The following is a 56,109-nucleotide window of genomic DNA, read 5'->3' on the forward strand; positions in this document are numbered from 1 at the left end:
TGCGGACGCACCGTGGCTGGATCCCTGTGACGAGCACAGGATGAGGCGCGAATCGTAGCCGTTGCACGAAACGTTACGAGGTCAATTGCGGACTTGGCCTGAACCGCTCAAGAACCAGCGGCAGCCTTCTCGATCGCCGGCATCAGCCCTTCCTTCACGCTCTTCTCGTCGAACGGACCGACGCGCTTGTAAAGGATCGTGCCGTCGGCGCCGACGAGATAGGATTCGGGAATACCGTAGACGCCCCAGTCGATCGCCGCCTTGCCGCGCGGATCAACACCGACGGCTGCAAAGGGATTGCCGAGTTCGCCCAGGAACCGGAGGGCGTTTTCGTTCTGGTCCTTGTAGTTGATGCCGACGACCGTCAGACGCTCGTCCTTCGACAGTTCGAGAATGAACGGATGCTCCTGCCGGCACGGCACACACCAGGAAGCCCAGACATTGACCAGCGTCAGCTTGCCCTTGATGGCAGCGTCGGTCAGCGCCGGCATCGGCTGGCCGTCCCGGGTCGCGCCTTCGAGCGGCGACATGTCGAGCATCGGCGCCTTGGTGCCGATCAGCGCCGAGGGGATTTCGCTGACATCCTTGCCGGAATTGAGCTGGCTCCAGAAGATGGCGGCAAGCGCCGCGAAGATCGCCAGCGGCAGCAGCGCAAGGCCGACACGCAGGGCTCCGGGCTTGCGCTCCTCGCTACCGGGTGCGGGGGTGCTTGTCATCGCGGCTCTCCGGTTGCTGCTTCCGCCGAACGCCGGCGTACCCCAGCCGCTTCGAGTTCGCGCAGCTCACGCTGGCGCGCGCGCCCGTCGGCGATCACCCAGAGACAGAGGCCGACGACGGTCAGCGTCGCGATCCCGTAGCTGGCAAAAACATAGGCAGCGTGGCTCATCATTTGGATCAGACCTCCCGGCCGGCACTTCGGGCCGCCAGACGGCGAAGCGACGTCACACGCCGGCGCCAGATCTCGTTGCGCATGGCGGCGATGTGCAGCGTGAAGAACAGAAGCGTGAAGGCGATGGCCATGACGACGAGCGGGCGGAGAAACTCCGGGTCGATCGTCGGGCCATCAAGCCTGAGTACGCTCGCCGGCTGATGCAGCGTGTTCCACCATTCGACCGAAAACTTGATGATCGGAATGTTGACGAAGCCGACCAGCACCAGCACGGCCGAGACGCGCGACGAACGCGCCGGGTCGTCGATGGCGCGGTTGAGCGCCATCAGCCCGAGATACATCAGAAACAGCACGAAGACCGACGTCAGTCGTGCATCCCAAACCCACCAGGCGCCCCACATCGGTTTGCCCCACAGCGAGCCGGTGACGAGCGCCAGGAAGGTGAAACAGGCGCCGATCGGCGCTGCGGCCCGCGACGACACGTCGGCCAGCGGATGCCGCCAGACGAGCGTGCCAATGGCAGCGAGCGCCATCACCGAGTAACACATCATCGACAGCCAGGCGGCCGGCACATGCACATACATGATGCGCACCGTCTCGCCTTGCTGATAGTCGCCTTCCGTCGTGAACGACAGCCAGAGGCCGAGGACGAAGAAAAGCGCCGTCAGCGCCGCAAACCACGGCAGGACGCGATCGGCCAGCGCCAGAAACCGCGTCGGGTTGGCGAGATCGCTGAATTTGCGGATAGCAAGGCTGTTTTCGCTCATGATGGCTCTTTAACGCCTAAGGCCCTTTGCTGCAATTGATCCCCGTCAATCACGAGATCACGATGGTTCTTCTGTCGCATCAACCCAACGATCATAAACGTCATCGATTTTAACAGGTTAGAGCGGGAGACAGACGGAAAACCGCAAACAGTTTATCGGTTTCCCGCACCATCCGCGTCAGTCGGACGCATGGCGAAGCGCCGCGGCGGCGGCAACCGGCCCGATGACGGCAAAAAACAGGGTGATTGCCATCAATATCATCAAGGGCGGCAGAAACGGGGCCGGGTCCTCGATCGCCGCATAGACGGCGCTGACGCCGAAGATCAGCACCGGAATGGCAAGCGGCAGCACCAGGATCGACACCAGCAGACCACCGCGCGGCAGCGACACGGCAACGGCCGCACCGACGGCACCGATGAAGGTGATCGCCGGCGTTCCGACAAGCAGCGTCAGCATGGTGGCGCCGATTGCAAGCTCGTCCATGTTCATGAACAGGCCGAGCAGCGGTGCAGCGATCACCAGCGGCAGGCCGGTGGCGGCCCAGTGGGCCGCGCATTTGACGAACACGGTGGCGAGCAGCGGCGTTTCCTGCATCAGCATCAGATCGAGCGACCCGTCTTCGCGCTCCGCCTGGAACAGCCGGTCGAGACCGAGCAGCGACGCGAGCAGCGCCCCGATCCACAGGATGGCAGGCCCGATCCGCGCGAGAAGATTAAGGTCAGGGCCGACACCGAAGGGGATGACGGCGACGACCGTCATGAAGAACAAAACGCCGATCATCGCGCCGCCGCCGGCGCGGATGGAAAGCTTGAGGTCGCGGAGGAAGAGCGCGATCACCTGCACGCCCCTTTCATCTCTTTGCCCGCGATCGCCAGATTACGCGTCATGCCACATGCCTCCGCCGACGCCGGCAAAGCCGGTCATCCGCAATTCCCCAGTGCGCTCGAGCCCGAGCGGCTGATGCGTGGCCGCAACGACGATGCCGCCCTGATCCAGATGCGCGTTGACCAATCCGGCAAAAAGCCTGTCGGCACCGGCGTCGAGCGCCGCCGTCGGCTCGTCGAGGATCCAGATCGGACGGTGGGCGACAAGCAGCTTGGCCATCGCCATGCGCCTCTGCTGGCCGGCCGAAAGATAGCCGAAGGGTAGGTGCGCGATCCCAGGAAGGCCGACGGCTTCCACCGCTTCGACCAGGTCCCTGCCCGAGCCACCGGGCGAATCACCCATGAAGTTTTTCCAGAAGGAAAGATTTTCCGCGACGGTCAGCTCGCGTTTCATCGCATTTCGGTGGCCGAGATAGTGGCTGAGCTCTGACGGATGGCGCATTTCAGGAGGGCCATTCTCAAGTTTGAGACTGCCCTTTTCAGCCATGAGAAGACCGGCCAGAACACGCAGCAAAGTCGATTTTCCCGACCCGTTCGGACCCGTCACCACAAGGGCTTCGCCGGCACTAAGAGCAAAGGAAATATCGTTAAAAATCAGATCCTCGCCTCGCCTCGCACTCAGACCTTCAGCCAGCAGGCGCATGAATTTTCAGTTTCCCTTTACACTCTTTGCCGCAGGGCAAAAAAAAGTCCCGATTGGACCTTGGTTGGTCTGGCACGATTTGGAGAAATTATCTATAAGGCGGCCAACACGCCAGCGGTCGGCGTGAATTTCATCCTAGCGCCGAACATGGAATGAATTTCCACGTACGGACAGCGGAAATGGCCGCACCCGCATCCCAATTCGCGCTTCATTGCGCTCGGGCGTTCGTACGTCAGTTTTTGGCGATCAGACGGAACGGGGTATTATCCAGTGTCCAAGTCCCTAGACAGTTTCAATTGTCGCTCCACGCTCACCGTCAACGGTGTCGACTACGTCTATTACAGCCTGCCCAAGGCTGAGGCGAACGGTCTTGCCGGCGTTTCGAAGCTCCCCTACTCGATGAAGGTGCTGCTCGAAAACCTGCTGCGCAACGAAGACGGCCGCTCCGTCACCAAGAAGGACATCGAGAACGTCGCAGCCTGGCTGAACGACAAGGGCACCGCCGAAAACGAAATCGCCTACCGCCCGGCCCGCGTTCTGATGCAGGACTTCACCGGCGTTCCCGCCGTTGTCGACCTCGCTGCCATGCGCGACGCCATGGTGTCGCTTGGTGGCGATCCGGAAAAGATCAACCCGCTGGTGCCCGTCGACCTCGTCATCGACCACTCGGTTATCGTCGACGAATTCGGCACTCCGAACGCCTTTGCCCGCAACGTCGAGCTGGAATACCAGCGCAACGGCGAGCGTTACCGCTTCCTGAAGTGGGGCCAGCAGGCGTTCAAGAACTTCCGCGTCGTGCCGCCCGGCACCGGTATCTGTCACCAGGTCAATCTGGAATATCTGGGCCAGACTGTCTGGACCCGTGAAGAAGACGGCGAAATCACGGCCTACCCGGACACCTGCGTCGGCACCGACAGCCACACGACGATGATCAACGGCCTCGGCGTTCTCGGCTGGGGCGTCGGCGGCATCGAGGCTGAAGCCGCGATGCTCGGCCAGCCGGTCTCCATGCTGCTGCCCGAGGTCATCGGCTTCAAGCTCACGGGCAAGCTCAAGGAAGGCGTGACGGCGACCGACCTCGTGCTGATGGTCGTGCAGATGCTGCGCAAGAAGGGTGTTGTTTCGAAGTTCGTCGAATTCTTCGGCCCCGGCCTCGACAACATGACGCTCGCCGACCGCGCCACCATCGGCAACATGGGTCCGGAATACGGCGCCACCTGCGGCTTCTTCCCGGTCGACAGCGAAACCATCAACTACCTCACCATGTCCGGCCGCGAAGAACAGCGCATTTCGCTGGTCGAAGCCTACTCCAAGGCTCAAGGGATGTGGCGCGATGGTGACGGCTCCGAGCTGGTGTTCACCGACACGCTCGAACTCGACCTCGGCGACGTTGTTCCGGCCATGGCCGGTCCGAAGCGTCCGGAAGGCCGCATCCCGCTGGAAAGCATTGCATCCGGTTTCGCAACCGCCCTCGAAGGCGACTACAAGAAGCCGGGCCAGCTTTCGAACCGCTACGCTGTCGAAGGCACCGACTTCGATCTCGGCCATGGCGACGTTGCCATCGCTGCGATCACGTCGTGCACCAACACGTCCAACCCGTCGGTTCTGATCGCCGCCGGCCTTCTCGCCCGCAACGCCGTTGCCAAGGGCCTGAAGTCCAAGCCGTGGGTCAAGACCTCGCTTGCACCGGGATCGCAGGTCGTCGGCGAATACCTCGCCAAGTCGGGCCTGCAGAAGGACCTCGACGCGCTTGGCTTCAACCTCGTCGGCTTCGGCTGCACCACCTGCATCGGCAACTCCGGTCCGCTGCCGGCCCCGATCTCCAAGACGATCAACGACAAGGGCCTGATTGCCGCCGGCGTTCTCTCCGGCAACCGCAACTTCGAAGGCCGTATTTCGCCGGACGTTCAGGCCAACTACCTCGCCTCGCCGCCGCTCGTCGTCGCCTATGCACTCGCCGGAACGGTTCAGAAGGACCTGACCAACGAGCCGCTCGGCGAAGATCGGGACGGCAACCCGGTCTTCCTCAAGGACATCTGGCCGACCTCCAAGGAAATCCAGGAGTTCATCTTCAAGTACGTGACCCGCGAACTCTACGCGACCAAGTACGCCGACGTGTTCAAGGGCGACGAAAACTGGCAGGCCGTTCAGGTTCCTCCGGGCCAGACCTACGCCTGGGACGATGGTTCGACCTACGTGCAGAACCCGCCCTACTTCGTTGGCATGGGCAAGTCCGGCTTGGGCATCTCCGATATCAAGGGTGCTCGCGTTCTCGGCCTGTTCGGCGACAAGATCACCACCGACCACATCTCGCCGGCCGGTTCGATCAAGGCGGCTTCGCCGGCCGGTTCGTACCTCATCGACCATGGCGTCGGCGTCGCCGACTTCAACCAGTACGGTACGCGTCGCGGCAACCATGAGGTGATGATGCGCGGCACCTTTGCCAACATCCGCATCCGCAACCACATGCTCGGCCCGAACGGCAAGGAAGGTGGCTACACCATCCACTATCCGTCGAAGGAAGAGATGTCGATCTACGATGCGGCCATGCAGTACAAGGAAGAGGGCGTTCCGCTCGTCATCTTCGCCGGCGTCGAATACGGCAATGGCTCGTCGCGCGACTGGGCTGCAAAGGGCACCAACCTGCTCGGCGTCAAGGCCGTGATCGCCCAGTCCTTCGAGCGTATCCACCGCTCGAACCTGGTCGGCATGGGCGTCATCCCGTTCGTCTTCGAACAGGGAACGACTTGGGAATCGCTGGCCTTGAAGGGCGACGAGATCGTCACGATCGACAATCTCGCCAACGTTCAGCCGCGCGAAAAGCGCGTCGCCAAGATCACCTATGGCGACGGCAGCGTGAAGGACGTTCCGCTCGTTTGCCGCATCGATACGCTCGATGAAGTCACCTACGTCAACAATGGCGGCATCCTGCAGACGGTTCTGCGCGACCTCGCCGCCTGATCGCTCTGGTTGCTTGAAACATTGAAAGGCCGGGATACCGCAAGGTGTCCCGGCCTTTTCACGTTTCCTATAGGTTGCCTGCCCATATCCTCACTCCAACGTGACTTCCCGTTGAAGCATCGGCGTCGTATGTAATGGACTTCCCCGTGAAGTAGGCCTGTCGGCCGCCAATGAAGTGACGCCATGACATTCGCAGACAGATATTTCCTTCGCCCCGTTGCAATGGCTTTCGGGCTTTTTGCTGCAGCGTCGGTTCCGGCTATGGCTGAGGATGGCAAGGTTATCAAAGGCGTCGTCGAACTCTTCACCAGCCAGGGCTGTTCCTCCTGCCCTCCAGCCGATGCCGCCTTGAAGAAGCTGGTCGATGACGGCGACGTGGTGGCGCTGTCCTATCACGTCGACTACTGGAACTATCTCGGTTGGAAAGACACGCTCGCCTCGACAGAGAACACAGACCGGCAATATGCCTATGCCCGCATGCTGGGTCGAAATGGCGTCTACACACCGCAGGCGATCCTCAACGGTCGCGACCACGTCAACGGCGCCAATCTGCAGGCGATCAAATCCCGGCTCGACGCCATGAAGACCGCCGGCAAGGGGCTTGCCGTTCCGGTTGATGCGAAGATCAACGGCGAGGAGATTTCGATCAAGGTCGGCGCGGGTGACGGCAAGGCAAATGTCGTCGTCGTCTATTTCGACCGGGCGAAGATCGTCAATGTCGAGAAAGGCGAAAACAGCGGCAAGAAGATCGCCTACTGGCACGCAGTGCGCGATATCCAGACCATTGGCATGTGGGATGGCAAGCCTGCGACCTTCACCCTGCCTGCAACCGTCCTGACGGAGCAGCGTGGCAAAAGCGGCTGCGCGGTGCTGTTGCAGTCGATGAAAGATGCTGAAACCCCGGGCGCGATCATCGGCGCGACTGCCGTGCTCGCCGGCCCGCAGGGCAAACTGTGAGCGGCTGCAGGACGCTTTAAGTCGGAATCGATTTAGGGAAAATAGGCGGCATGCCTGAACCATTACAGCGTCCTTTGCGCGTCATACTTGACGCGCGGCGCTGTAAGGGGTGGTTCGGCCCGGCAGCATCGAGGGGCTGGGGCTGAGGGTTCGAAGTTACCGGACCGAACCGGCCATGACTGCGTTCTTTGAAGGTCACGCAGCATGACGATCTGACCGGACATACGGTGGCAACGACTCTGTCCGTCAGCGCCCGCGAGTTTTGCGGTGAATTGGGGCGGCGATTTGACTGAAATGGGGCAGAGGCAAGAAATGCCATCTGCACCCAGCGGCTCCGGCCGGTTCCGGCTTGCTTTTCGGCTCGTGTCAGGCAAACTGTTATCGTTCTGTCACAACAGAAGGCCGGATTGCCGATGACCGATGAGCCGGATTTGCCGCGAGGCGAGGCGCGACATCAGCGCCAGACCACTTCTGAAGTGGTCGTCGATCTCTCGGAATACAAGAACGCCCGGAATGCTCCTCCCATCACCTTTCACCGCCGAGAACTCGACCAGATCCTGTGGGTCTACGGCCGCATGGTCGGCGAAGGCGAATGGCGCGACTACGCCATTGACCACCTGAAGGACCGCGCCGTCTTCTCCGTTTTCAAGCGCGCGGGCGAGATGCCTCTCTTCCGCATCGAAAAAAACCCGAAGCTGGCGGCCAAGCAAGGTGCCTTTAGCGTGCTCAACGTCCACGGCACGATTCTGAAGCGCGGGCACGAGCTCGGACAGGTCCTGAAGGTTTTCGACAAGGCGCTCAAGCTGGTCGAAACCTGAGACGCCACATCGGAACGATCGGAGAGTCAGGCCCACATGCCGGCTCTGGCTTCGCTGACATCTGCCCTCAGGCTTGATAAAGCGTATCCGGGTAGACGCCCTCGGGCGGATCGCTCGTCGCTCGATCGCCCAGCGCAAGCTGCATGATCGCGGTATCGAGCCACCGTCCATGCTTGAAGCCGGTCGCCTTCATCAGCCCATGATGTTCGAAACCCAATGATTGATGGACCGCGATCGATGCGGGATGGGCACCGCCGATGACCGCCACCATCTGGCGAAATCCAAGCGCCGTGCAGCGGCGAACAAGCTCGGCGAGCAGCATCCTTCCTGCCCCCTTCCCCCGTGCCGAAGGCGCCAGGTAGATCGAATCCTCGACCAGGAAGCGATAGGCCGTCCGCGTGCGGAAGGCCGAGGCATAGGCGTAGCCGATGATCATGCCCGCCGCGTCGATCGCGACGATGTAGGGATAACCATGGCCGACGATGGTGGAGAAGCGCGCTGCCATTTCCGCCTGCGACGGAGGCGCGACCTCATAGGTCGCCACGCCGTTCAGAACGGATTCGCGATAGATCTCGGCAATGGTGGGCAGATCGGAGACGGTGGCGTCGCGCAGGGTCAGGGACATGGAAGGATCTTGACGGTTGGATTTTTTCATTCAGTCACATGGATCGCACCCGTGGATCAAGCCCTTTTCCGGGCAACAAAAAAGGCGGCCGAAGCCGCCTTTTCCGTCAATCTCTTCAGGCTTAGTTGTTCCGGTTGCCCATGAACTGCAGCATGAACATGAACAGGTTGATGAAGTCGAGGTAGAGCGTCAGCGCGCCCATGATCGCCTTGCGGCCAGCAACGGTGCTGTCGTCGGCATCGTAGTACATTTCCTTGATCTTCTGCGTGTCGTAGGCGGTGAGGCCTGCGAAGATCAGCACGCCGATCACGGAGATTGCGAAGCCGAGTGCCGAAGAGCCGAGGAAGATGTTGACGATCGACGCGATGATGACGCCGAACAGACCCATGATCAGGAACGAGCCCATGCCGGACAGGTCCTTCTTCGTGGTGTAGCCGTAGAGCGACAGTGCACCAAACGAGGCGGCGGTCACGAAGAACGTCTGCACGATGCTCTGGCCGGTAAAGACCATGAAGATCGACGACAGCGAAACGCCCATCAGGGCCGCATAGACCCAGAACGTCATCTGCGCGGCAGAAACGCTCATGCTATTGATGCGGAAGCTCATGAAGAACACGAGACCCAGCGGAGCGAGCATGACGACCCATCTCAGGGGCGACGCATAGAGAAGTTGGGCGAATGCCGGATTGGAGACGGCAAGCGCGAATGTTCCGTAAGCTGCCAGGCCGGTGATCGCCAGGCCGAGGGCCATCAAGTTGTAGACCTTCAGCATGTAGGTGCGAAGGCCTTCGTCGATCACGGCACCCGCCTGAGCGCCGGCGGGCGACATTCGGGTTTGGTAGTTTCTCAGATCAGCCATTGTTTCCTCATTTAAGCCCCGGTTGAACTTACGGTGTCGGGCGGATGACCTGACCGATCGGCCATCATCCCATGCCCAGGCGCCGCTGCGGGGCTCCAGCATGCCTGTGGATAAATATGATGCCGAAAGCCCTTGCGTACAAGACCTTCAGACCCGTGATTCGGCACAGCCTGGGCGTTTATGGCCTTGTATGACAGGGATTTACGGTTAACTCCGTCCGCTCAGAGCTCCCGCAGGACCGGCGCCGCCTTCTGACCCAGCACACGCCAGGTGCCGGCAAGCCCGATGCCAACAGTCATCACCAGCGCAATGACGACCGTGGCAACCGCAACATCCGGCAGGAAACTCGACGGCAGCTTCATGATCCGGCTGACGACGTACCAGGCGGAGACGCCGCCCGCAAACAGCGCAAAGACCGCGGTTGCAAGGCCAAGGATGATGTATTCGTAGCTGAAGGCACGGATCAGCGTGGCGCGCGTGGCGCCCAGCGTCTTCAGCACCACCGCATCGTGGATGCGCGCCCGATTGCCGGCAGCAAGCGCGCCGGCCAGCACCAGGACGGAGGCGACGAGCGCGACGGCGGCGGCAGCACGGATCGCCGTTGCCAGCTGCCCGAGAAGCGCGTTCACAATGTCGAGAGCATCCTTTACCCGCACGCTGGTGATCGTCGGATAGGCGTTGGTCACGGCTTTCAGCACCGTCGCCTCCTCCTCCGGCGTCGCGCCGGGATCGATCACCGTTGCGAGCCACGCATGCGGAGCGCCGGCAAAGGTGTTGGGCGAGAATACCATCACGAAGTTGATCGACAGCGATTCCCATTCGACATTGCGGAAGTTGGCGATCTTGGCGGTGATGTTGCGGCCAAGCACGTTGACCGTCACCATGTCGCCGATCTTCAATCCGAGCTCGCGCGCCTCTTCCGCCGAAAACGACACCAGCGGCTCGCCGCTATGGTCGGGCGCCCACCAGCTGCCTTCTGCAAGCGTCGAATTCTCCGGCTTGTTCTTGGCATAGGTGATGCCGCGGTCGCCGCGCAGCACCCACTGGCCACTCGGCGGGACGTTGCGACTGTTCACGTCCTCGCCGTTGAAGGCGACGATACGGCCGCGCAGCATCGGCACTTCGATGACCTTGCCATCAGGCATCGATCCGTTGAGCAGCGCGCGGAACCCCTCGATTTCGCTTCCCTGGATATCGACGAAGAAGAAATTGGGCGCCCGCTCGGCCATGCTGCCAGTCAGTTCGCGCCGAAGATTGCCGTCGATCAACGCAAGCGTGACGAGAAGCGCAAGACCGAGGCCGAGCGACAGCACCACCGAAGGCGTGAGCGCGCCCGGTCGATGGATGTTGCCGATCGCCAGCCGTAACGACGGCGAGTTGACGCGCGGGCTACGGCGCGCAAGCCATGAGATCAGCAGCGAGACGAGACGCAGAACGATGAAGGCGAAGGCGATCGCGCCGAGGAACACGAGCGAGATGTAGCGGTCATAGGCGGTCCAGATGGCAAGTCCTGCAAGCGCGCCCAGGCAGGCGAACGCGCCGACCAGATAGGGCCATGCGGGAAAGCCCGAGGGGTCGAAGCCCTGCTGGCGAAAGAGCGCTGTCGCCGGGATGCCGCGTGCGCGGCCGAGCGGAAGGATGGCGAACGCAAGCGCCGTCAACACGCCGAACAGGGCGGCGATGCCGAGCGCACCGGGATAGAGCCTGAACTCCGTCGAAATCGGTAGCAGATCGGCAAGAAACTGTGCGGCGACGAAGGGAATGAGCGCACCGAGAACAAGCCCTATGGCGATGCCGATCAGAGCGATCAGGAGGATCTGCGACAGATAGATCATCGCCACCAGCGAGGCAGGCGCACCCAGGCACTTGAAGGTGGCTATGACGCTGCGCTTCTGGTCGAGATAGGCGCGCACGGCATTGGCGACACCAACGCCGCCGACGATCAGGGCCGTCAACCCGACAAGCGTCAGGAACTGCGAAAAACGGGTGATATTGGCGGTCAGCGACGGGGCCGCGTTGGAGCTGGTGCGGATCGACCAGCCGGCCGACGGAAAGCGCGTCTCGGCGTCGCCGCGGACCGCGTCGACCCGGGTCGGATCGCTCACCTTCACCTTGTAGCCGTGTTCGACAAGACTTCCCGTCTGCACGAGACCCGATGCGTTGAGCGTTTCATCCGAAACCATCAGGCGCGGTGCGAAGCCGAATCCGTCGGAGAGCGCATCCGGCTCGCGCACGATCTTGCCTGAAATCTTGATGCGGGCATTGCCCAGCAGGATTTCATCACCGACGGAAATGCCGAGGCGATCAAGCAACAGCGGTGCGGCCACCGCACCGAACACGTCGCCCTGCCGCGCCAGCAGACTGCCAAGCGGCTGATCCGGTTGGCTTTCCAGCTTGCCATAGAGCGGATAGGCTGCATCGACGGCTTTCAACTCGACGAGTGCCTGGTTCGATCCATCGGGCAAACGCGCCATGGAGCGAAGGCCCGCTGAAACCGAGACGGGTCCGAGCCCGTCGAGGAACGCGCGCTCCTCTGTCGTTGCCACCCGGTTGTTGAGCTCGAAGCGGATGTCGCCGGCAAGCAGCTCGCGCCCCTGGGACGCGATCGTCGCGGTGATCGATTGCGACAGCGAGTTGACGCCGGCGATCGCCGCCGTGCCAAGCGCGATGCAGGCGAGGAAGATATAGAACCCCTTGAGGCCGCCGCGCATTTCGCGCAACGCCAGCCGCAGGGCGAGCAGTGGGCGCAGTCGGATCGCGAGGGCCTCGCTCATGCGGATGCCGCTTCCTGGCGCTGCGTTTCGACGACCGGTTCGAACGCGCCACTGGAAATGATCTCGCCGGAGCGCACCCGCACCTGCCGCGAGCAACGGGCCGCGAGCGCTGCGTCATGGGTGACCAGCACCAGTGTCATGCCCCGGTCACGCTGTTCGGCGAAAAGCAGATCGGCGATCTGCCGGCCCGTCTCGTCATCGAGATTGCCGGTCGGCTCATCGGCGATCAGCAGCTTCGGCGACGGCGCGAGTGCACGGGCGATCGCCACGCGCTGCTGCTCGCCGCCGGAAAGCTGGCCGGGATAGTGGCTCAAGCGCTCGCCGAGGCCGACGGCCACAAGCTCCTTGCGCGCGATCTCGAAGGCGCCGGGAACATTGGCGAGTTCGAGCGGCACGGCAACGTTTTCGAGGGCTGTCATGTTGGGGATGAGGTGGAAGGATTGGAAGACGATGCCGATGTTGCGCCCGCGGAAGTCGGCGACCCTGTCCTCGTTCAGCCGGTGCAGCGGCGTGCCGTCGATAATGATTTCGCCGCGGTCCAGCCGTTCAAGGCCAGCCAGCACCATCAGCAGCGTCGACTTGCCCGAGCCGGAAGGCCCGACGATGCCGACGGACTCGCCGGCGTCGATTGTCAGGCTCATGCCTTTCAGCACATGCACCGAGGCCGCGGCTTCGCCGAGGGTGAGGTCGGCATTTTTGAGCTCGATGATGGTACTGGCCAAGCGAAACAATCCTATATGAAACGGAAAGGGAATAAGAAAACAGCACCCGCGATTTAGGAACAGACCCATGGCATTAAAAGGATTTCAACGGTTTTTCTTGGGGCTCGCAATGACAATTGCGTTATCGGCGGCAGCACGGGCCGAAACGATCAGCCTCGTCGGCTTCGGCGACAGCCTGATGGCGGGTTATCAGCTGCCTCCCGAGGATGCCTTCCCGGCCCGGCTTGAAAAGGCGTTGAAGCAAAAGGGCCTCGATGTCACGGTGGCGAACGCCGGCGTTTCTGGCGACACCAGCTCAGGCGGCCTTGCGCGCATCGACTGGTCGATACCCGACGGCACCAAGGGTGTCATCCTGGAGCTTGGCGCCAACGACGCGTTGCGCGGCATTCCGCCGGAAGAAACCCGCAAGAACATCGAGGCGATGATTTCACGATTGAAGGAGCGCGGCATCGCCGTGCTGCTCGCCGGCATGATGGCGCCGCCGAACATGGGTGCCGACTATGCCGCCCGGTTCAATCCGATCTATCCGGAACTCGCAGAGAAATACGGGCTGCAGCTCTACCCCTTCTTCCTCGACGGCGTTGTCACCGACGCAGCACTCAAGCTTGAGGACGGCATGCACCCGAACGGCAACGGCGTCGGCACGATGGTCGATAAGGCGCTGCCCGTGGTCGAACGTTTCATTGCAACATTGTCAAAGGCGGAGTGAACAAATCATCCACAGTTAAGAGAGTGTTAATATTCGCAAGCGTCAAATAGTAGTTGCCTGCAGACTCGATGCGTGATTCGCTGAGACATCTGCAAGAGATTCGGGGAGCTCGCCATGCCGAGACTATTCACCGCCCTCGAAATTCCGCGCAATGTTGCGATGAGTCTTTCATTGCTGCGCGGAGGTCTTCCCGGAGCTCGCTGGATCGATGTGGAGAACTACCACATCACCTTGCGCTTCATTGGTGACGTCGACTGGCGCACCGCAGACGAGATCATCGACAAGCTTGACCGGATCGAAAGACCGGAATTCCAGCTGCAACTGACCGGCACCGGCGCCTTCGGCTCGAAGAAGCCACACTCGGTCTGGGCTGGGGTCAGCAATCACCCGGAAATGTACGCGCTGCAGGCCGAAATCGAGCGCATCTGCCAGAGGCTGCGGCTGCCGGCCGACCCGCGCAAGTTCACGCCGCATGTCACGCTTGCAAGGCTGCGCTCCAGCCGCGTCGAGGATGTGGTCGAATATCTCTCCGGACGCGGCAACTTCATGGCCTCACCCTTCACCGTCTCACGTTTCGTGCTTTTGTCGTCGCGCGATTCCGTCGGCGGCGGCCCCTACCTCACCGAAGAGGTGTTTCCGCTTCACGAAGTCCGCTCTTCGAGCCTTTCCAGCAACGACGAGCATCCGGCCTCCAACATCTGGTAAAGGCGTTTGAACGCTTCGGGACCGTCATAATAGGGATCAGGAACGTCCTGGTCCCGCCCCGAAGCGTAGCTCAGAAACAGATCGATCCTGTCTTCAAGCCCCGCCGGCGCGAGCTGGCGAAGCGTCTTGACGTTCTCCCCATCCATGCCGAGGATCAGGTCGAACGCCGCAAAGTCGGCCTTTGAAACCTTGCGCCCGCGAAGGCCGGAAATGTCGATGCCGTGCCGGCGCGCCGCCTCGATCGACCGGCGGTCCGGTGGATCGCCGATATGCCACCCACCCGTACCGGCAGAATCGACAGAAATCTGTGACGCCAGACCCTTTTGCGCCGCGAGCTCGCGCAGCACGCCTTCAGCCAGAGGTGACCGGCAGATATTGCCGAGACAAACAAAAAGAATTCGGACCGGTTTCATGCTATCCATTTCAAGGAGATAAGAGGCCAGCCGACTTATACGCGGCGGCACAGCCTTGGAACAGACGCGGTGAAAGGGAGGAACGGATGAGGCCGGAGAAACTCGACGAGGCGGCAATCGCCGAGCATTTGCACAAGATGGAAGGGTGGGTGCGCGCCGAAGACGGCGCCTCCATCTGGAAAGCTTTTCGCTTCAAGAATTTCGTCGAGGCTTTCGGCTTCATGACGGAGATGGCGATCGTTGCCGAAAAGCTCGATCATCACCCGGAATGGTTCAACGTCTACAACCGCGTCGACGTGACGCTCACGACGCACGACGCCAGCGGCCTCACCGAACTGGACTTCAAGCTGGCTGCCAGAATGGACAAGGCTGCGGCCGGCCGCATGCCCGACCATTTGAAATAGATTTTGAAATGGATCTGGCACTTCCCATATTGTTGAGCGTTGCAACATCGGAAGCGAGGCGATGGACGACGTAAAGATTGGTGAAATTCTCCTGCCCGGCGAAGAATCCGAACAGGAGCGCAGGGAAAAGCGCGTCAAGCGACGCTTCTGGCCGACCTTTCGCCGCGCCGCCCGGCAGATACCGTTCAGCCGGGAACTCGTGGCTGCCTATTATTGCGCGATCGACCCGAAGACGCCGACGCGCACGCGCGGCATCCTGCTGGCGGCACTGGCCTATTTCGTGCTGCCGCTCGACTTCCTTCCCGATGTGCTCGCCGTCGTCGGATTTTCCGATGATGTCGCGGTTCTGACTGCCGCCTTTGCCGCCATCAGCGGGCAAATCAAGGAAGCCCACTACCTCAAGGCCGACGAGACGCTGGCCGACAATCCCGAGGAATGACCGCGGAAAATGCGGTCCGTCCGTGTGTCCGCCGTATTCCTGCCCAAAAGTCAAACTCTTGCCCAATTCTTTGTGGCATAGACATTTTGGAACGACACGCATCGAAACGTCTTGGTTGAGACGCGCGTTGTTTGGAATGGCATGGGGCAGGAAACGATCCGGAAGAGCTGTTCGAGGCGCCGAACACTCGACGCCGGAAGAGCGCTCCAAAAAATTGACGGACGGCAGATCTGCGGATGCTGGAGCGAAGGCGACAAATGCTTCGTTTCGGGGCTGAAACCAGCGGATTTTGGCCCTCGTTGACGGTTTGGTAACCTGAATTAAGTCACAACAATTGAAATCATGACTACGCGTCGCCCGTCTGACCTGTTTCGGGTGATCGAAAAGCAAGAAAAGCGGCAGGACCTCATGTTTGTAAGAAAGATCGCAACCGCAATCGCACTCGTTCTGGCAACCGCCAGCATGGCTGCCGCCCAGTCTCCGACGCGCATCCAGCAGTTCAACGCCTGGGGCGCCTATTCCTACAATTCCGGCGGCGGCAAGGTCTGCTATGTCCTGTCGGTTCCGAAGGAAAAGAGCCCGGCCGGCGTCGACCACGGCGACATCTTCTTCCTCGTTTCCCAGCGCCCCGGCCAGAACATCAGCTACGAGCCGCAGGCCATGATGGGCTACCCGCTGCAGGAGAACTCGAAGGTCAACGTCGTCATCGACGGCCGCACCTTCGTGATGTTCACCAAGGGCAACTCTGCCTGGGTCGAGAACGCCGCTGAAGAGCCGGCGCTCGTTGCCGCGATGAAGACCGGCAAGGCGATGTCGGTCAACGCCAAGTCGCGCAAGGGCACCACGACCACCTACGCCTATTCGCTGTCGGGCATCTCGGCTGCACTGAAGCAGATCGAAGCCTGCAAGTAGGCTCTCGCCACTTTGGCAGAACACAAGGCCGGCGCCTGACGCCGGCCTTTTTGCATTCAGGATTGACGCCTGCGCGTGACTCTTGAGCAAAACAATGCTACAGCCCCGGCAAATTAAGAGCCCCCGCGCCCTATTGGCCGCGCTTGAAGGCTCGACCGATTTCAATTCGAGCATCAGGACAATCTCCGGACCCTTCTCCGGACGGGCGTTTTCTGTACGACAGGACACCAGAGCATGGCAGCCACTGAAATCTTGAACCGGGTGGATACCGTCAAGGCACCGCAGGCGCGCATCGCACCGCAGGCCGAGAAGCCTTCGCTGATCGGGCTGTTGCGCGAGGACATGGCCAAGGCCCTGGTCGAAAAAGGTATTCCCGAGCGTCAGGTGAAGATGCGCGTCAGCCAGCTCTGGCACTGGCTCTACGTGCGCGGTGTTTCCGACTTCGACGAGATGCTGAACGTCTCGAAGGACATGCGCGAGATGCTGAAGCAGCATTTCACCATCGCCCGGCCGGAGATCGTCGAGGAGCAGACCTCGGGCGACGGCACCCGCAAGTGGCTGCTGCGCTTTCCCGCCCGCGGCGCCGGCCGCCCGGTCGAGATCGAAACGGTCTACATCCCCGAAGAGGGCCGCGGCACGCTCTGCATCTCCAGCCAGGTCGGCTGCACGCTCACCTGTTCCTTCTGTCACACCGGCACGCAGAAGCTGGTGCGCAACCTGACGGCCGAGGAAATCCTGGCGCAGCTGCTGCTCGCGCGCGACCGGCTCGGCGACTTCCCGGAGCGCGACACGCCCCAGGGCGCGATCGTGCCGGCGGAAGGCCGCAAGATCACCAACATCGTCATGATGGGCATGGGCGAGCCGCTCTACAATTTCGAGGAGGTCAAGACCGCCCTGTTGATCGCCTCCGACGGCGAGGGCCTGTCGCTCTCCAAGCGCCGCATCACGCTTTCGACCTCCGGCATCGTGCCCGAGATCTATAGGACCGGCGACGAGATCGGTGTCATGCTGGCGATCTCGCTGCATGCGGTGCGCGACGACCTGCGCGACATGCTAGTGCCGATCAACAAGAAATATCCGCTGAAGGAACTGATGGATGCCTGTCGCGCCTATCCGGGCCTGTCGAACGCGCGCCGCATCACCTTCGAATATGTGATGCTCAAGGACGTCAACGACAGCCTCGAGGACGCCAAGGAACTGGTGAAGCTCTTGAAGGGCGTGCCGGCGAAGATCAACCTCATTCCGTTCAACCCTTGGCCGGGCACCAACTACCAGTGTTCCGAGTGGGAGCAGATCGAGAAATTCGCCGATTTCATCAACCAGGCGGGCTACGCCTCGCCGATCCGCACGCCGCGCGGCCGCGACATCCTGGCCGCCTGCGGCCAGCTGAAGTCCGAATCCGAGCGCATGCGCAAGGTCGACCGGCTCGCCTTCGAAGCAATGATGATTGCCAATCACGGCGAGGACTGAGCCATCAGGTGGGTGCGGCGCGGTTTTCCGCCCGCATTTCACCTTTCACGACTCAAAGACGATCGCAACGCCCTCGGATTGTGTCGATCCGCACCATCTCAACCGCAGGCATGTCGTGATCGATGAAGAACTTTGATGGGTGATGCAGTTCCTATCGATTGATTTCATGTCACCGGTTTCCTAAGAAAGCGGGCAATCAATCTAGGAGGACACCCATGCGCTCACTTCTCGTCGCCCTTGCCGCCACGGTGGCATTTACCCTGCCCGCACGCGCCGATGAGGTGACCGTCGCCGTAACCGCGATCGTCGAACACCCGGCTCTCGATGCCGCACGCGACGGTGTGAAGGACGCGCTGGCCGCAGCCGGCTACAAGGAGGGCGAAAACCTCAAGTTCCTCTACGAGTCCGCCCAAGGCAACCCGGCGACCGCAGCACAGATCGCCCGCCAGTTCGCCGGTGAAGCGCCTAATGTCATCGTTCCGATCTCGACCCCGTCGGCCCAGGCCGTCGTTTCCTCGACGCGCGATATTCCGGTGGTCTTCACCGCCGTGTCCGACCCGATCGGCGCACAACTGGTCAAGGACATGGACAAGCCGGGCGGCAACGTCACCGGTCTTTCCGACATGTCGCCGGTCGCCGAGCACGTCGCGCTGATCAAGGAAATCCTGCCGAACGCCAAGTCGATCGGCTACCTCTACAACTCCGGCGAAGCCAACTCCGTGTCGCTTCTGGCAGTCTTGAAGACGGAAGCCGAAAAGGCCGGCCTGACCGTGGTCGAATCCGCGGCAACGAAGTCGGCCGAAGTCCAGGGTGCGGCCCGCGCACTCGTCGGCCGCGCCGACGTGATCTACGTTCCGACCGATAACACGATCATCTCCGCGCTCGAAGGTGCGATCGCCGTGGCTGAGGAAGCCAAGTTGCCGCTCCTCACCGCTGACACGGATTCGGTCGCGCGCGGCTCGCTCGCGGCTCTCGGCTTCAACTACTACGATGTCGGCAAGCAGACCGGCGAAATCGTCGTTCGCATCCTCAAGGGCGAAAACCCGGGTGATATCGCCGTCAAGGTTGCCGCCGGTTCCGACCTGGTGATCAACAAGAAGGCCGCTGAAAAGATGGGCGTCACCCTTCCGGAAAGTGTCGTCAAGCGCGCTACACGCGTTGTCGAATAAGGCTTTGAGCCTTTTCAGGTTCAAGTTTATTGCGTTTTGGCCGCCCTCGTTCCATACGAGGGCGGTTCGTTATTGGAGCACGGCGTTTCCCTCGGGGCACGCAAGATGCGCTCTGACAGTTTGAAGCTGCGCCGACGCCGGATCTCTGGACGTCATGGCCAACCGGAGACGCCGCGCTGATAGAACAAGCTTAAGGCGCGCGGCAAAAAAAGAGGGTCGGGGGTTTGAGTCAAATCGCTTTCTGGGGAGCCGTCGAACTGGGGCTGGTCTACGCCTTTGTCGCCGTCGGCGTCTTTCTCGCATTCCGGGTTCTCGACTTCCCTGACCTGACGGTCGACGGTTCGTTCCCGCTCGGCGCCGCGGTGACCGCGGTGCTGATCATCGCCGGCGTCAACCCGTGGATCGCGGCCTGTGTCGCCATGGTGGCGGGTGCCGCCGCCGGCATCGTCACGGCGATGCTCAACGTGCGCTTCAAGATCCTCAATCTGCTGGCCTCGATCCTGACGATGATCGCGCTGTTCTCGGTCAATCTGCGCGTGATGGGCAAACCCAACGTCGCGCTGATCAACGCCGACACCATGCTCTCGCCGTTCTTTGGCCTGGGGCTTCGTGATTTCTACGTTCGCCCGCTGTTCATCGGCATCCTGGTGCTCGTTGCCGTCATCGTCGTCTGGCGCTTCCTCGAAAGCGATGCGGGTCTTGCGATGCGGGCAACCGGCGCCAATGCGCGCATGGCCCGTGCGCAAGGGGTCGACACCAACCGGCAGATCTATCTCGGTATGGCGATCTCGAACGCGCTCGTTGCCTTCGGCGGCGCGCTCTTTGCCCAGACCAACGGCTTTGCCGACGTCACTTCCGGGGTCGGTACCATCGTCGTCGGCCTTGCAGCCGTCATTATCGGCGAGACGCTGCTCGGCGCCCGCGGCATCCTGATCGCGCTGATCGGCTGCGTGCTCGGCTCGATCCTCTATCGCATCGCCATCCAGCTGGCGCTGTCGACCGACATGCTCGGCTTGCAGGCCTCCGATCTCAATTTCGTGACCGCCGTGCTCGTCACCTTCGCCCTCATCCTTCCCCGACTTCGTCGCGGAGGTGCGGCATGATCAGCGTCAAGAACATCCAGGTCGTCTTCGGCAAGGGAACGCCGCTGCAGAAGCAGGCGCTGAACGGCGTCGACCTCACAATCGAGCAGGGCTCCTTCGTCACCGTCATCGGCTCCAATGGCGCCGGCAAATCGACGTTGCTCGGCGTTCTCGCCGGCGACGTGCTGCCGAGTGCGGGCCAGGTGACGATCGGCAAGACCGATGTGACCCGCAAGGGCACCGCCGCTCGCGCCGGCCTTGTCGCCCGCGTGTTTCAGGATCCGCTGACCGGTAGCTGCGGTGCGCTTTCGATCGAAGAGAACCTGGCGCTCGCCGCCAAGCGCGGCGAGAAGCGTGGCCTGATGGCAGCGCTCGGGCCGAAGCGCCGCGAACATTTCCGCGAGCGCATCGCCGAGCTTAATCTCGGCCTCGAAAACCGCATGGGCGACCGCATGGACCTGCTTTCGGGCGGCCAGCGCCAGGCGGTCTCGCTGGTCATGGCGACACTTGCCGGCTCCGAAGTGCTGCTGCTCGACGAACATACCGCCGCCCTTGATCCCGGGATGGCCGAGTTCGTTATGAACCTCACCCAGAAGATCGTTTCCGAGCGCAGGCTGACGACGATGATGGTTACCCACTCGATGCGCCAGGCGCTCGACTATGGCCATCGCACCGTCATGCTGCATGGCGGCGAGATCGTGCTCGACGTTGCCGGCGACAGCCGCAAGGAATTGCAGGTCGAGGACCTCATCGCCATGTTCCGCCGCATCCGCGGCCAGACGCTCGACGACGACGCGCTGCTCATCGGCTGACCCCGTCGCTTACGGGGCGATCAGAGCTTGCCCCTCATCTGCCTGCCGGCATCTTCTCCCCGTAAAGACGGGGAGAAGAGACAAGTGGCAATCTCTCAGCCGTTCTCCGGCAAACGGCGTGAAGTGCCATCTACCGTTTCACACGTCTCCCCATGCTGCTCCGGCGATCGCCGTTGCCGCCGAACGATGCAGCACGTGCTCTTCTCCCCACATGCGGGGAGAAGATGCCGGCAGGCAGATGAGGGGCGAAACCCTCCGAAGACGCCCTATCGCGCCGTCGTCATGAAGATCTTCACCGCAAAGACAGGGAAGACGCCGGCAAAACTGTAGTCGAGCGCCCGCATGAACCCCTTGTTGCGCTGCAGCCAGGAGGACAGCCAGTCGGCGGTAAATACCACCAGCATGTTTACAGGCATGCCGATGACGATGAACATCGCGCCGAGGAACAGAAGCTTGCCCGTCACCGATGCATCGTTGGCGCTGACGAACTGCGGCAGGAAAGTCATGAAAAAGATGATGACCTTGGGGTTGAGCAGGTTTACCCAGAAGCCCGACGAGACGTTGGAAAGAGCCGTACCGCCGGAACCTTCGACGGTCTTGACCGAAAGCGTCGATCCGTGGCGGATCGCCTGAACCGCAAGCCAGAGCAGATAGGCGGCACCTCCGGTCTTCAGCACCATGAACGCAGCAGGCGAGGCCGTGATCAGCGCCGAGATGCCGAAGGCGACCAGTAGGGTGTGAACGACGATGCCGAAGCTCGTCCCGAGCACCACGAATAGGGCGGCCTTCTTGCCTTGCGACAGCGCGCGGCTGATCGAAAGCGTCATGTCCGGCCCCGGCGTTGCCGCAAGCAGCAGCGTGGCGGCAGCAAAGCCGAACAGCGTGGGCAGGCTGGGAAGGAAGTCCATGTGCGCGATTCCTGGAACACTCGGTGACCTCGTCTATTCCGGAGCGTCGGCTTTTGCCAGCGGATTTGGGTGTCGCAGCGTTCTTCCGCTTGTATCCAGGCGTGTTCCGGATAAAGTGCCGCAGAATTTCCAAGGCGGCACGCCGCCCTCTTCCAAGACCAGACGGACGGAAACCATGGCATCGCATAAAGACGTGAAAAAGGTCGTTCTCGCCTATTCGGGCGGTCTCGACACCTCGATCATCCTGAAGTGGCTGCAGACCGAACTCGGCGCCGAAGTTGTGACGTTTACGGCAGACCTCGGCCAGGGCGAAGAACTGGAGCCGGCGCGCAAGAAGGCCGAGATGCTCGGCATCAAGGAAATCTACATCGAGGATGTGCGCGAAGAGTTCGTGCGCGATTTCGTCTTCCCGATGTTTCGCGCCAACGCCGTCTATGAGGGCGTCTACCTGCTCGGCACCTCCATCGCGCGTCCGCTGATTTCCAAACACCTGATCGACATCGCCAAGAAGACCGGCGCTGACGCGATCGCCCACGGCGCCACCGGCAAGGGCAACGACCAGGTTCGCTTCGAGCTGTCGGCATACGCGCTCAACCCCGACATCAAGATCATCGCTCCATGGCGCGACTGGTCGTTCAAGAGCCGCACCGACCTGCTCGAATTCGCCGAGAAGCACCAGATCCCGGTCGCCAAGGACAAGAAGGGCGAGGCTCCCTTCTCTGTCGACGCCAACCTCTTGCACTCCTCCTCCGAGGGCAAGGTTCTGGAAGATCCGTCGCAGGAAGCCCCGGAATACGTGCACATGCGCACGATCTCGCCGGAAGCGGCTCCCGACAAGGCAACCGTCATCAAGGTCGGTTTCGAGCGCGGCGACGCCGTCTCGATCAACGGCGTGCGCCTTTCGCCGGCAAACCTGCTGGCAAAGCTCAACGACTACGGCCGCGACAATGGCATCGGCCGGCTCGACCTCGTCGAAAACCGCTTCGTCGGCATGAAGTCGCGCGGCGTCTACGAGACCCCCGGCGGCACCATCCTGCTGTCGGCACACCGCGCGATCGAATCGATCACGCTCGACCGTGGCGCCGCCCACCTCAAGGACGAGCTGATGCCGCGCTACGCCGAGCTGATCTATTACGGCTTCTGGTTCTCGCCGGAGCGCGAGATGCTGCAGGCGGCGATCGACAGGAGCCAGGAGCATGTCGAAGGCGAAGTGACGCTGAAGCTCTACAAGGGCAATGTCATGGTCACCGGCCGCGAAAGCCCGAAGTCGCTCTATTCCGACAAGCTGGTCACCTTCGAAGACGACCAGGGCGCCTACGACCAGAAGGATGCTGCCGGCTTCATCAAGCTGAATGCGCTGCGCCTGCGCACGCTGGCTGCACGCAACCGTTAAAAGCGGCAAGCACCTGACAAGAAAAAGCCTCCGCGACCCGGGTCGCGGAGGCTTTTTCGTTTCGTCTTATTCAGCCGCTTCCGGCAGGGGCTGCGTGCCATCGACTGGCGCCGCCAATGGCGTCAGGCGAACGGTGCGGCGATACCAGAGATAGCTGAACACGCAGAGAAGGCCGAAGCTCGGAATGATCGTGCCGAGCGCCAGCACCGGCACGCCGACAACGGCCGCCAAGGCGCCGCCGAGAAGGCCGGCGCCCATCTGGATGAAGCCCATCATCGCCGACGCCGTACCGGCGATATGCGGGAAAGGCGCCATGGCCGCCGTCATCATGTAGGGCATGACGAAGGCGATGCCGAAGGCGTAGACGCCGACCGGCGCCATCACCGCCAGGAAGCTCGGTTCGAGCGCGTGCATGGTGTAGGCGAGCGCCACACTGCCGAGCGCGATGAAACAAAGACCGACCGGCACCAGCGCCTGCGGCGTGAACCGCCGCATTAACAGCCGCACCGTGACCGTGCCCGAGAAGAAGAAACCGGATTGCATCAGCATGCCGACGCCGAATTCGGTCGGCGTCAGCCCGACCGTGCCGATCAGGACGAAGGGCAGCATCGTCGCTTGGGCGTAGAGCGCGCCGACGGCGCCGGCAATCACCAGGGTCGAGGAGACGAAGCGGGTATCTGTCAGAAGCTCGCGATAGGCGGCAAGGATCGGCCGCAGATGGCCCTTGGCCGGATCGGGCGTCGCGGTTTCGGCCATGAAGAACTGCACGCAAACGCAGGCCATCAGCGCAAAGCCGACCATCAGGAAGAAGATAGACTGCCAGCCGAAGAGGCCAAGCGCCAGGCCGCCGAGCGTCGGCGACACCGCCGGCCCGATGGCCAGCATCATGCCGATCATGTTCATGATCCGCGCCGCCTGAAGGCCGGTGAACTGGTCGCGCACGATGGCGCGCGCAACCGTCATGCCGACGGAGGCGCCGATGCCCTGCACCAGGCGCCCGGCGAGCAGGACCGCGACCGATGGGGCAAAGGCTGCCATCAGGCTGCCGGCGAGGTAGATGGTCATGAAGATCAGCGTCGTGCGCCGGCGGCCGATGACGTCGGAGAGCGTGCCCGAAACCAGCTGTGCGAAGGCGAAGCCTGCGAAGTAGAGCGACAGCGTCATCTTGATCGCCGCCTCGCTGGAGGAGAAGGCGCGGACCAGTTCGGGCATTGCCGGTGTATAGAGCGCCATGGAAACGGGGCCGAGCGCGACAAGGAAGGCGCCGATGATGCTGGTGCGCCGTTCGCTCATGCGGCGCGTCATGGCTTTGCACCCTTCTCCTTGCCGGCGACGCACGGATCGAGGCCGCGCAAATTTTCGCGCAGGATACGCAGGTTGGCGCAGAGCATGTCGCGCGTCGCCTCGTCGAGCCCTTCCGTATAGGCATTCATCATCTCGCGCAGCCCCGCCATCAGCTCGGCGAGCAGCGGATCGGCCTTGTCGGTGATGACGACGTTCTTGGCGCGGCGGTCGGCCGGGTCGGGCAGACGGGCAACCAGCTCCATCGCCTCCAGCCGGTCGAGATAGGCCGACAGCGTCATCGGCTCGATGCCCATGCGCGTGGCGATTTCCGCCTGCTTGATGCCCTCGGTCAGCGCCACCTGGATCAGCGTGCGCGCTTCACCGGGCGTGATGCCGAGATCCATGGCGTTGACCTTGCGATCAAAAGCGCCACGCAGAAGGCGGGAGACATCGGTCAGCAACATGCCGATGGTTTCGGATTCGAGTTTTGTCGGCATCAGGATCGTTCACGAGAGATATAATAAGTTTTCCTTATCATACCCCTTGCCAACTTTCAACGCGGGAGCGGCGAGGCTCAGCCCTCGAGCTCCTCGCGCAGCATCTCCAGTTCCAGCCATTCCTCTTCCATGCGGGCGAGATCGCCGCGAAGCTTTTCCAGCTCCTTCGCCAGTTTCGCAAACGTATTCGGGTCCTTGGCAAAGAGGTTGGGGTCGGCCATCCGCTCCTCGCGCTTGGCTGCCTCCGCCTCCGCCTTGGCGATTTCCTTCGGCAGGTTTTCGAGTGCAAACTTCTGCTTGTAGGAGAGCTTGCCCTTGGCCTTCGGTGCCTCGGCTGCGGGGGCAGCGGCATCGGCCACCTTGGCCTTTTCCGCCTTCTCCGTCTTGCGCCGCTCTTCGATCGCGCCCTTGCGCTGCGCCATCATGTCGGTGTAGCCGCCGGCATATTCGATCCAGCGGCCGTCAGGCGCTTCGGGATTGGCCGGCGCGATGGTCGAGCTCACGGTGCGGTCGAGGAAGTCGCGGTCGTGGCTGACGAGGATGACGGTTCCGGCAAAGCCGGCGACGACCTCCTGAAGCAAGTCCAGCGTCTCGATGTCGAGATCGTTGGTCGGCTCGTCGAGGATCAGCAGGTTGGTGGCGCGGGCGAGAATGCGTGCCAGCATCAGCCGGGCGCGCTCACCGCCCGACAGTTCGCGGATCGGGGTGCGCGCCTGCTCCGGCTGGAACAGGAAGTCCTTCATGTAGCCGGTGACATGGCGCTGCTCGCCGTTGACAATCAGGCTCTCGCCCCGGCCGTCGGTCAGGTAGTGGGCCAGCGTATCGTCGAGGTTGAGATCCTCGCGCTTCTGGAGGAGCGTCGCCATCTCAAGATTGGTGCCGAGTTTCACCGTGCCGGTATCCGGCTCGATCTGCCCGGTCAGCATCTTCAAAAGCGTCGTCTTGCCGGCACCGTTCGGGCCGACAAGGCCGATCCGGTCGCCACGGTGCACGCGAATGGAAAACGGCGCAACGATCGTCCGCTCGCCGTAAGCCTTGGTGATCTTCTCCGCCTCGATCACCAGCTTGCCCGATTCCTTGGCGTCGGAAGCCGCCGCCTGAACGGAGCCCTGCGGCCCCTTGTGGCCGCGATGGCGCGAGCGCATGTCCTGCAATTCGCCGAGACGACGCATGTTGCGCTTGCGCCGGGCGGTAACGCCGTAGCGCAGCCAATGCTCCTCGCGCTCGATCGCCTTGCCGAGCTTGTGCTGCTCCAGCTCTTCCGCCTCCAGCACCTCGTCGCGCCAGGCCTCGAAATGGCCGAAGCCGCGGTCGAGCCGGCGGGATTGGCCGCGATCGAGCCAGACCGTCGCGTTCGAGACCTTTTCGAGGAAGCGCCGGTCGTGCGAGATCAGCACCAGGGCCGAACGGCTGCGGGTCAGCTCGTCTTCGAGCCATTCGATCGTCGGCAGATCGAGATGGTTGGTCGGCTCGTCGAGCAGCAGGATATCCGGCTCCGGCGCCATCACCCGGGCAAGCGCTGCGCGGCGCGCCTCGCCGCCGGAAAGGCGTGCCGGGTCTTCTTCGCCGGTCAGACCCAGGTGCTGCAGTAGGTAAGCGACGCGATACGGGTCGTCGCTTGGGCCAAGGCCCGACTCGGCATAGGCCTGCACCGTGTCGTAGCCTTCGAAATCCGGTGCCTGGGGCAGGTAGCGAACGGTCGAGGACGGATGGCGGAAGACCTCGCCCGATTGCGCTTCGGCAAGACCGGCGGCGATCTTCATCAGCGTCGATTTGCCGGAACCGTTGCGCCCGACAAGGCAGATGCGATCCCCCGGCTCCACCTGCAGGTTGGCGCCGGCCAGAAGCGGCGTGCCACCGAAGGTCAGGAAGATATCGTCGAGTTTCAGAATGGGAGGCGCCAAGGCTCAGGCTCCGGAAAGGTCATAGGGGCGGGCGAGAACGATCGCCCGGCCGGTGTCGAGGGAAATGCGAAGGGGACCCTCCGCGACATTGGAAACGGTGCGCGAAGACCCGAACGGCAACGTGAAATCGGTGAGCGGATAACGCGCGTTGACGATCGTAAGCCCGATGAGATCGGTCAGTCCGAGGATCGAGAATAGGCTGCCCTTCGGCAGATCGATTTCGATCTCGCCTGCAAGCAGCGGATAGGCCTCCTCCTCACCCGAGGTCATGAACACCGGCAACCCACGTTCGGCCAGCGAAGCAGCCTGAAGCAGGTGCAGGAAGGCATGGTCGCTGCGTGATCCTCCGAGCGCGCCGGCAAAGATCAAGGCTTCGGCGCCACGCGACAGCGCCGCCTCGACAGCGATTTCGCCATCGGTCGCAGCCTTGGCGGCGGGATAGGGCTCGCGCGGGACATCGGCAAATTCCGCGAGCAGCGCCTCCTCGGTCGAATCGAAATCGCCCACCCAGACGTCGGGGGTCACGGATAGCACCCGCGCATGCCGCATGCCGCCATCGGCCGCAACGAAGCGGCTGCCTGCGAGCTGGCGCGCAAGGCGATCGGTCGGGGTCAGTGCACCGCCGAGCAGAATGGTGAAGGTGGATCGGGCCATGGCAAAGCCCATAGCGCAAAGGCACGGGCAAGGAAAAGCAAGAAAACCGAACAAGGGCGCGATCCGGCGATTTTGCGTCCTCGTTGTCAGTGATCTTCGGGCAAGGTATCGGGAAACAGCATCTCCGCATAGATCCCGGGGTTGGAATCGGGGATCTCGATGGCGCCGACCGTGCGTCGGTAGAATTCGGCCGGGCCGACGCCGCCGATGATGGCGTAACCGTAGCCTGCGTCACGCATCGCCGTCAGGCTCACGCGCAAGAGCGCCTCGCCGATCCCCGTCCGCGCATGGCCTCGTCGACGCCCGTCGGCCCGAAGAAACCGAGCGCTGTGACATCGTGGCAGGCAAAGCCGACGATCCGGTCCTCGAACACCGCGATGTGCATGCACGTCGGCGTCGATCTGAAGGCCGCCTCCGCCTCGCCCGCCCAGCCGGAGCCAAATGTCTGCTCGATCCAGGGAACAACAAGCTTCGTTCGGGTGCCATTGCGCGGTGAATGCCGATACCGTCAGCAAGCGGTGATCTCGCTTGTGCCGGCAGTGCATAAAGGCGAACGAGCATGTCAGTCATCGCAGGCTCCTTCGGCGTCTGCAAACTCTGCCGACGATTTTACCCCATGCGCCGCGGCGCGAAAATGCGGGGCGGGCGCTTTTGCCGTCCTCAAACTTCGCTTGCCATCAAACCGGCTCGGCGGTAAATCTCTACCCGCTCTAACGGGGTGCCTTCCGACCGCATGGCGGCCGAAGGCTGAGAGGCGTTGAACGCCAACCCGCGGAACCTGATCCGGCTCATACCGGCGGAGGGATTAGACGCGATCGGATCGATACGCCCTTTTCCCATGCAACATCATTTTTAGGGAGAGGTGCCTGCCATGTCCAATTCATCGCAACTCAAGGTTCTTAGCCGGCTAGCGCTTGCCGCGACGGCAGGACTTGTCTTCGCGGCCAATGCCGTTGCTGCCGACAAGACGCTGACCGTCTACACCTATGAAAGCTTCATCACCGAATGGGGGCCGGGTGCCAAGGTCGCCGAAGCTTTCGAGAAGACCTGCGAATGCAAGGTCACCTATGTCGGCGTCGCCGATGGCGTCGAGCTTCTGACCCGCCTCAAGCTCGAAGGCGCGGCCTCCAAGGCCGACATCGTGCTCGGCCTCGATACAAACCTCGTCGCCGAGGCCAAGGCCACCGGCTTCTTCGCGCCGCACGGCATCGAGCCTGCCCACGTCAAGGTACCCGGCGACTTCACCGACGACACCTTCCTTCCCTATGACTACGGCCATTTCGCCGTCGTCTACGACACCCAGACCTTGAAGACGCCGCCGAAGAGCCTGAAGGAACTGGTCGAAGGCGACGCCTCTCAGAAGATCGTCATCGAGGATCCGCGCACCTCGACGCCGGGCCTCGGTCTGCTTCTCTGGGTCAAGGCCGTCTATGGCGACGAAGCCGGCGCCGCCTGGGCCAAGCTCAAGGACAGGGTACTGACCGTAACGCCGGGCTGGTCGGAAGCCTATGGCCTCTTCACCAAGGGCGAAGCGCCGATGGTGCTTTCCTACACCACGTCGCCCGCCTACCACATGGTGGCGGAAAACACCGACCGCTACCAGGCGGCCGAATTCTCGGAAGGTCACTACATCCAGATCGAAGTTGCCGGCATGACCAAGAGCGCCAAGGAGCCGGAGCTTGCCAAGCAGTTTCTCGCCTTCATGACCGGCCCGGAGTTCCAGTCGATCATTCCGACGACCAACTGGATGATGCCGGTCGCGGCGACCAAGGAGCCGCTGCCGGAGGCTTTTAGCAAGCTGGTCAATCCGGAGAAGACTTTCCTGCTGCCGTCGGAAGAGGTGGCGGCGAACCGCAAGGCCTGGATCGACGAATGGCTGGCCGCCATTAGCAAGAACTGAGGCGCATTTGTTCGCGCCTGCCGAAAATCGCATCACGATGACCGCCGGGACTTTAAGTCTCGGCGGTATCCTGCTGTTTGTCGGCCTGGCGATTGCAGCCCTTTTGCTCCAGAGCGGTGACTTCGGCAACAGCGTGCTGTTCGATGCCTATATCTGGCGGGTAACGCGCTTCACCTTGCTGCAGGCGAGCCTTTCGACGCTGCTTTCCGTTGTTCTTGCCATCCCGATCGCACGGGCGCTTGCGCGCCGGCCGAGCTTTCCCGGCCGCGTCTGGGTTCTGCGGGTGATGGCCCTGCCGCTCGGCCTGCCCGTGCTTGTCGGCGCGCTCGGGCTGATCGAGATCTGGGGCCGGCAGGGCGCGCTCAACACCGCCCTCGCCGGCCTCGGGCTGCAGCAGCCGATCAGCATCTACGGCCTTTTCGGCATCCTGCTCGCCCACGTCTTCTTCAACATGCCGCTTATCGCACGTCTCTTTCTCGCCGGGCTCGAGCGCATCCCTTCGGAATACTGGAGAACCGCCGCCAATCTCGGCATGCCGCCAGCCGCACTCTTCCGCTTTGTCGAGTGGCCGGTCCTTCGGGGATTGCTGCCAGGTGCTGCCGGCCTCGTCTTCATGCTCTGCGCCACCAGCTTCACGCTGGTGCTGACGCTCGGCGGCGGGCCTGCCGCCAGCACCATCGAGGTCGCGATCTACCAGGCGCTGCGCTTCGATTTCGACCCGCCGCGGGCGATCGCCCTGTCCGCCCTACAGATCGTCATGACCGGAGCCCTGCTCCTGGCTCTAACGCGTGTCGCGACCGAACCTGCACAAAGCGCAACCGCGGGCAAAATCTCCAGACGCTATGATGCAGGAACCGGCCTCTCCCGGACGTCCGACGCCGGCTGGATCCTGTTCTCGCTGCTCTTCATCGGCGCACCGCTGATCGCCGTCGTCGGTTCCGGCCTGCGTGCGGATCTGGTGAAGCTTGCCGGCGACCCGACCGTGCATCGTGCTCTCGTCACCAGCATTGTCATCGCCGTCCTCTCGGCATTCTTTTGCGTCACCATGGCCGCCGCGATGATCCGCGCCGCCGGCATCGTCGTGGCGCGTCGCCACGCCCCGACCTTGGCCAGGGCATTTGCGGGCACTGTCACCGCCAGCACGTCGCTGGTGCTGCTGGTGCCGCCGGTCGTGCTCGGTGCGGGATGGTTTCTGCTCCTGCGCCCCTTCGGCGATGTCGCCCGTTTCGCCCCCGCCATCGTCGTCGCCATCAACGCATTGATGGCGCTGCCGTTCGTGCACCGGATCCTGGCACCGGCGATGGCAACACATGCCGCACGCACCGACCGACTGACAGCAAGCCTCGGCATCCGCGGCTTCCATCGCCTGCGATGGATCGACTTGCCGCCGCTCCGGAAACCGTTGCTGATGGCGTTCTCCTTCGCCATGGCGCTGTCGCTCGGCGACCTTGGTGCAGTGGCGCTGTTCGGTTCGCAGGACATGGTCACGCTTCCATGGCTGCTCTACAGCCGGATGGGCAGCTATCGCACCGCGGATGCAGCCGGTCTGGCGCTCTTCCTCGGCCTCATCTGCCTGATCTTCACCATGCTCGGCACGGCCGGCGACAGGCGAGTGCCGGAAGGACGAAACGCATGAATTCCCAGGCGGCGGTAGAACTTGTTGGCGTCGACGTTCGTTACGACACCACCGCACTGCACTTCGATTGCGCCATTCAGCCAGGTGGCATCGTCGCAGTTGCCGGGGCCTCCGGGTCGGGAAAGTCGACCCTCTTTCATGTCATCGCCGGTTTCGAGGAGCCGGACCGGGGCGAGGTTCGCATTCTCGGCAAGACGATGTCGGGACAGGCGCCGGCAGAACGACCCGTCTCCGTGATCTTTCAGGACAACAACCTGTTTGCACATCTCGACGTCGCGACCAATGTCGGCTTCGGCATCAGCCCCTCGCTTCGCCTGTCGGTCGCTGATCGCGCACGGATAGACGATGCCCTCGGCCGCGTCGGGCTCGACAGCTTCGGCAAGCGCCTGCCGCCGACGCTGTCCGGCGGCGAACGACAGCGTGTGGCGTTGGCGCGCGCCTTGGTGCGACATCGCCCGCTGCTGCTGCTGGATGAGCCTTTTGCCGCTCTCGATCCCGGCATGAGGGCCGGTATGCGGGCACTGCTGCAGGACCTGCATGATCAGGAAAACAACACGATCCTGATGATCACGCACCATCCCGATGACGTGAGGGCGCTGGCCGATAGCGTGCTTTTTCTGGACCAGGGGCGTATCATCGCCCATGACCCGGTCGAGCGCTTTCTCGAACGGCGCGATATGGCGTCCATCAACCGCTTTCTCGGCAACGCGTGATGCGACGTGGAATCTTGGAGCATTTCCAGGAAAAGTGCGAAGCGGTTTTCCGTCAGGAAATGCGTGGAAACAGGCAGATAGAGCGTTTCCGCGACGTCGTCTAAACCGGAAATGCTCTAGCGCGCGTGGTACTCCGCCACAATTTGACCGCCGCGCCATGCGACGCGCGGATTGTCCGGCCGGAGCGTCACGAATATTCGCGTATCCGTTGCCGTGATACCACGGGGCAACTATTTCTACCGGGGTAAACTAGGCAGGTGGCGCTGAAATCAGATACAGCAAGACCAGGGCTGGAATACTCTTGCCGGATCGGACGTATCCGGCTGAAAAAGTAAGACTTTCAACGCCGCCCGAGTCCCTGTTGTGGGGTGGCGTTGGACGGGAAACGGGCTGAGGCATGGAAAGTCATACAGTCAGAAACGACCGGTTCCCGCCCAAGCGCGGAGGCCTCCGGACACGTGCTGTGGTTGCATTGCTTGCGACGACGCTGCTTTCCGCCTGCCAGTCGGTGATCGAGCAGACCTACGAGCCGACCGTATCGCCGTCCTCCAATCCGCAGATCGTCGACGAAGTCCAGAAGAACGACCCCCGTGCCCAGCTCGGCGCGCGCGAACACCCGCGCATCGTCGCGAGCTACGGCGGGGAGTACAAGGACGCAAAGACGGAGCGGCTGGTCGCCCGCATCGCCGGCGCCCTGACGGCCGTCTCGGAAAACCCGCAGCAGTCCTACCGCATCACCATTCTCAATTCCCCGGCGATCAACGCCTTTGCGCTGCCCGGCGGCTATCTCTATGTCACCCGCGGCCTGCTTGCGCTTGCCAATGACGCGTCCGAGGTTGCGGCCGTGCTGTCGCATGAAATGGCGCACGTCACCGCCAACCATGGCATCGAGCGCCAGCAGCGCGAAGAGGCGGAAGTCATCGCCAGCCGCGTCGTCTCCGAGGTGCTGTCCTCGGATCTCGCCGGCAAGCAGGCACTGGCGCGCGGCAAGCTGCGTCTGGCCGCCTTCTCCCGCAACCAGGAGCTCCAGGCTGACGTCATCGGCGTGCGCATGCTGGGCGAGGCCGGTTACGACCCCTATGCGGCGGCACGCTTCCTCGATTCCATGGCCGCCTACAGCCGCTTCTCCGCGGTCGATCCGGAAGCAGACCAGAGCCTCGACTTCCTATCGAGCCACCCGAATGCCCCGCAGCGCGTCGATCTCGCGCGCCGGCACGCGCGCGCGTTTGGCGCCGAGGGCACCAGCGGCGACCGCGGGCGCGACTATTATCTCGCCGGCATCGACGGCCTGCTCTATGGCGACAGCCCGCAGGAAGGCTATGTCCGCGGCCAGACCTTCATGCATGGCCAGCTCGGCATTCGTTTCGACGTGCCGACCGGCTTCCAGATCGACAACAAGGCAGAAGCGGTCCTGGCAACCGGCCCCGGCGACGTGGCGATCCGTTTCGACGGCATCGCCGATACGGCCCGCAAGAGCCTGACGGATTACATCGCCAGCGGCTGGGTGACCGGCCTGCAGCCCGATACCATCCGTCCGATCAGCGTCAACGGTCTTGAGGCCGCAACGGCCCGCGCGTCTGCCGATCGCTGGGACTTCGACGTCACGGTCGTGCGCATCGACAACCGCATCTACCGCTTCCTGACTGCCGTTCCAAAAGGGTCGCGCGCGCTGGAGCCGACGGCAAACCAGCTGCGCGCAACGTTCCGCAAGATGACGCCGGCCGAAGCACAGTCGCTGAAGCCGCTGCGCATCCGCGTCGCCGTGGTCAAGCCCGGAGAGACGATCGCCATGCTGTCGGCCCGGATGATGGGTACCGACCGCAAGCTCGATCTGTTCCGGCTGATCAACGCCATGCAGGTGACCTCGACCATCAAGCCGGGCGACCGGGTGAAGATCATTTCCGAATAAACGCCAACGGCGCCGCACCATTCAGTCCGACGCCGTCTTATGTCTTCGTGTCAAAGATGCGAAATCGCTTGCCGTGCCCGACGCGCGTTTGACGCGTTGAGGTTTCCGGCGCGAACGTGCAACTGCGTCATCACGTGTTCACCCGTCCTATGGACGGGATGGCCACCCACTGCATGTTTCCTTAAATCCTATTCGATTTAAGGATAAAAACATGCAGCAATTCAAAGTGCTACAGCGACCTTAGCGCGTCTAATAAGACGCGCGGCGCTGTAGGCACGTCTCCCGAAAATGCTTCAGTGCACGACCGATGTCAGCGCCGGAGCCTTGGTTGCCAGCGCCGCCCTGAGCTTTTCAAGCGCCCGCGTCTCGATCTGGCGGACCCGCTCCTTGGAGATGCCGAGGTCGAGCCCGAGCTCCTCCAGCGTTGCGCCTTCCTCTGACAGACGTCGTGCGCGGATGATCCGCATCTCGCGCTCGGTCAGCGCACCCATGGCGTCGTGCAGCCAGATGCGGGCACGCTCGCCGTCGATCATGTCGCTCACCTGTTCGTCAGGCAGCGGCGCGTCGCTTGCGAGAAAGTCGAGGCGCTCTCCCCCATCGGAATCCGCCCCACCGACCGGTGCCTGCAGCGAGGTGTCGCTGCCGGAAAGGCGGGCATCCATGGTCTGGACGTCGGCAATGCTGACCCCGAGTGCGGCGGCAATTTCCTCATGCATAGCCTGCGATGTGAGCTGACGATCGCCTTGGGCAAGCCGCGCGCGCAGCCGGCGAAGATTGAAGAACAGCGCCTTCTGCGCCGAACTGGTGCCGCCACGAACGATCGACCAATTGCGCAGAACGTAGTCCTGCATCGAGGCACGGATCCACCAGGTCGCGTAGGTCGAGAAGCGCACTTCACGGCTGGGCTCGAAGCGCGCGGCGGCTTCGAGCAGGCCTATATGCCCCTCCTGAACGAGATCGCCCATCGGCAGGCCGAAATTGCGGAATTTTGCCGCCATGGAAATGACCAGCCGCATATGCGACATGGCGATCTTGTTGCGGGCGTCCTGATCGTGATCGTTTCGCCAGGCCGTGGCCAGGGCGTGTTCTTCTTCACGCTCGAGATAAGGCGCCTCCATCGCAATCTTGATCATGCGCCTGTCTGCTGTGAGAGTCCTCATCGATCGCTCCATGGCGGGCGCCTGGACGCCGCTAACGGGTGAAGTCCAAGGGCCGGACGGAAGGACCCGACCGACGCCGACGGCGGCTGGTGCGACGACACCGAAGCTTGAAGAACCGGTGCAGCGCCCTACTTCCAAACTACGAAGCTGAATTCTGACAGAAGATCAGAGCACCCAGATCGCCCCGGCAGGAAGGCGGCGCATCCCTGCCGGCTTTGATAAATGCGCGCCGGCGAGAAAAGTTCCCTCGCCCCGACGAAAAAGCTGCAAGCAGGAATGGTGCAAACGAAAAAGCCCGGCGCGATGGCCGGGCTTTGTCTTGTCGTGATGGTATGGGACTGGCGCTCTTTAAGCTGCCTCGTCCTGGGCGTCGTCTTCTTCGATCGCCTTGCCGCGCTTCGGACCCTTGTTAAGATTGGCTTCGACCAGGCGAACAGCCTCGGTCTCGGACATCTTGTTCACGGCCGCGATTTCGCGCGCCATGCGGTCGAGGGCAGCTTCATAGAGCTGGCGTTCGGAATAGGACTGCTCCGGCTGGTTTTCTGCGCGGTAGAGGTCGCGCACGACTTCTGCGATCGAGATCAGATCGCCGGAATTGATCTTGGCATCGTATTCCTGTGCGCGGCGCGACCACATGGTCCGCTTGACGCGAGCCTTGCCCTGCACAACCTTCAACGCGCGATCGACGAAATCGGTCTCCGAGAGCTTGCGCATGCCGATGCTGACGGCCTTGGCGACCGGCACCTTCAGGCGCATCTTGTCCTTATCGAAATCGATGACAAAAAGCTCAAGCTTCATGCCGGCAACTTCCTGCTCCTCGATAGCGACGATCTGTCCGACGCCATGGGCCGGATAGACAATCGATTCACCGGTCTTGAAGCCGTGGCGTGTCGAAGATTTTTTCTGCTGGGTCGTCATTCGTTTCAAAAACTCCCTGTTTCGCACCCGGCCATTCTTGGCCGGGGCCGGGTCAGTGAGGCCCGGGATAGACGGGGATACCGCCGGGTGGGTCCATCCTGGTCCGTCCAAAGGAACCCAAACAATCCCATCAAACGCGGTCACAATAGAGAGACGCAACGGTGCGTATCTGGAAAAACCGCGCTGTGGAGATCGTTTGCTTTCGTGAGGTTTTCGGGCGCGCAAAAACACCCTCTGTGGATCAGTAGAAGGACCCTATCACAAAAAACTGCGGAAATCAATAATTTGCTGCATGGCAGCCATCAAGCCGCCATTCTCGCAGATGCGAGGGCGGAGCCTGATTTTCCCCAGATTTGACGCCGGGGTCATTATCGTCTCGCCAGCCTCGGCGCACGGACCGAGGCCGAGCGCCTCAGTCGCCCTGGCCGGGTTCGGCAGAGAAGTACTTCTCGTACTTGCCTTCGACCCCGTCCATTTCCTTGGCTTCCGGCATCGCGTCGCGCTTGATGGTGACGTTCGGCCACTTGGTGGCAAAATCAGCGTTCACTTTCAACCACATATCGAGGCCCGGCTCGGTGTCTGGCTTGATGGCCTCGGCAGGACATTCCGGCTCGCAGACGCCGCAATCGATGCATTCATCGGGATGAATGACGAGAAAATTCTCGCCTTCGTAGAAGCAGTCCACCGGGCAGACTTCAACGCAATCCATGTACTTGCAGCGAATGCAATTGTCGGTCACGACATACGTCATGAGGTACTCCAGCCAATGCTCACGTTTGATGGCGGACCGCAATCAATGGTGATGCTCATGTCCGCGCATGCTAGGAATGTCCGGCGCGCATAGCTGCCGAAGCAAGACCGATGCACTCAACGTGGGTTGTCAGGTAAAGGCTTTATGGACCCTTTGCAAGAATATTCAATGCGCAAAACGCCGCGCTGAAGGCAGAGTTTTCTAATCGTCGAGCGGATTGAAACCGGGCTTCAACCGGTCGGTTTCGCGCCGCTCTTTCTTGGTGGGTCGCCCCGCCCCCGGCTCACGCGTCGCGAGGTCAAAAGCCGAGAGCTTTTCCCGCGGCTCCGCCGGCGTCAGGTCCTCGTAGAGCAGCCGCGCCTCATCGAAAGGGCCGCGTCGTTCGCCGGGCAGAAGCACACGCACGATCACGTCGCGCCGTTCGAGCGACACAGCGAGCACATCGCCCGCCTTCACCTGGAAGGAGGACTGCTTGACCCGTTCGTCATTGACAGTGACGTGCCCCGCCTCGATCGCCTTTTGGGCGAGCGAGCGGGACTTCAACAGGCGCGTGAAGAACAGCCATTTGTCGAGACGCTGGCGCGATGCCGGGTTGGACGCAGACTGTTTCTCCATGGCGTTCCTACTTCTTCATCTGCTCCTTGAGAGCGGCAAGCTTGGCAAAGGGCGAATCCGGATCGATCGGCTTCTCCTTGCGCGGCGGGCGCGCCTCGAACTTGGCCGCGTTCGGCTTGCCGCCGCGATCGTGACGATCATGGCGATCCTGCCGCTGGCCACCCTCGGGCTTGCCGTCGTGCCGCTTGCCGCGGGCCGGTGCGCCGGCCTTGCGGCCGCCTTCGCGTCCCTCGCCCTGGCCTTGGCCTTGCCCCTGGCGCGGACCGCCACGGCGCTGATCGCCCTGGTGACGGCCACCCTGGCGCTGATTGTCCTGGCGGGTGCCCGGACGCCAGAGGAGAACCGGCTTGGCTTCGGCAGCCTCGGCACCCTCTTCCGCGGTTGCCTGGGGAGCGGCAGCTTCGCCTTCGGCAGTCGCCGGCTCGACGGAGGCAGGTGCCTCGGTTTCAGCCGGTTCGCCTTCACCGCTTGCATCCGCATCGTCGTGGTCGGCGGCAGCTTCCGTGGACGCCTCGGCCGGGGCTGCAGGCGCCACGCCCTGGCTTGCCAGGAACGCTGCGGCATCCTCGGCCTTCACGCTATCGGCGCGGTAGCCAAGCCCCTTGAGAATTTCTTCCATATCGTCAGGCGTTGCGCCGAGAATGGAGAGCATGGAGGTCGTCGCGGTGAAGCGACGGCCGTCATAGGCGCCTTCGGGACGCGGCTGCGCACCCGGCTTCCACTGCAGCAGCGGACGGATGAGATCCGCCAGACGCTCGAGGATGTCGATGCGAACGGCACGCTTGCCGAGGAAACGGAAGCCCGCGAGCTTGTAGAACGTCCGCTCAAACGAGGGATCGGTAACGACCGAGGTGCGGCCAGCGGCCAGCATCGGGATCAGATCGCCATAGCCAGCCTTGTCGAGGCCATCGTTCTTCAGCGCCCAGAGCAGCGTAATGAGCTCGGCCGGAGCCGGCTTCAACAGCGCGGGCAGGAAGATGTGATAGGCGCCGAAGCGGACGCCATACTTGCGGATCGAGGCGCGACCGTCCTGGTCGAGCGACTTCACCTCTTCGGCGACGTCGCGGCGGAACAGCACGCCGAGATTTTCGACGAGCTGGAATGCCAGCCCCTTGGCGAGGCCTTCGAGATCCTCGGCGCGCGAGATATCGTCAAGCGGTTTCAGCACCGTGCCGATATGATGGTTCACGAAACGCTCGATGCGGGCGACGACATGCTCGCGCGCATTGGCCTGCAGCTGCTCGTCGGCAAGCAGGATGACGCGCGGACGCATGACATGGTCGCTGGCCGCAAGCCGAGCCACGGGATCGCCGAGCCAACGCACCAGTCCGTCGGACGATAGCGCAAGGTCGCCATTGCCGGAGGCGTGCAGACGCGCCGCACGCGCTTCGAACTCGAGCGCCAGCGCCTTCTGCGCAGCACCCTGCACGGCCTTGGCATCCGGTCCGTCTCCGCCGGTCGCCAGCGTAAACCGGAAACCGGTTAGTTGTCCTACGTGATGGCCTTCAACGAAGACGTCACCATTCACACTGATTTCAGCTTCCAGCATAGCATTCTCTCTCAGGCGCTTCATGAGCACAGATGTCCTGCGATCAACAAAGCGTTTCGTCAACCGTTCATGTAGTGCGTCGGACAATCGATCTTCAATTTCCCGCGTCTTTTCTTGCCAGTGTGTCGGATCGGCAAGCCATCCGGGCCGGTTCGACACATAGGTCCAGGTTCTGATCTGCGCGATTCGCGCCGAAAGTGTGTCGATCTCACCATCGGTATAATCCGCCCGACGGACTTGCTCGGCCATGAAATCTTCGTTCACGGCGCCACGTCGGACAAGATCGGCGTAGATCGTGGAGATCAGATCGGCGTGTTGAGCCGGTGTAATGCGGCGATAATCCGGCAATGCACAGGCTTCCCACAATTTTTCGACCCGGTCCGGCGTCGTCGCCAGATCGGCCACTTCGGGATAGCGCGACAAATGTTCGAACGCCTGCTGATCCACCGCAGGTAGAGCGCGCGCAAGCCCCGGAATTGTCGGGGCGGCATCCAGGCTTCGCTTCAACGCGGCAAGCGACGCATAGTCAAACGCCTTGGAGCGCCATTGCAGCACCTTGAGCGGATCGAATTCATGTGACTCGATGCGATGCACCAGCTCGTTGTCGAACGGATCGACCCGGCCGGTGACGCCGAACGTGCCATCGCGCAGGTGCCGCCCGGCACGCCCGGCGATCTGCGCCAGTTCGGCCGGATTGAGGTTGCGGAACTGGTAGCCGTCGAACTTGCGGTCCTGTGCGAAGGCGACATGGTCGACGTCGAGGTTCAATCCCATGCCGATCGCATCGGTCGCCACCAGAAACTCGACGTCGCCTTCCTGATAGAGCGCGACCTGGGCATTGCGCGTGCGCGGCGACAGCGCCCCGAGCACGACGGCAGCGCCGCCGCGCTGACGGCGGATCAGCTCGGCAATCGCATAGACTTCGTCTGCCGAAAAGGCGACGATGGCCGAGCGATGCGGCAGGCGGGTGATTTTCTTCGACCCGGCATAGAGCAGCTGCGACATGCGCGGGCGTTCGACGACGGTGATGCCCGGCAACAATTGTTCGAGGATCGGCCGCATCGTCGCGGCCCCGAGCAGCAGCGTCTCGCCGCGGCCGCGCAGATAGAGCAGCCGGTCGGTGAAGATGTGACCACGCTCGAGATCGCCGGCGAGCTGCACTTCGTCGATCGCCACGAAGGACGCCGTCGTTTCGCGCGGCATCGCCTCGACCGTGCAGACCGAGTAGCGGGCGCGATGTGGGGTGATCTTTTCCTCGCCGGTGATCAGCGCAACGTTGTGATGGCCGACCTTTTCGACAACACGCGTATAGACCTCGCGCGCGAGCAGCCGCAGCGGCAGCCCGATGACGCCGCTATCGTGCGCGATCATGCGCTCGATCGCATAATGCGTCTTGCCGGTATTGGTTGGCCCGAGCACCGCGGTGACGCCGCGGCCGCTCAGGATCATGGGGTGAACGGACACGTCATCGATCCCGGGCATTCAAGAACATAAGAGGCGCCTTTACGCGCCGGCGGCAAACACATGCCCACGCACCGCGGCAAACGCAAGGGGCGCCGGCAACTAAAACCATTTCCCGGCAAACCAGCGCCTGCCCGCACCACCATATCTGGACGTGCGAAATTAAGGTTCGGAACAGCCACGGAACGAATCGGCGACGAATCGCTGACTCCACTCGATTCACTGTATGTTCACGGCTACATATAGATTGCAACTGCCAATATTGCACCACATGCTGAATCACGTCTCTGGCAGCGCGTGCGCCGTGCACCCCGAGCGTTAATCTGGGTTGCCGAAGCATTAAAGGTGGCAAAGGATTCGGAATCCAAGACTCTGGAAAGTTTAGGAACTTTTAACCGAAGAATCAGGCTGATTCGCCGGAATCAGGGAATGGGAATCGCTGCGTTAACACATCGACCAAAGCCGGAACGAATCGACGACGAATCACAGACATCACTGCGTTCCACATTCGTTCTCCACAACATATGGTATGTCGACGCACGGCAAACAACAGGCCAGAAACCGGCTTTCTCCAACTTGCGGACAGATTCCGGTGCGCCATTAACCTTCTGTCTTTGAACCGAGCAGGCAATAAAAATGAAACGGCGCCCCAAACGGAGCGCCGTCGAAAGTGCGGGCGATAACAGGATCAGACGAAGAACTGTCCGCCATTGGCGGAGATCGTCGACCCCGTGATGAAGCCGGCATCGTCGGATGCGAGGAAAACCACACAGCGGGCAATCTCCTCCGGCTCGCCCAGACGACCGACCGGGATCTGCGGAATGATCCGCTCGTTGAGAACCTTTTCCGGTATCGCCCGCACCATCTCCGTGCCGATGTAGCCCGGGCAGATGGCATTGACAGTGATGCCTTTGGCAGCCCCTTCCTGGGAGAGTGCCTTGGTGAAGCCGAGATCACCGGCCTTGGCGGCCGAGTAGTTCGCCTGCCCCATCTGGCCCTTCTGGCCGTTGATCGACGAAATGTTGATCACCCGCCCGAAGCTGCGGTCCCGCATGCCGGTCCAGACCGGATGGGTCATGTTGAACAGGCCGGTCAGGTTGGTGTTGATCACCTCGCCCCATTGCTCCGGGGTCATCTTGTGGAACATGGCATCACGGGTGATGCCGGCATTGTTGACAAGCACTTCGATCGGCCCAAGGTCGGCCTCGACCTTGGCAATGCCGTCGACGCAGGACTGATAGTTGGAGACATCCCACTTGTAGACCGGGATGCCGGTTTCCTCCTTGAACGCCTGCGCCTTCTCGTCATTGCCGGCGTAGTTGGCAGCAACCTTGTATCCTGCATTCTTCAGCGCGATGGAAATCGCGGCGCCAATGCCGCGTGACCCGCCCGTAACCAATGCTACCCTGCTCATGCTCGCCTCCCACTTGATTAATTCAGTTTATCAAAGGCCTTCTTCATCAATTTTTCGCCCATATGCTGCCCGTAGATCCTGGCCGCAGCCTGAAATTGCGGATCAGCGAGCATGGACATTCCGACCTCGCACTTGGTCAGCGCGAGGTTCATCAACAGACTGCTCATCTGGACGACGTAGGATTTGACACTGCCGCTGTCGTCGTTGAGGGCAGCGATCATCAGGTTCTTGAAAACGGTCTCGTCATCGACAGTCGTGTGGTCCAGCATGCACTGGACCACTTTTGCCTGTTCGAACGGCGGAGATGTCGCATGACCCTGGTTCGCCGACGAAGCGACAAACAGGACCGAAAAGATCAACCCGCTGACATGACGCATGCGGTCGGGCCGGTCAGAGACGCTCGACGCACATGGCGACGCCCATGCCGCCACCGATGCACAAGGTCACAAGGCCCTTGGAAACGCCGCGGCGCTTCATTTCGAACAGCAGCGTGTTGAGAACGCGGGCGCCGGACGCGCCGATCGGATGTCCGATCGCAATCGCGCCGCCATTGACGTTGACGATCGACGGATCCCAGCCGAGGTCCTTGTTGACCGCGCAGGCCTGTGCCGCGAAGGCCTCGTTGGCTTCGACGAGTTCGACATCACCGATCGCCCAGCCGGCCTTCTCCAGCGCCTTGCGCGATGCCGGGATCGGGCCTGTGCCCATCACCTGCGGATCGACGCCGGCCGTGGCCCAGGAAACGATGCGCGCGAGCGGCTGAATGCCGCGCTTGGCGGCCTCTGCCTCGGTCATCAGCAGGGTGGCGGCGGCACCGTCATTGAGGCCGGATGCGTTGCCGGCGGTCACGGTTCCCTCCTTGTCGAAGGCCGGACGCAGCTTGGTCATCTGGTCGATGGTCGCGCCATGGCGGATATATTCGTCCTGATCGACGATGACGTCACCCTTGCGGCCCTTGACGACGAACGGAACGATCTCGTCAGCGAAGCGGCCCGCCTTCTGCGCGGCCTCGGCCTTATTCTGCGACGCCAGCGCAAACTGATCCTGCTCCTCGCGGGTCAGCTGCCACTGACGGGCGACATTCTCCGCGGTGATACCCATGTGGTAGCCGTAGAAGGCGTCCGTCAGGCCATCCTTGATCATCGTGTCGATCATCTTGAAGTCGCCCATCTTCACGCCGCCACGCAGGTGCGAGCAATGCGGTGCCATCGACATCGACTCCATGCCGCCGGCAATGATGATTTCTGCATCGCCGGATGCGATCTGCTGCATGCCGAGCGCGACTGCGCGCAGGCCCGAGCCGCAAAGCTGGTTCATGCCCCAGGCGGTCTTTTCTGGCGGAATGCCCGCCTTCATCGCGGCCTGGCGCGCCGGGTTCTGGCCTTCGCCTGCCTGCAGCACCTGCCCGAGGATCACTTCATCGACCTCGTTCGCCTCGACGCCGGCGCGTTCGAGTACCGCCTTGATGACGGCGGCGCCAAGCTCGTGGGCCGGTGTGTTGCCGAAGGCACCGTTGAAGGATCCGACGGCGGTACGTGCCGCGCTGGCGATCACGATGGAGGGATTGCTCATGGGGGACGTTTCCTCAGATTTTCTTGCGTGACGACAGCAGACTGGCAAAGCGCGGGGCGCAAGTCAAACGCCTTGATGCACTGCCGCAAAACCGTCATCCCCTGCCGACCGCGAGATTTCGCACTTGCGTCGCCGCATCGCACAAAGACATTGTCAGCGGCATTCGTTTGCGGATACTCTGAAAAGTAGAAAAAGACGGACCGCGGGTAATGAGGAGAGCCTGATGGCGAAGAACGACGGCCAGATCGTAATCAAGAAATATGCGAACCGGCGGCTCTACAACACCGGGACCAGCACCTACGTCACGCTCGACGACCTGGCCGTGATGGTGAAGAAGGGCGAGGAGTTTACCGTACAGGACGCCAAATCAGGCGAAGACATTACCCATTCGGTTCTGACGCAGATCATCTTCGAGCAGGAATCCAAGACCGGCAACACGCTGCTGCCGATTTCGTTCCTGCGCCAGCTGATTTCCTTCTACGGCGACCAGATGCAGATGGTCGTGCCGAGCTATCTCGAGCACTCGATGCAGGCCTTCACCGAGCAGCAGGTGCAGATGCGGGAGCAGATCAACAAGGCCTTCGGCGACACGCCGCTCGGCAAGAACCTGCAGGCGCCGCTGCAACTGGTCGAGGAGCAGGTTCGGCGCAACACAGAGATGTTCCATCAGGCGATGCAGATGTTTTCGCCGTTCATCGCCTCGCCTCCGGTCAAGGAGACCAAGAAGGCGGAAGCCAAGGATATCGACGAGTTGAAGGAGCAATTGCGCGCCCTTCAGACCAAGCTCGACAATCTCGGCTGAGCGTATCGCGACGGCGCCGCGGTCCTCATCGGCACGCGGCGATGTGAGCGTTCTTCTTCAGTCCGCTTCAAAGACCGATTGAAACGTCCCGGCCGGCCGATCGCATCGACACGGAGAAGCCGGCGATGACGTCGATGAAGCTGATCGTCATCAGGATGAAGAAGATTTGTGTGGCCGCCGGGGCGACCAGTAGGAACTCGACCAGGAACGCGATGAAGAGCACCATCGACAACAGATGGTCCATCAGCGCCCGCGTGCCGGTGCGGGTCGCCTTGAGAATTTCCACGAAAAGCAGAAGCAAGGCCACGACGATCAGGAGATCGCCGAAGCTCATGGCCCATGTCGCGCCGGACAGCATGGACAGCGACATCACGCCGGCACCGAGGCCAGCCGTGCCGCCGAAAAGGCCGAGCATGGCAAGGTTGTAGATGGCAAAGGGCAGGATCAGCAATGGAATGGCGGCAAGCATGAACAAATGCGCTCCCTCTTCAATGAGTGATCGCTACATGCGCCACGTGACGCCAGAGATCACCACGCCGACTTAATACCAACCTCTCCGTCGAGAAGATGTCAGGCATGCAAAAGAAAAGGGCTGGCAAAGCCAGCCCTTTAACTCGGTCCGCCAATGTCAGCGCTTATGCGCTTTCCTTCGGGGTCAGAACCTGACGACCACGGTACATGCCGGTCTTCAGGTCGATGTGGTGCGGGCGACGCAGTTCACCGGAGTTCTTGTCTTCGATGTAGGTCGGCGTCTTGAGGGCGTCAGCAGAACGGCGCATGCCACGCTTGGACGGGCTCGTTTTTCTTTTAGGTACAGCCATTTCATTCTCCACTTATCGGGCAAAACACTGTTCAGCAGCCGAAATGGCCGTATAAAACAGATGTTAATCACGGAAATTTGGCGCGCTTATACATGGCGAACTGCCGCTTGACCAGTCCCCGAGCGCAATTTTTCGACTCCTCCTCGCAAGGAAGTCGAATCAGACTTCTTCCTCGGCAACGATCCACGGTTCCGCTCGTGCGGCCGCTTCCCATTTCCGGGATGCCGGATGCGCCTTTACTCGCTCCATATATCCCAACGTCGTGGGGTCGCTAACGAGATTGTAGACGTCGAAGCGGTTAACCACAGGCGCGTACATCGCATCCGCAGCCGTGAACGACCCGAAAAGGAACGGACCGCCGGAGCGCGCGAGCGCGTCGGCCCAGATCGTCTCGATGCGGGCGACATCGGCGCGCACGTCGCCCGAAACCCCAAGCGTCTGTTTCTGCCGGCGAATGTTCATCGGGCAGGCGCTGCGCAAGGCACGAAAGCCGGAGAGCATTTCGCAGGCATAGCTGCGCGCCCGCGCCCGGTCCTGTTGGTCTGCCGGCCAAAGCCCGGCATCCGGAAACAGTTCGGCGACATATTCGATGATCGCCAGCGACTCCCAGATCTTGACGTCGCCATGCTCGAGAAGCGGCACACGCCCGGTCGGCGAGATTTCCCGCAGCTTCGGGTTTCCGGCCGCAAAATCGAAGGGAATGACCACGTCCTCGAAGGCAATGCCTGAGGCTTCGAGCGCCAGCCACGGTCGCAGCGACCAGGACGAATAGTTCTTGTTGCCGACGTAAAGGACGAGTTTGTTCAAGATTGGATCTCCCTATGCACCCTGCTGCAACCATTACAGCGCCGCGCGTCTTATTAGACGCGCAAAGGTCGCTGTAGCACTTTGAACTGCTGCATGTTTTTATCCTTAAATCGAATAGGATTTAAGGAAACATGCAGTAGGCCACGGCGAGCATCAGGACCAATGAATAGGCGTCATCTCAATCATAAAGGCAGGTGATGTATCCGCCCGATCGGCTGGCCCGGCGCTCGATCAGTGATGCCAGGCGTTTCAGTCCGCGCCCCGGTTTTCCGGCGTTGCGCTCTTTCGGGTTGGGCAGCGACACGGCGAGAAGAGCGGCCTGGCGCCTGGAAAGCTTGGCGGCGGAAACGCCGAAATGGTGGCGGGCGGCAGCCTCGATGCCGTAGATACCGTCACCCCATTCGGCGACATTCAGGTAGATCTCCATCATCCGCTGTTTGCTCCAGACGAAGTCGGCGGCGATGGCGAGCGGCAGTTCCATCGCCTTGCGCACGAAGGAGCGGCCGTTCCAGAGGAAGAGGTTCTTCACCGTCTGCATCGGGATGGTGCTGGCGCCGCGCGTCGATTCCCCATCGAGCGCATCCTCAACCACGCCCCGCATCTGCCCCCAGTCGACGCCGTCGTGGATGCAGAACTGGCCATCCTCCGACATCATCACCGATTGCACCAGCACCGGCGCTATCTTGTCGAACTCGACCCACTGTCGGTCATAGCCGCGCAGCAGCACGAGGTCGCGCAGCATCAGCGTCGAAACCGGGCGAATGAAGTCGATGAGATAGAGCGCAATCAGCGCATAGGGCAGAAGCAACAGGCCAAGAACGACGAAAATGATGCGACGGCGATGCAGGCGCCACGTCCGACGGAGGGACGACCAGCGACTGGCGGGCATATCGCCCTCCTCACGCGCCTCGGGAACGATGTCCACGGCCTGACTGTCCACCTCTCTGTCCATCCGTTTCTCTTAGTGCATGGGCTGGCAAAGTTGAACGGGCTTTCTGGCAAAAGGCAAGGCACTCACAGGTCTGTCCTCGACAAAGCGCACTGCCGCGACACGAAAGCCCGTTGAAAGCGCCTTTCGCGCATGTCAAAGAGCGCTCATGAGACAGGAAACACCGACCTTCGAGACCCAACTGAAACGCAACGCGCTCGCGATCGAGACGCTGCTGGGGCGCCTGCTGGGTTTGAGCATCGAACCCGACGAGATCGGCCGCCCGGAAAACCTGCTCGGCGCGATGCGTCACGGCGTCCTCAACGGCGGCAAGCGGTTGCGCCCGTTTCTGGTGATCGAATGCGCCAGCCTGCTGGGCGGACGCTTCGATGCAGCGCTGCGGGTCGGTGCGGCGCTCGAATGCGTCCACTGCTACTCTCTGGTCCATGACGACCTGCCGGCGATGGACGACGACGACATCCGGCGCGGCCAGCCGACCGTACACAAGGCTTTCGACGAGGCGACTGCGATCCTTGCCGGCGACAGCCTGCTGACCTTCGCCTTCGACATCATCGCATCGCCGGAGACGCCGCTTGCCGACGCACAGAAGGCGGCGCTTGTCCTCGCGCTGGCGCGTGCTGCCGGCCATGGCGGCATGGCCGGTGGACAGGCGCTCGACCTTGCGGCGGAGAAATCCACTCCCGACGAAGCCGGCATCGTCACCCTTCAGGCGATGAAGACAGGCGCGCTTCTGCGCTTTGCCTGCGAGGCGGGCGCGATCGTCGCCGGAGCAGACGCGAACGACCGTCACCGTCTGCGCAGCTTCGGCGAAAAGATCGGCCTTGCCTTCCAGCTCGCCGACGACCTGCTTGACCTCACCGCCGACGCCGAGACCATGGGCAAGGCAACCGGCAAGGATGCCGCACGCGGCAAGGGCACGCTCGTCGCGCTCCACGGACAGGCCTGGGCCGAGACCCGGCTGGAACAACTGGTGGCGGAGGCAGAGGCGCTGCTCGAACCCTATGGCGAGCGCTCGTCGATCCTTGCCGAAACCGCCCGCTTCATCGCCAATCGCAGGAATTGAATCGTGAGCAAATACTGGTCGCCCATCGTTTCGACGCTCAAGCCCTATGTGCCAGGCGAACAGCCGCGCATCGCCAACCTCGTCAAGCTCAATACCAACGAGAGCCCCTACGGCCCTTCGGACAAGGTTCTGAGCGCAATCACCGCAGCGGCCAACAGCGATCTCAGGCTCTACCCCGACCCCCTGGCGCTCCGCCTGCGTGAAACGATCGCGGCCCGTCACCGGGTCACCGCCGGCGAGGTCTTCGTCGGCAATGGTTCGGACGAGGTCCTGGCCCACATCTTTGCCGGGCTGTTGAAGCACGACGCCCCGCTGCTCTATCCCGACATCTCCTACACCTTCTATTCGACCTACGCCCGGCTGTTTGCGATCGATGCCGTCGAAGTCCCGCTCGACACTCAATTCCGCATCGATCTAGCCGATTACGACAGGTCCTGCGGCGCCATCATCCTGCCAAACCCGAATGCGCCGACCGGCATCGGCCTGCCGCTTGCCGAAATCGAGCGGCTCGTTGCCGCCCACCCGGATCAGCCAGTTGTCATCGACGAGGCCTATATCGACTTCGGCGGCCAGTCGGCGATCGCGCTGGTGCCGAAATACGAAAACCTGCTGGTCGTCCAGACCTTCTCCAAGTCGCGTGCGCTCGCGGGCCTGCGCGTCGGCTTCGCCATCGGTCAGCGGCCGCTGATCGAGGCGCTGGAGCGGGTGAAGGACAGCTTCAACTCCTATCCGCTTGGCCGCCCGGCCCAGGCAGGAGCGACCGCTGCGATCGAAGACGAAGCCTGGTTCGAAACGACCCGCAAGAAAATCATGGCATCCCGTGAACGCCTCACCGGTCAACTCGCCGAGCGCGGTTTCGAGGTCCTCCCATCGCAGGCAAACTTCGTCTTCGCCCGCCATCCCGGCCATTCCGGCGACGCGCTGATGCAGGCGCTGCGTGAGCGTGCCGTGCTCGTGCGCCATTTCGCCAAGCCCAGGATCTCCGATTTCCTGCGCATCACCATCGGCACCGATGCCGAATGCGCCCGGCTGATCGAAGCGCTCGACGACATTCTCTGAGATCTGGTCCCGAGACGGGGGCTCTCAGACTTGGCTCAGGCACTTGGCCGCGAAAGACACATTCGCTAAGGTCCGGCGATCCACGCCGGAGCCCTCTCCATGTTCGACCTGTCGCCATACCTTTCGCAACTCGCGGTCGCCTGGACGGCCTATATGATTGCGACCGCATCGCCAGGTCCGGCGGTGCTTGCAATCATCACCACCTCGATCAGCCAGGGGCGCAAGGCGGGCCTGGCGCTCGCCTTCGGCGTACTGTCCGGCAGCTACACCTGGGCGATGCTAACGGCATCCGGCCTTTCTGCGCTCATCGGCGCTTACGGACAGGCGCTGATCGTCCTGAAGATCGCCGGCGCCTGCTACCTGTTCTGGCTCGCCTACAACGCGCTACGCGCCGCCATGCGCGGACATGCGCCCCCAAAGGCGATGCCGGGCCAACCACAGGCGTTGCTGAAGAAGCACTATCTCAAGGGGCTCGGCATCCACCTGACCAATCCCAAGGCGATTTTCTCCTGGATCATGCTGGTCTCGCTCGGCATGCCCGCCGGCGCGCCGACGGCCGTGACCGCCGCCTTCATCGCCGGATGCATGCTGCTCGGTCTCGTGACCTTCTGCGGTTTTGCGATCGTGTTCTCGCTGCCGCCGGTGCATCGCGGCTATCTCAAGTCGCGACGCATCATCGAGAGCCTGATGGCAGGCTTCTTCGCTTTCGCAGGATTGAAACTGCTGACGACGCGGCTCTGAGCTAGAGCATTTCCAGGAAAAGTGTGAAGCGGTTTTCCGTCAGGAAATGCGTAGAAACAAAGAAACAGAGCACTTGTGTGATTCCGCTTAAACCGGAAACGCTCTATTCGGCCGCGGCCTGACCCTGGCCGTAACGCTTTTCGATATAGTCGGAAACGAGCGTCTCGAAATCGCCGGCAATGTTGGGGCCGCGCAGCGTCATCGCCTTCTGGCCGTCGATGAAGACGGGTGCGGCCGGCGTTTCGCCGGTGCCGGGCAGCGAGATGCCGATATCGGCATGTTTGCTTTCGCCGGGGCCGTTGACGATGCAGCCCATGACCGCGACCTTGAGGCCTTCGACACCCGGATATTTCTCGCGCCAGACCGGCATGTTGCGGCGGATGTCGTCCTGGATCTTCTGGGCGAGCTCCTGAAACACCGTCGACGTCGTGCGGCCGCATCCGGGACAAGCGGCAACGACGGGAATGAACTGGCGGAAGCCCATGACCTGCAGCAGTTCCTGCGCCACCTGCACCTCGCGGGTGCGGTCGCCGCCGGGCTCCGGCGTCAGCGAAATACGGATTGTGTCGCCGATGCCCTGCTGCATGAGAATGCCGAGCGAGGCCGACGAGGCAACGATGCCCTTGGTGCCCATGCCGGCTTCGGTGAGGCCGAGATGCAGCGCATGGTCCGAGCGCGTCGACAGCATGGCATAGACGGCGATCAGGTCCTGAACACCCGACACCTTGGCCGAAAGAATGATGCGGTTGCGCGGCAGGCCGATGTCTTCGGCAAGTTCGGCCGAAAGCAGCGCCGACTGCACGATCGTCTCGCGCGTCACCTGCTGGGCCGTCAGCGGAAACCCGTTCGCCTGGTTCTCATCCATCAGCCGCGTCAGCAGTTCCTGATCGAGCGAGCCCCAGTTGACGCCGATGCGCACCGGCTTGTCGTAGCGGATCGCCATCTCGACGATCTCGGCGAACTGCTTGTCCTTCTTGTCCTTGAAGCCGACATTGCCCGGGTTGATGCGGTACTTCGCCAGCGCCTCGGCGCAGGCCGGATGGTCGGCAAGCAGCTTGTGGCCGATATAGTGGAAATCGCCGACGAGCGGCACGTCGAGGCCGAGGCGCTCGAGCCGATCGCGGATCTTCGGCACCGCAGCCGCACTTTCGTCGCGGTCGACGGTAATGCGCACCAGCTCCGAGCCGGCCTTGTGAAGCGCCGCCACCTGCGCCACCGTTCCGTCGATATCGGCGGTGTCGGTATTGGTCATCGATTGGACGACCACCGGCGCACCGCCGCCGACTATGACTCCGCCGACATCGACGGCGACGGACGCGCGGCGGGGCTGCGGATCAAAATCAAAGGCGGCAGACATGAAGGCCTCTTGGTCCCCCAGGTCACGCCGGTGACCTGGTCTCATCGTTTCAGCGCGGGATGCAGACGGAAACCCGCATGGGTTTTCCCGTTCCGCTCCTGCTTTTCGTCCATCAGGTGGATGAGGAAAGCATCGTTGTCAACGGCGACATCATGCCCTGACGGCGATTTGATGGCAGGCGCCCGACCTCAATGGCCCTTTCCATGGTCCGCATGAACGGCATGGTGCGACAGCATCAGCACGACGATGAACAGCACCGGCACCGAGGCGAAGATGATCGCAAAGCCTGTATGTTCGGCGACGAAGCCGATCAGCGACGGTGCGAACAGCATGCCGGAATAGCCCATGAAGGTTGCGACCGAGAGGCCGATACCCGGCTGCAGGCCCGGCATGTTGCCGGCGGCCGAAAACGCGATCGGCACCATGTTGGAAATGCCGATCCCGGCAATCGCAAAACCGAGGATGGCGAGGTAGGCATTCGGCGCGAGGCCCGCCAGCACCATGCCGACAAGCGCTGTGACCGTGCAGATGCGCAGCGTCCGCTTGGCGCCGAAACGATCACGCACATGGTCTCCGGCAAAACGCATCGTCGCCATCGTCGCAGAGAAGGCGGCAAAGCCGAAGCCGGACAGTTCGACCGAAGCGCCGAGTTCGTTGCGCAGATAGAGCGCACCCCAATCGAGCACGGTTCCTTCCGGCACCATCGAAAACAGCGCCATGATGCCGATCAGCCAGGGAAGCGGCGTCATCGGCAGGCGCAGCTTTTCCTTGGTGGCGGCGGGGTGCGGCTTGTCGGCCAGGATCATCGGCCAGGCGATCGCGAGCACTGCCAGGCTGAGCAAGGTCACGACGATGACGTGCGGCAGAACGCCGAAGCGCGCCATCAGGAAGCCGCCAATGCCGGCACCGATCAGGCCGCCGAGGCTCCAATAGGCGTGGCAGGAGGACATGATGGCGCGGCGCATCGATTTTTCGACCTCGACCGCATTGGCGTTCATCGCCACGTCCATCGCGCCGACGAAGCCGCCGAGCAGGAACATGCCGACGGCAGCGGCCCAGACATTCGGCAGCAGCGTCAAAAGCAGGAGCAGCGGCGACAGCAGGATGGCGGTGACCTTGACGACCTTCTGCGAGCCGACCCGGGCGATAAAGCCGCCGGCGATCGGCATCAGCACCAGCGAGCCGACGCCGAACATCAGGATGAGCAGGCCGAGCACGCTTTCGCTGATGCCCAGCCGATCCTTGAATTCGGGGATCTTCGGTGCCCAGCTTCCGGTGACGAAGCCGTTCATCAGGAAGAGCAGCGACACGGCAAGCCGGTCGCGGGTCATGTAACCCTGCCGAACGGCGGTGGGAGCGGAACGTTGGTCCATGATTGTGCCTCTATGCCGGAAGCCGCCGGCTCAAATGGTAATTTCGATCAGATTGCCGTCGGGGTCGCGAAGCACCGCCTCGTAGAAGCCGTCGCCCGTCCACCGCGCCTGCGATACCAGAATGCCCTCAACCGAGGCCCGGGCCGCCATCGCGTCGACCGCCGCTCCGCTGCCGAGCGACAGGGCTACATGCGCGAGCCCCGTACGCTCGACGCCTTCGGGCTCGGCCGGAGCCACCCAAGGCCCCTCCATGATTTCGATTGCCGGCCCATCGCCAAAGGTCAGAAAGCGGGAGCGAAACCCCGGACGACGCCGGCTCTCATAGGCGTCTCCGACGCTCGCGCCGAAGAAACGCGACCAGAAGGACGCGACCCCCTCCAGATCCCTGGTCCAAAGAGCCACATGCGCGATGCTCATCGTTCGCTCCCTCCAGCCATGATCACGGTCGTCCCAGATGCCTCGAAGGCGGCGACGTGGTGCGCCGGCGCGTCGGCCTCCAGCACCAGCGTCGTCACCTGGTCGATGCCGACAACCGCGTGGGATGCGGCCGTGCCGAGTTTGTCGTTGGTAACGGCGACAAGCAGGGCGCGGCTGCGCGATGCGATCAGCCGCTTGAACTCGGCGTCCTCGAAAAAGATCGCCGTCAGGCCGGCATCAGCATCGGCGCCGCAGGTGCCGAGGATGCAAAGGTCGGGCCGAAGCTGTTCGATATCCCGTTGCGCCCGCGCGCCGACGGCAGCACCAACGGCGCGGTTGAGTGGGCCGCCGACGAGAATGAGGTCGATGCCCGGCTTCTCCATCAAGGCGGCGGCGATCAACGGCGTGTTGGTGACGATGGTCGCCTTCAGGTCCGGCTCGATAAGCTGGGCGATAGCAAGATTGGCCGAGCCGGCGTCGAGGAATACCGTGCTACCGGGCGCTATGAAGCCGACCGAGGCGCGCGCCAGCGCGGCCTTGCGCTCCGGCGCCATCGCCACGCGCTGGCTGAGCGACAGGGCGCTTGGCGCAAGCGGCAACGCGCCACCATAGACCCGCTCGCACAGGCCGGCCGCGGCCATCTCGCGCAGATCGCGCCGGATCGTGTCTTCGGAGACCCGGAACTCGGCGGCAAGGTCGGCCGCCAGCACCCGGCCGTCGGCCTTCAGCCGTTCCTGGATGAGTGTCTTTCGTTCGCGAAGAAGGAGTTCCGTGGACATTTGGCCAATCGTGCATAAACGTGCATGAATCGATGTAAATGTGCATAGCGAATTTTGAAAGCGATTTCAACCGCGATCCGGCGACAAAATCGAAAAGGGCCAGATTTGCCGACAGGCGCGTGTTTCGGATGAAAATTCTACCGGTCCGGGGAAAAATCTTCACAAAAACACTCAGCAATTGGAGTTTTATGCGCTCAAGCGGCGATTTTTTTATGAGATTCTCTCCTCAATCCGGACGACGGGCCGGAACACAAAAAAGATGGAAAGACACGATGAAACTCCTCCCCACGCTTTTCGCCGCCGCCCTCCTGCAGGTTGCCGCCTTCGTCCCCGCTATGGCCGGTGAGAACCTCGACCAGATCAAGTCCGCCGGCGTGCTGAAGATCGGCACAGAGGGCACCTATGCGCCCTTCACCTATCACGACAAATCTGGCGCGCTCGTCGGCTTCGACGTCGAGATCGGCCAGGAAGTGGCCAAGAAGCTGGGCGTCAAGGCCGAGTTCCTGGAAGGCAAGTGGGACGGCCTGATCGCCGGCCTCGACGCCAACCGTTACGACGCGGTGATCAACCAGGTCGGCATCACCGAGGAGCGCAAGAAGAAGTACGACTTCTCCGAGCCCTATATCGCCTCCAAGGCCGTGCTGATCGTCAAGGGCGACGACGCCGAAATCAAGGACTTCGCCGACCTCAAGGGCAAGAAGTCCGCCCAGTCGCTGACGAGCAACTTCGGCAAGCTTGCGCAGGCTTCCGGCGCCGAGCTGGTCGGCACCGACGGCTTCGACCAATCGATCCAGCTGGTTCTGACCGGCCGCGCCGATGCGACCATCAACGACAGCCTTTCCTTCCTCGACTTCAAGAAGCAGAAGCCTGATGCCAACGTGAAGATCGCCGCCGAACAGGCCGACGCCGACTATTCCGGCATCATCATCCGCAAGGGCGAGCCGGAACTTCTCGAAGCCGTCAACAAGGCGCTTGCCGAAATCAAGGCCGACGGCACCTACGAGACGATCTCGCAGAAGTACTTCGGCGCCGACGTCTCGAAGTAACACCCGCCTGACATTAAGGCCGGCAGCTTCTCCCCCGGCCTTGCTCGCTACGGCGCCGCGCGTCGGACATGACGCGCAAAGGACGCGGTAACACTTCAAGCTCGCTGCATGCCCCCGCCTCAAACCAATTTCGATTTAAGGCATCATGCAGTATGAATCGCGATCCGTTCCGGCCTCCGGAGCGGATCGCGCTTTTTCGAAAGGCCCATCCCTTGCCCACCTGGCTTCAACTCATGCTGGATTCGCTGCCGTCCCTGCTTTGGGCCGGGCTGACGTTCACCATCCCGCTGACGCTGCTTTCGTTCATTCTCGGCCTGGCGCTTGGCCTGGCAACGGCCATCGCCCGCCTCTTCGGGCCGGCGCCCGTCGTTGCCGTCGCGCGGTTCTATGTCTGGGTCATCCGCGGCACGCCGCTGCTCGTCCAGCTCTTCGTGATCTTCTACGGCCTGCCGAGCATGGGTATCCTGCTCGACGCCTTCCCGGCCGCGCTGATCGGCTTCACGCTCAATGTCGGGGCCTATACCTCCGAGATCATTCGCGCGGTGATCTCCTCGGTGCCGCGCGGGCAATGGGAAGCGGCCTATTCCATCGGCATGAGCTGGAGCCAGGCGATGCGTCGCACGATCCTGCCGCAGGCAGCCCGCGTCGCCGTGCCGCCGCTGTCGAACACCTTCATCTCGCTGGTGAAGGATACCTCGCTTGCCGCCGCGATCACGGTTCCAGAGCTTTTCCAGACCGCCCAGCGCATCGTCGCCACCACCTACGAGCCGCTGATCCTCTATATTGAGGCAGCGCTGATCTATCTCGCCATGAGTTCGGTACTGTCAGCCCTGCAAGTGCGGCTGGAGCGCCGGTTCGCCCGCTATGGCGGCTTCCTGGAGGCCCGGACATGATCGAGCTTTCCCACATCGAAAAACGCTTCGGCGACAATCTCGTGCTGAAGGACATCTCCGTGACGCTGGCCGAAGGCACGGTTACGGCGCTGGTCGGCCCTTCCGGCGGCGGCAAGAGCACGCTCCTGCGCTGCATCAATCTCCTGGAGATCCCGACATCGGGCTCGATTCGACTTGGCGACGAGGCGCTGGACTTTCAGCCCGGGCGCAAGACCGGCTGGCAGGCGATCCAGCGCCTGCGCCGCCAGACCGGGATGGTGTTCCAGAATTTTCAGCTTTTCCCGCACCAGACCGCACTCGGCAACGTCATGGAAGGCCTTGTCACCGTGTTGAAATGGCCCGCCGACAAGGCGCGCGCCCGCGCCATGGAGCTGCTTGAAAAGGTCGGCATGGCCCATAAGGCCGATGCCTGGCCGGCCACGCTTTCCGGCGGCCAGCAGCAACGCGTGGCGATCGCCCGCGCATTGGCGCCGTCGCCACGCGTTCTTCTCTGTGACGAGCCGACCTCGGCGCTCGATCCGGAGCTGGCAGAAGAAGTCGTCGAAGTGCTGAGCCGGCTTGCCCGCGAAGGCACGACCATGGTGATGGCGACGCATGACCTGAGGTTAGCCTCGCGCGTCGCCGACAAGGTGGTCTTCCTCGACGGTGGCGTCATCGTCGAAAGCGGCGCGCCGAAGACGATCTTCTCGACGCCCGAGCGCGAACGCACCAAGAAGTTCATCGCCTCGCTGAGTGCGCCGCACAGCTACG

At 62.4% G+C, this 56,109-nt stretch carries 55 protein-coding genes, 1 pseudogene and 1 riboswitch (1 of these 57 only partly in view); of the genes and pseudogenes, 24 read left to right on the forward strand and 32 right to left on the reverse strand.

The window, feature by feature from the left end:
* Positions 1 to 107: 107 nt before the first annotated feature.
* From ASD00_RS30200 to ccmA, 5 genes are all read right to left on the reverse strand, one after another.
* Positions 108 to 716, reverse strand: coding sequence for a DsbE family thiol:disulfide interchange protein (locus tag ASD00_RS30200; RefSeq protein ID WP_057210868.1), 609 nt, complete (start codon positions 714 to 716; stop codon positions 108 to 110).
* Positions 713 to 889, reverse strand: coding sequence for a heme exporter protein CcmD (gene ccmD, locus ASD00_RS38170; protein ID WP_171520373.1), 177 nt, complete (start codon positions 887 to 889; stop codon positions 713 to 715). Before ccmD ends, ASD00_RS30200 begins: the two co-directional genes overlap by 4 nt.
* Positions 890 to 894: 5 nt before the next feature.
* Entirely contained in the window at positions 895 to 1,656 is a 762-nt protein-coding gene (locus ASD00_RS30205) for a heme ABC transporter permease (RefSeq protein ID WP_025425185.1), read from the reverse strand.
* A gap of 177 nt (positions 1,657 to 1,833) precedes the next feature.
* Entirely contained in the window at positions 1,834 to 2,493 is a 660-nt protein-coding gene (ccmB, locus tag ASD00_RS30210) for a heme exporter protein CcmB (RefSeq protein WP_025425186.1), read from the reverse strand.
* A gap of 39 nt (positions 2,494 to 2,532) precedes the next feature.
* Positions 2,533 to 3,183 (reverse strand): heme ABC exporter ATP-binding protein CcmA, encoded by a 651-nt coding sequence (gene ccmA / locus ASD00_RS30215; protein ID WP_025425187.1) that lies wholly within the window; start codon positions 3,181 to 3,183, stop codon positions 2,533 to 2,535.
* Between the two features lie 270 nt (positions 3,184 to 3,453).
* Here ccmA and acnA point away from each other — a divergent pair, with 270 nt between their 5' ends.
* The 3 genes from acnA to ASD00_RS30230 all read left to right on the forward strand — a co-directional run bounded on the left by acnA (position 3,454) and on the right by ASD00_RS30230 (position 7,919).
* Entirely contained in the window at positions 3,454 to 6,144 is a 2,691-nt protein-coding gene (gene acnA, locus ASD00_RS30220; protein ID WP_025425188.1) for an aconitate hydratase AcnA, read from the forward strand.
* Positions 6,145 to 6,327: 183 nt separating this feature from the next.
* A complete protein-coding gene (locus ASD00_RS30225) occupies positions 6,328 to 7,101 on the forward strand; it encodes a thioredoxin family protein (RefSeq protein WP_025425189.1) in 774 nt (257 codons plus the stop codon).
* A 413-nt stretch (positions 7,102 to 7,514) separates the two neighbouring features.
* Complete coding sequence (locus ASD00_RS30230; protein ID WP_038576579.1) at positions 7,515 to 7,919, forward strand: DUF2794 domain-containing protein; 405 nt, start codon at positions 7,515 to 7,517, stop codon at positions 7,917 to 7,919.
* 67 nt (positions 7,920 to 7,986) lie between these two features.
* On the opposite strand, the gene ASD00_RS30235 is transcribed toward ASD00_RS30230, so the two are convergent.
* The 4 genes from ASD00_RS30235 to ASD00_RS30250 all read right to left on the reverse strand — a co-directional run bounded on the left by ASD00_RS30235 (position 7,987) and on the right by ASD00_RS30250 (position 12,899).
* The gene (locus ASD00_RS30235; RefSeq protein ID WP_025425191.1) at positions 7,987 to 8,544 is read right to left on the reverse strand and encodes a GNAT family N-acetyltransferase; all 558 of its coding nucleotides are present in this window, start codon (positions 8,542 to 8,544) and stop codon (positions 7,987 to 7,989) included.
* Between the two features lie 121 nt (positions 8,545 to 8,665).
* Positions 8,666 to 9,403, reverse strand: coding sequence for a Bax inhibitor-1/YccA family protein (locus ASD00_RS30240; protein WP_025425192.1), 738 nt, complete (start codon positions 9,401 to 9,403; stop codon positions 8,666 to 8,668).
* A 221-nt stretch (positions 9,404 to 9,624) separates the two neighbouring features.
* Entirely contained in the window at positions 9,625 to 12,177 is a 2,553-nt protein-coding gene (locus ASD00_RS30245) for an ABC transporter permease (protein ID WP_025425193.1), read from the reverse strand.
* On the reverse strand, positions 12,174 to 12,899 hold the full coding sequence (locus ASD00_RS30250; protein WP_025425194.1) for an ABC transporter ATP-binding protein: 726 nt from the start codon (positions 12,897 to 12,899) through the stop codon (positions 12,174 to 12,176). Before ASD00_RS30250 ends, ASD00_RS30245 begins: the two co-directional genes overlap by 4 nt.
* Positions 12,900 to 12,966: 67 nt before the next feature.
* Here ASD00_RS30250 and ASD00_RS30255 point away from each other — a divergent pair, with 67 nt between their 5' ends.
* Together ASD00_RS30255 and thpR are read left to right on the forward strand one after the other, a co-directional pair.
* Positions 12,967 to 13,608, forward strand: a complete 642-nt coding sequence (locus ASD00_RS30255) for an arylesterase (RefSeq protein WP_025425195.1) — start codon at positions 12,967 to 12,969, stop codon at positions 13,606 to 13,608.
* Positions 13,609 to 13,722: 114 nt separating this feature from the next.
* Positions 13,723 to 14,313: an RNA 2',3'-cyclic phosphodiesterase gene (gene thpR / locus ASD00_RS30260; RefSeq protein ID WP_025425196.1), complete on the forward strand. Its 591-nt coding sequence runs from the start codon at positions 13,723 to 13,725 to the stop codon at positions 14,311 to 14,313.
* On the opposite strand, the gene ASD00_RS30265 is transcribed toward thpR, so the two are convergent.
* On the reverse strand, positions 14,250 to 14,726 hold the full coding sequence (locus ASD00_RS30265) for a low molecular weight protein-tyrosine-phosphatase (protein ID WP_025425197.1): 477 nt from the start codon (positions 14,724 to 14,726) through the stop codon (positions 14,250 to 14,252). The genes thpR and ASD00_RS30265 overlap by 64 nt on opposite strands.
* An 86-nt stretch (positions 14,727 to 14,812) precedes the next feature.
* Between ASD00_RS30265 and ASD00_RS30270 the strand changes: the two genes are divergently transcribed.
* The 7 genes from ASD00_RS30270 (at position 14,813) to ASD00_RS30300 (ending at position 21,014) form a co-directional block, all read left to right on the forward strand.
* Entirely contained in the window at positions 14,813 to 15,130 is a 318-nt protein-coding gene (locus ASD00_RS30270) for a 4a-hydroxytetrahydrobiopterin dehydratase (RefSeq protein ID WP_025425198.1), read from the forward strand.
* 61 nt (positions 15,131 to 15,191) lie between these two features.
* Entirely contained in the window at positions 15,192 to 15,569 is a 378-nt protein-coding gene (locus ASD00_RS30275; RefSeq protein WP_025425199.1) for a YkvA family protein, read from the forward strand.
* Positions 15,570 to 15,977: 408 nt separating this feature from the next.
* A complete protein-coding gene (locus ASD00_RS30280) occupies positions 15,978 to 16,481 on the forward strand; it encodes an invasion associated locus B family protein (protein WP_025425200.1) in 504 nt (167 codons plus the stop codon).
* Between the two features lie 234 nt (positions 16,482 to 16,715).
* Positions 16,716 to 17,951, forward strand: coding sequence for a 23S rRNA (adenine(2503)-C(2))-methyltransferase RlmN (gene rlmN, locus ASD00_RS30285; RefSeq protein ID WP_025425201.1), 1,236 nt, complete (start codon positions 16,716 to 16,718; stop codon positions 17,949 to 17,951).
* 215 nt (positions 17,952 to 18,166) lie between these two features.
* Positions 18,167 to 19,120 carry an ABC transporter substrate-binding protein gene (locus tag ASD00_RS30290; protein ID WP_025425202.1) on the forward strand — a complete coding sequence of 318 codons (954 nt, stop codon included), beginning with the start codon at positions 18,167 to 18,169 and terminating at the stop codon, positions 19,118 to 19,120.
* Between the two features lie 224 nt (positions 19,121 to 19,344).
* A complete protein-coding gene (locus ASD00_RS30295) occupies positions 19,345 to 20,223 on the forward strand; it encodes an ABC transporter permease (RefSeq protein ID WP_025425203.1) in 879 nt (292 codons plus the stop codon).
* Positions 20,220 to 21,014, forward strand: a complete 795-nt coding sequence (locus ASD00_RS30300) for an ABC transporter ATP-binding protein (RefSeq protein WP_025425204.1) — start codon at positions 20,220 to 20,222, stop codon at positions 21,012 to 21,014. Before ASD00_RS30295 ends, ASD00_RS30300 begins: the two co-directional genes overlap by 4 nt.
* Before the next feature lie 266 nt (positions 21,015 to 21,280).
* On the opposite strand, the gene ASD00_RS30305 is transcribed toward ASD00_RS30300, so the two are convergent.
* Entirely contained in the window at positions 21,281 to 21,922 is a 642-nt protein-coding gene (locus ASD00_RS30305; protein ID WP_025425205.1) for a LysE family translocator, read from the reverse strand.
* A 175-nt stretch (positions 21,923 to 22,097) separates the two neighbouring features.
* Here ASD00_RS30305 and ASD00_RS30310 point away from each other — a divergent pair, with 175 nt between their 5' ends.
* Complete coding sequence (locus ASD00_RS30310) at positions 22,098 to 23,315, forward strand: argininosuccinate synthase (protein ID WP_025425206.1); 1,218 nt, start codon at positions 22,098 to 22,100, stop codon at positions 23,313 to 23,315.
* Positions 23,316 to 23,381: 66 nt separating this feature from the next.
* On the opposite strand, the gene ASD00_RS30315 is transcribed toward ASD00_RS30310, so the two are convergent.
* The 5 genes and pseudogenes from ASD00_RS30315 to ASD00_RS30335 form a co-directional block, all read right to left on the reverse strand.
* Entirely contained in the window at positions 23,382 to 24,620 is a 1,239-nt protein-coding gene (locus ASD00_RS30315; RefSeq protein WP_025425207.1) for a multidrug effflux MFS transporter, read from the reverse strand.
* Entirely contained in the window at positions 24,617 to 25,096 is a 480-nt protein-coding gene (locus ASD00_RS30320; protein ID WP_025425208.1) for a MarR family transcriptional regulator, read from the reverse strand. The genes ASD00_RS30315 and ASD00_RS30320 overlap by 4 nt, the downstream gene beginning before the upstream one ends.
* Before the next feature lie 77 nt (positions 25,097 to 25,173).
* Positions 25,174 to 27,000: an ABC-F family ATP-binding cassette domain-containing protein gene (locus ASD00_RS30325; protein WP_057210870.1), complete on the reverse strand. Its 1,827-nt coding sequence runs from the start codon at positions 26,998 to 27,000 to the stop codon at positions 25,174 to 25,176.
* A 3-nt stretch (positions 27,001 to 27,003) separates the two neighbouring features.
* On the reverse strand, positions 27,004 to 27,654 hold the full coding sequence (locus ASD00_RS30330) for a thiamine diphosphokinase (protein WP_025425210.1): 651 nt from the start codon (positions 27,652 to 27,654) through the stop codon (positions 27,004 to 27,006).
* A gap of 86 nt (positions 27,655 to 27,740) precedes the next feature.
* Positions 27,741 to 28,224: pseudogene (locus tag ASD00_RS30335) on the reverse strand (GNAT family N-acetyltransferase).
* 134 nt (positions 28,225 to 28,358) lie between these two features.
* Positions 28,359 to 28,476: riboswitch (TPP riboswitch) on the forward strand.
* 49 nt (positions 28,477 to 28,525) lie between these two features.
* Here ASD00_RS30335 and thiB point away from each other — a divergent pair.
* The 4 genes from thiB to ASD00_RS30355 all read left to right on the forward strand — a co-directional run bounded on the left by thiB (position 28,526) and on the right by ASD00_RS30355 (position 33,812).
* Positions 28,526 to 29,554: a thiamine ABC transporter substrate binding subunit gene (thiB, locus tag ASD00_RS30340; protein WP_057210872.1), complete on the forward strand. Its 1,029-nt coding sequence runs from the start codon at positions 28,526 to 28,528 to the stop codon at positions 29,552 to 29,554.
* A gap of 31 nt (positions 29,555 to 29,585) precedes the next feature.
* The gene (gene thiP / locus ASD00_RS30345; protein WP_025425212.1) at positions 29,586 to 31,190 is read left to right on the forward strand and encodes a thiamine/thiamine pyrophosphate ABC transporter permease ThiP; all 1,605 of its coding nucleotides are present in this window, start codon (positions 29,586 to 29,588) and stop codon (positions 31,188 to 31,190) included.
* Entirely contained in the window at positions 31,187 to 31,903 is a 717-nt protein-coding gene (locus tag ASD00_RS30350) for an ATP-binding cassette domain-containing protein (protein WP_025425213.1), read from the forward strand. Before thiP ends, ASD00_RS30350 begins: the two co-directional genes overlap by 4 nt.
* Positions 31,904 to 32,300: 397 nt before the next feature.
* Complete coding sequence (locus ASD00_RS30355) at positions 32,301 to 33,812, forward strand: M48 family metalloprotease (protein ID WP_025425214.1); 1,512 nt, start codon at positions 32,301 to 32,303, stop codon at positions 33,810 to 33,812.
* Positions 33,813 to 34,105: 293 nt separating this feature from the next.
* Here the strand turns inward: ASD00_RS30355 and ASD00_RS30360 are convergent, their stop codons facing one another.
* The 8 genes from ASD00_RS30360 to ASD00_RS30395 all read right to left on the reverse strand — a co-directional run bounded on the left by ASD00_RS30360 (position 34,106) and on the right by ASD00_RS30395 (position 43,252).
* On the reverse strand, positions 34,106 to 34,972 hold the full coding sequence (locus ASD00_RS30360; protein WP_025425215.1) for an RNA polymerase factor sigma-32: 867 nt from the start codon (positions 34,970 to 34,972) through the stop codon (positions 34,106 to 34,108).
* Positions 34,973 to 35,320: 348 nt separating this feature from the next.
* Positions 35,321 to 35,890 (reverse strand): CarD family transcriptional regulator, encoded by a 570-nt coding sequence (locus ASD00_RS30365; RefSeq protein ID WP_057210874.1) that lies wholly within the window; start codon positions 35,888 to 35,890, stop codon positions 35,321 to 35,323.
* 412 nt (positions 35,891 to 36,302) lie between these two features.
* Entirely contained in the window at positions 36,303 to 36,641 is a 339-nt protein-coding gene (fdxA, locus tag ASD00_RS30370; protein WP_025425217.1) for a ferredoxin FdxA, read from the reverse strand.
* A 201-nt stretch (positions 36,642 to 36,842) separates the two neighbouring features.
* A complete protein-coding gene (locus ASD00_RS30375) occupies positions 36,843 to 37,256 on the reverse strand; it encodes an RNA-binding S4 domain-containing protein (protein ID WP_057210875.1) in 414 nt (137 codons plus the stop codon).
* A gap of 7 nt (positions 37,257 to 37,263) precedes the next feature.
* Complete coding sequence (locus ASD00_RS30380; protein ID WP_057210898.1) at positions 37,264 to 40,269, reverse strand: DEAD/DEAH box helicase; 3,006 nt, start codon at positions 40,267 to 40,269, stop codon at positions 37,264 to 37,266.
* 685 nt (positions 40,270 to 40,954) lie between these two features.
* Complete coding sequence (locus ASD00_RS30385; RefSeq protein WP_025425220.1) at positions 40,955 to 41,680, reverse strand: beta-ketoacyl-ACP reductase; 726 nt, start codon at positions 41,678 to 41,680, stop codon at positions 40,955 to 40,957.
* Positions 41,681 to 41,697: 17 nt separating this feature from the next.
* The gene (locus tag ASD00_RS30390) at positions 41,698 to 42,057 is read right to left on the reverse strand and encodes a hypothetical protein (RefSeq protein WP_025425221.1); all 360 of its coding nucleotides are present in this window, start codon (positions 42,055 to 42,057) and stop codon (positions 41,698 to 41,700) included.
* Between the two features lie 13 nt (positions 42,058 to 42,070).
* Entirely contained in the window at positions 42,071 to 43,252 is a 1,182-nt protein-coding gene (locus ASD00_RS30395) for an acetyl-CoA C-acetyltransferase (protein WP_025425222.1), read from the reverse strand.
* A gap of 223 nt (positions 43,253 to 43,475) precedes the next feature.
* Between ASD00_RS30395 and phaR the strand changes: the two genes are divergently transcribed.
* The gene (gene phaR / locus ASD00_RS30400; RefSeq protein WP_025425223.1) at positions 43,476 to 44,054 is read left to right on the forward strand and encodes a polyhydroxyalkanoate synthesis repressor PhaR; all 579 of its coding nucleotides are present in this window, start codon (positions 43,476 to 43,478) and stop codon (positions 44,052 to 44,054) included.
* 67 nt (positions 44,055 to 44,121) lie between these two features.
* On the opposite strand, the gene ASD00_RS30405 is transcribed toward phaR, so the two are convergent.
* The 4 genes from ASD00_RS30405 to mtgA all read right to left on the reverse strand — a co-directional run bounded on the left by ASD00_RS30405 (position 44,122) and on the right by mtgA (position 46,607).
* A complete protein-coding gene (locus tag ASD00_RS30405) occupies positions 44,122 to 44,523 on the reverse strand; it encodes a hypothetical protein (protein ID WP_025425224.1) in 402 nt (133 codons plus the stop codon).
* A 166-nt stretch (positions 44,524 to 44,689) separates the two neighbouring features.
* Positions 44,690 to 44,875 carry a 50S ribosomal protein L32 gene (rpmF, locus tag ASD00_RS30410; protein WP_025425225.1) on the reverse strand — a complete coding sequence of 62 codons (186 nt, stop codon included), beginning with the start codon at positions 44,873 to 44,875 and terminating at the stop codon, positions 44,690 to 44,692.
* A 159-nt stretch (positions 44,876 to 45,034) separates the two neighbouring features.
* A complete protein-coding gene (locus ASD00_RS30415) occupies positions 45,035 to 45,682 on the reverse strand; it encodes a glutathione S-transferase family protein (RefSeq protein ID WP_025425226.1) in 648 nt (215 codons plus the stop codon).
* 178 nt (positions 45,683 to 45,860) lie between these two features.
* Entirely contained in the window at positions 45,861 to 46,607 is a 747-nt protein-coding gene (mtgA, locus tag ASD00_RS30420; protein WP_025425227.1) for a monofunctional biosynthetic peptidoglycan transglycosylase, read from the reverse strand.
* Between the two features lie 172 nt (positions 46,608 to 46,779).
* Between mtgA and ASD00_RS30425 the strand changes: the two genes are divergently transcribed.
* The 3 genes from ASD00_RS30425 to ASD00_RS30435 all read left to right on the forward strand — a co-directional run bounded on the left by ASD00_RS30425 (position 46,780) and on the right by ASD00_RS30435 (position 49,494).
* Entirely contained in the window at positions 46,780 to 47,694 is a 915-nt protein-coding gene (locus ASD00_RS30425) for a polyprenyl synthetase family protein (protein ID WP_025425228.1), read from the forward strand.
* A gap of 3 nt (positions 47,695 to 47,697) precedes the next feature.
* Complete coding sequence (gene hisC, locus ASD00_RS30430; protein WP_057210876.1) at positions 47,698 to 48,753, forward strand: histidinol-phosphate transaminase; 1,056 nt, start codon at positions 47,698 to 47,700, stop codon at positions 48,751 to 48,753.
* 99 nt (positions 48,754 to 48,852) lie between these two features.
* Positions 48,853 to 49,494 carry a LysE family translocator gene (locus tag ASD00_RS30435; protein WP_025425230.1) on the forward strand — a complete coding sequence of 214 codons (642 nt, stop codon included), beginning with the start codon at positions 48,853 to 48,855 and terminating at the stop codon, positions 49,492 to 49,494.
* Positions 49,495 to 49,597: 103 nt separating this feature from the next.
* Here the strand turns inward: ASD00_RS30435 and ispG are convergent, their stop codons facing one another.
* From ispG to ASD00_RS30455, 4 genes are all read right to left on the reverse strand, one after another.
* Complete coding sequence (gene ispG / locus ASD00_RS30440; protein ID WP_025425231.1) at positions 49,598 to 50,851, reverse strand: flavodoxin-dependent (E)-4-hydroxy-3-methylbut-2-enyl-diphosphate synthase; 1,254 nt, start codon at positions 50,849 to 50,851, stop codon at positions 49,598 to 49,600.
* Between the two features lie 188 nt (positions 50,852 to 51,039).
* A complete protein-coding gene (locus ASD00_RS30445) occupies positions 51,040 to 52,224 on the reverse strand; it encodes an MFS transporter (protein ID WP_025425232.1) in 1,185 nt (394 codons plus the stop codon).
* A gap of 30 nt (positions 52,225 to 52,254) precedes the next feature.
* On the reverse strand, positions 52,255 to 52,641 hold the full coding sequence (locus ASD00_RS30450) for a glyoxalase/bleomycin resistance/extradiol dioxygenase family protein (protein ID WP_025425233.1): 387 nt from the start codon (positions 52,639 to 52,641) through the stop codon (positions 52,255 to 52,257).
* The gene (locus ASD00_RS30455) at positions 52,638 to 53,420 is read right to left on the reverse strand and encodes a DeoR/GlpR family DNA-binding transcription regulator (RefSeq protein ID WP_057210877.1); all 783 of its coding nucleotides are present in this window, start codon (positions 53,418 to 53,420) and stop codon (positions 52,638 to 52,640) included. Before ASD00_RS30455 ends, ASD00_RS30450 begins: the two co-directional genes overlap by 4 nt.
* 272 nt (positions 53,421 to 53,692) lie before the next feature.
* Here ASD00_RS30455 and ASD00_RS30460 point away from each other — a divergent pair, with 272 nt between their 5' ends.
* From ASD00_RS30460 to ASD00_RS30470, 3 genes are all read left to right on the forward strand, one after another.
* The gene (locus ASD00_RS30460; protein WP_025425235.1) at positions 53,693 to 54,466 is read left to right on the forward strand and encodes an amino acid ABC transporter substrate-binding protein; all 774 of its coding nucleotides are present in this window, start codon (positions 53,693 to 53,695) and stop codon (positions 54,464 to 54,466) included.
* A gap of 212 nt (positions 54,467 to 54,678) precedes the next feature.
* Entirely contained in the window at positions 54,679 to 55,359 is a 681-nt protein-coding gene (locus ASD00_RS30465; RefSeq protein ID WP_025425236.1) for an amino acid ABC transporter permease, read from the forward strand.
* Positions 55,356 to 56,109 carry the 5' portion of an amino acid ABC transporter ATP-binding protein gene (locus tag ASD00_RS30470; RefSeq protein ID WP_025425237.1) on the forward strand. 8 nt of this gene lie beyond the right edge of the window, so the window shows 754 of its 762 coding nt (coding positions 1–754); its start codon is at positions 55,356 to 55,358; its stop codon lies off the right edge, out of view. Before ASD00_RS30465 ends, ASD00_RS30470 begins: the two co-directional genes overlap by 4 nt.

This window comes from Ensifer sp. Root31, from assembly GCF_001424825.1.
Lineage (GTDB): Bacteria > Pseudomonadota > Alphaproteobacteria > Rhizobiales > Rhizobiaceae > Ensifer > Ensifer canadensis.

Coding starts and splice junctions, on each gene's coding strand:
- ASD00_RS30200 (WP_057210868.1), bottom strand. CDS start 716: ATGACAAGCACCCCCGCACCCGGTAGCGAGGAGCGCAAGCCCGGAGCC.
- ccmD (WP_171520373.1), bottom strand. CDS start 889: ATGATGAGCCACGCTGCCTATGTTTTTGCCAGCTACGGGATCGCGACG.
- ASD00_RS30205 (WP_025425185.1), bottom strand. CDS start 1,656: ATGAGCGAAAACAGCCTTGCTATCCGCAAATTCAGCGATCTCGCCAAC.
- ccmA (WP_025425187.1), bottom strand. CDS start 3,183: ATGCGCCTGCTGGCTGAAGGTCTGAGTGCGAGGCGAGGCGAGGATCTG.
- ASD00_RS30225 (WP_025425189.1), top strand. CDS start 6,328: ATGACATTCGCAGACAGATATTTCCTTCGCCCCGTTGCAATGGCTTTC.
- ASD00_RS30230 (WP_038576579.1), top strand. CDS start 7,515: ATGACCGATGAGCCGGATTTGCCGCGAGGCGAGGCGCGACATCAGCGC.
- ASD00_RS30235 (WP_025425191.1), bottom strand. CDS start 8,544: ATGTCCCTGACCCTGCGCGACGCCACCGTCTCCGATCTGCCCACCATT.
- ASD00_RS30240 (WP_025425192.1), bottom strand. CDS start 9,403: ATGGCTGATCTGAGAAACTACCAAACCCGAATGTCGCCCGCCGGCGCT.
- ASD00_RS30245 (WP_025425193.1), bottom strand. CDS start 12,177: ATGAGCGAGGCCCTCGCGATCCGACTGCGCCCACTGCTCGCCCTGCGG.
- ASD00_RS30255 (WP_025425195.1), top strand. CDS start 12,967: ATGGCATTAAAAGGATTTCAACGGTTTTTCTTGGGGCTCGCAATGACA.
- thpR (WP_025425196.1), top strand. CDS start 13,723: ATGCCGAGACTATTCACCGCCCTCGAAATTCCGCGCAATGTTGCGATG.
- ASD00_RS30265 (WP_025425197.1), bottom strand. CDS start 14,726: ATGAAACCGGTCCGAATTCTTTTTGTTTGTCTCGGCAATATCTGCCGG.
- ASD00_RS30270 (WP_025425198.1), top strand. CDS start 14,813: ATGAGGCCGGAGAAACTCGACGAGGCGGCAATCGCCGAGCATTTGCAC.
- ASD00_RS30275 (WP_025425199.1), top strand. CDS start 15,192: ATGGACGACGTAAAGATTGGTGAAATTCTCCTGCCCGGCGAAGAATCC.
- ASD00_RS30280 (WP_025425200.1), top strand. CDS start 15,978: ATGTTTGTAAGAAAGATCGCAACCGCAATCGCACTCGTTCTGGCAACC.
- rlmN (WP_025425201.1), top strand. CDS start 16,716: ATGGCAGCCACTGAAATCTTGAACCGGGTGGATACCGTCAAGGCACCG.
- ASD00_RS30290 (WP_025425202.1), top strand. CDS start 18,167: ATGCGCTCACTTCTCGTCGCCCTTGCCGCCACGGTGGCATTTACCCTG.
- ASD00_RS30300 (WP_025425204.1), top strand. CDS start 20,220: ATGATCAGCGTCAAGAACATCCAGGTCGTCTTCGGCAAGGGAACGCCG.
- ASD00_RS30305 (WP_025425205.1), bottom strand. CDS start 21,922: ATGGACTTCCTTCCCAGCCTGCCCACGCTGTTCGGCTTTGCTGCCGCC.
- ASD00_RS30310 (WP_025425206.1), top strand. CDS start 22,098: ATGGCATCGCATAAAGACGTGAAAAAGGTCGTTCTCGCCTATTCGGGC.
- ASD00_RS30315 (WP_025425207.1), bottom strand. CDS start 24,620: ATGACGCGCCGCATGAGCGAACGGCGCACCAGCATCATCGGCGCCTTC.
- ASD00_RS30320 (WP_025425208.1), bottom strand. CDS start 25,096: ATGCCGACAAAACTCGAATCCGAAACCATCGGCATGTTGCTGACCGAT.
- ASD00_RS30330 (WP_025425210.1), bottom strand. CDS start 27,654: ATGGCCCGATCCACCTTCACCATTCTGCTCGGCGGTGCACTGACCCCG.
- thiB (WP_057210872.1), top strand. CDS start 28,526: ATGTCCAATTCATCGCAACTCAAGGTTCTTAGCCGGCTAGCGCTTGCC.
- ASD00_RS30350 (WP_025425213.1), top strand. CDS start 31,187: ATGAATTCCCAGGCGGCGGTAGAACTTGTTGGCGTCGACGTTCGTTAC.
- ASD00_RS30355 (WP_025425214.1), top strand. CDS start 32,301: ATGGAAAGTCATACAGTCAGAAACGACCGGTTCCCGCCCAAGCGCGGA.
- ASD00_RS30360 (WP_025425215.1), bottom strand. CDS start 34,972: ATGAGGACTCTCACAGCAGACAGGCGCATGATCAAGATTGCGATGGAG.
- ASD00_RS30365 (WP_057210874.1), bottom strand. CDS start 35,890: ATGACGACCCAGCAGAAAAAATCTTCGACACGCCACGGCTTCAAGACC.
- fdxA (WP_025425217.1), bottom strand. CDS start 36,641: ATGACGTATGTCGTGACCGACAATTGCATTCGCTGCAAGTACATGGAT.
- ASD00_RS30375 (WP_057210875.1), bottom strand. CDS start 37,256: ATGGAGAAACAGTCTGCGTCCAACCCGGCATCGCGCCAGCGTCTCGAC.
- ASD00_RS30385 (WP_025425220.1), bottom strand. CDS start 41,680: ATGAGCAGGGTAGCATTGGTTACGGGCGGGTCACGCGGCATTGGCGCC.
- ASD00_RS30390 (WP_025425221.1), bottom strand. CDS start 42,057: ATGCGTCATGTCAGCGGGTTGATCTTTTCGGTCCTGTTTGTCGCTTCG.
- ASD00_RS30395 (WP_025425222.1), bottom strand. CDS start 43,252: ATGAGCAATCCCTCCATCGTGATCGCCAGCGCGGCACGTACCGCCGTC.
- phaR (WP_025425223.1), top strand. CDS start 43,476: ATGGCGAAGAACGACGGCCAGATCGTAATCAAGAAATATGCGAACCGG.
- ASD00_RS30405 (WP_025425224.1), bottom strand. CDS start 44,523: ATGCTTGCCGCCATTCCATTGCTGATCCTGCCCTTTGCCATCTACAAC.
- rpmF (WP_025425225.1), bottom strand. CDS start 44,875: ATGGCTGTACCTAAAAGAAAAACGAGCCCGTCCAAGCGTGGCATGCGC.
- ASD00_RS30425 (WP_025425228.1), top strand. CDS start 46,780: ATGAGACAGGAAACACCGACCTTCGAGACCCAACTGAAACGCAACGCG.
- ASD00_RS30435 (WP_025425230.1), top strand. CDS start 48,853: ATGTTCGACCTGTCGCCATACCTTTCGCAACTCGCGGTCGCCTGGACG.
- ispG (WP_025425231.1), bottom strand. CDS start 50,851: ATGTCTGCCGCCTTTGATTTTGATCCGCAGCCCCGCCGCGCGTCCGTC.
- ASD00_RS30445 (WP_025425232.1), bottom strand. CDS start 52,224: ATGGACCAACGTTCCGCTCCCACCGCCGTTCGGCAGGGTTACATGACC.
- ASD00_RS30450 (WP_025425233.1), bottom strand. CDS start 52,641: ATGAGCATCGCGCATGTGGCTCTTTGGACCAGGGATCTGGAGGGGGTC.
- ASD00_RS30455 (WP_057210877.1), bottom strand. CDS start 53,420: ATGTCCACGGAACTCCTTCTTCGCGAACGAAAGACACTCATCCAGGAA.
- ASD00_RS30460 (WP_025425235.1), top strand. CDS start 53,693: ATGAAACTCCTCCCCACGCTTTTCGCCGCCGCCCTCCTGCAGGTTGCC.